Source organism: Rhodococcus sp. PSBB066 (assembly GCF_017068255.1).
GTDB classification, from domain to species: Bacteria; Actinomycetota; Actinomycetes; order Mycobacteriales; family Mycobacteriaceae; genus Rhodococcus; species Rhodococcus aetherivorans.
The window spans coordinates 625,248-681,612 of sequence record NZ_CP070859.1 but is presented as its reverse complement, the minus strand read 5'-3'; the positions used below and the strand labels follow the sequence as shown (position 1 = coordinate 681,612).

Genomic DNA, 56,365 nt, shown 5'->3' with positions numbered 1-56,365 from the left:
GTAGGCGAGCTGCTCGGGTGGCGGAATGCTGATGCGGCCCATGATCGGCAGGTCCAGGACGAGGTGTTCGGCTTCGCGCAGCCGTTCGAGGGCGGGCCGAGGCGCTGTCGCAGCTGACGTCGTGGCAGTCATGGGAGCCTCTTTCACTGTCGGTTCTACGGACGACGTTCCCTCCCCGTCCGTACTTGCGGATTCTGCTGCCATGTCACTGCCGGATCGGTGGGGCCGGAGTGGCGCGATCGGCCCTCTGCGGTCCGGGCGGCTCCCCGACGGTGCGCACGCCGTCGGGGAGCCGATTCGTGTTTCGGCCGCAGGGTCAGCGCCGGTCTCTGCGGTCCTCTCGTCGATCTTCCCGGCGGTCGGAACGACGGCGGACTCCGTGGGCGACCACCGCCGCCGTCGCGACGGTCGTGGCCGTACGAGCCACGGGCGCGGGTCCGATCACCGCGGCGCGACGCATACGCCTGGCTGCGAGGGGCATGTCAGTCTCCTTCTTGTTCGTCGGCCTCGATTGCGGCCAGCAGGGCTTGTACGGGGATGCGGCCGCTGGCCACCAGCTGTCCGCCGGCCCTGCGTACCGCCGATGCGAACGGCGCGGCCCACAGGTTCTCCCACACCAGCAGGGCCGCGGTGCTGCCGGGCTCGACGGCCGCGGCGACCGCTTCGACGTCCTCCTCGCTGAGCAACATCGCCAGCTCGGCTTCGTAGGAGCGGAGCGCGCCGATCTCGCTCTCGTCCAGGTCGGCGAGCTCGAATGCTTCGAGCGATCCGTCGGCGTCCTTCTTCAGCAACAGCAGATCCAGTACACGCACTGTTCCGCGTTCGACGAGGTCGTCGAGCGCGGGTGCGATCTCGCCCCTGAACCTGCTGCCCGGGAACTCCACCACGATCCAGTCCACCGGACCGAGTTCGTCGATGTCGCCGCCGAGTTGTTGTTGGACTTGTTCGGTCATCTCGTCATCTCCTCTGCCGAGCTGCCGTCCGTGGAATACCAAGGGCGACAGATTGTTCGTGAGTTCCACGTCCGACGGGCGGTCCTCTACGAGCCGCTTCGTCTCGGATGGCCGGCTTGTCGAAGAGTCAGATGACGACCTGGCACGTCGGTCTGCCGGTGTTTTCCGACAGAGTCGACGCTAGACCTGATGGCCGCGCCCGGAAAGGGGATCCGGTGAAGGCCGCTCGATCCGATGACCTACCGTGCCGGAAATGGACCCGAGCAAGGCAGATCGGATGTTCCGGACACAGATCCGGTGCCGCGCCGTCTACGCCTCGTGTGCCGGCTGCTGTTCGGGACGGGGGTGACGGCGGAACCATGCGGCGTACCGGTCGGCGAGGGGGGCGGCGGTGACCCCGTGGGCGAGGACCGACAGGCCCACGGTGACGACGGCGGTGAGCAGCAGCAGGTCCTCGTGGGGCAGGGTACCGGGTTCTTCGAGAATCAGGATGACGAAGACGATGGTGGCCAGTCCGCGGGGGCCGAACCAGCCGAGGAAGGCAAGGGTCGGGGTGCGGGCGTGGGTGCCGAGCAGCGACAGCGCGACGGGGACCATGCGGACGACGGTCAGGCTCAGCACGGCGTAGGCGAGCGCCGGCCACGACAGGTGTCCGAGGGCCGGGCTGAGCAACACCGCCCCGAAGACGATGAACGTGACGGCATTGAACACATCCCCGGCCTCGTCGATCAGGTGGGAGACCTCCCCCTCGGCGCGGCGCCGGATCGCCCCGAAGGTCAGCCCGCCGACGAACGCGGCGATGAATCCCGAGCCGCCGAGGGGCACGGCGACGGTGTAGGCCAGCGTGGCGGCGGCCACCGGCACGATCTGAACCCATAACGGGTCGATCGTGCGGTGCCGCCCGGCGAGGATCAGCACCGCCGCCGCGACCGCCCCGGCACCTACCCCGGCGACGATGCCGTAACCGATCTGCTCGGTGACCAACCGTACGGCTGCACCGCCGCCGATTGCCCCGGACTCGGCGCGTGCGATCGCCAGCACGATCAGGAACAGCGGTACGCAGATGCCGTCGTTGAGGCCGCTTTCGACGTTGAGTCCCTGGCGCACCCGCGACGGCAGGATCGGCAGGGTGACCACCGCCTGCCCGAGAGCGGCGTCGGTGGGCGCGAGGAGCACGGCGAGGAGCAGCGCCTCGGGCCAGGAGAGGTCGCCCAGCACGAGCACCGCGGCGGCGAACCCGGCCGCGATGGTCAGCGGTAGTCCTACACCGAGAAGACGTGCAGGAAGTGAGATCTCGGCTCGTAGAGCGGTCGGGTCCACGCGGGCGGCGTCGGAGAACAGTACGAGGGCGAGGGTGACCTCGGCGAGAAGTTTCACCGTTTCGCTGGTGGCCTCGATGTCGATCAGCCCGGCAGCCTGTGCGCCCAGCACGAGGCCGCCGACAGTGAAGACCATCGGGGCCGTGATGGAAGTGCCTGCGACCCGTCCGGAGATCGCCGCGAATACGAGCAGGATTCCGGCGATCGCCGGAAGCGCCCAGGTCACGATGCCGACTCCGCGGGCGGAGGACGATGGGCGGGTGCGTCGGCCGGCCATTGCTGCTGCGCGAAGGGGCCGAGCATCGCGTCGAGATCGTGGCGTGCGCACGCCAGTTCGAGCGTCGCGCCGTTGTCGTGCCGGAAACGAACCGCGACCGGGTCGTCGATCCGCTTGACCGTTGCCGGGTCGATCTCCGACGGTCCGCTCTCGACAGCCTGGATTCCGCACAGGCTGGTGCGGGCGAGGAACGGGTTGCCGCCGTGGAGTATCAGGACCGCGTGGATCCAGTTTCCGACGCCGGTGATCCGGGAGAACTCCGACTTCAACCCCGGAACCTGACCGGAGACGATCCGGACCTTGCAGCCGAATCCGCCGGGTAGGTGCTTGATCCGGTGGCGTCCGCGCAGCAGAATGCCGAGAGCGACCGCACAGAACCACAGCGGAATTCCCAGGAACGTCAGGATGATCCAAATCATGAGCCGGATCCTTCTCGCCTCGCCGCCAGGGGTCTTTGGGACCGGTTCGACCGGAGGGGCGGCGTGGTCACATTCTGCCGAATCCGAGACATCGTGCGAAGAACTTCGGCGGATCGGACCGTTTGCATGTTCGGCGATTCGGCCGGGCGGTACGCTCGAGATGCCGGAGACCGACAGGTCTGCTCGAGATCGGGAGCGTCGCCATGGCAAGGACCCACCACGGAAAAATCGCCGTCGACATCCGCGACTCCGTCCCGGACTGGGCGCCGTATCTGCCTGCGCAAGCGCCCGAGGGCGCCCCGAACGTCCTGATCATCGCATGGGACGACGTCGGGTACGGCAGCATGGACATCTTCGGGGGCCCGGTCGAGGCACCCACCATGCGCCGCATCGCCGACCGGGGTGTGAAGTACTCGAACTTCCACACCACCGCGCTGTGTTCCCCGACGCGGGCGTCGCTGCTGACCGGGCGTAACGCGACGACCAACGGCATGGCGACCATCGCCGAGTTCAGCTCCGGGTTCCCGGGCATCTCCACCCACATTCCCTTCGAGAACGGGTTCGTCTCCGAGGTGCTGGCCGAGCAAGGGTGGAACACCTACTGCGTCGGCAAGTGGCACCTGACCCCGGGCGACGAGACGAACATGTCGGCGGTCAAGGCCCGGTGGCCGTTGGGCCGCGGGTTCGAGCGGTTCTACGGCTTCCTCGGCGGCGAGTCGAGCAGCTGGTACCCCGACCTGGTGTACGACAACCATCCGGTCGACGCCCCCGGCACCCCGGAGGACGGCTATCACCTATCGAAAGACCTGGCGGACAAGGCAATCGAATTCATCCGCGACGCCAAGGTCGTCGACCCGGACAAACCGTTCTTCATGTACCTGGCCCCGCAGGCCGGGCACGCCCCGCATCACGTGTTCACCGAATGGGCCGACCGGTACAAGGGCAGGTTCGACCAGGGCTACGAGGCCATCCGTGCCGAGATACTGCAGCGGCAGAAGGACCTCGGGTTGTTGCCCGAGGGCACCGAGCTTTCCCCGATCAATCCGCACGGGGAGCCGGCCACCACCGGACCCGACGGACAGCCGTGGCCGCTGCTCGACACCGTCCGGCCCTGGGACTCGCTCACCGCCGACGAGCAACGCCTGTTCGTACGGATGGCCGAGGTCTTCGCCGGCTACATCTCCTACACGGACGATCAGCTCGGCCGGGTGATCGACCTGCTCGAAACGACCGGCGAGCTCGACAACACCCTCATCGTCGTGGTCTCCGACAACGGTGCCAGTGGTGAAGGAGGGCCGAACGGATCGTTCAACGAATGGCGGTTCTTCAACGGGATTCCCGACACCACCGAGGGCACCCTGCCGCACCTCGACGAGCTCGGCACACCGCTGTCGTACAACCACTACAACACCGGCTGGGCGTGGGCCTTCGACACACCGTTTCCGTACTGGAAGCGCTGGGCCGGCTACGAGGGTGGCGTCGCCGACATGTGCGTGCTCTCGTGGCCGGCGCGGATCGACGCCTCGGCCGAGCCCCGCCCGCAGTACGTCCACGCCGTCGATGTCGTCCCGACGATCTACGAGTTGCTCGGCATCACCCCGCCCGAGGTCCTGAAGGGGTACACCCAGAGTCCGCTCGAGGGAGAGAGCTTCGCGTCCTCGCTGACCGATCCCGCAGCGCCGGGCAAGACCGTGCAGTTCTACGCGATGCTGGGGCAGCGCTCGCTGTATCACGAAGGGTGGCTCGTCTGTTCCGTGCATCCGCCGCTGTCCGGGTGGGGCCACTTCGACAAGGATGTGTGGGAGCTGTACCACCTCGCGGAGGACCGAGCGCAACTGCACAACCTCGCCGAGGCCGAACCCGAGCGGCTGGAAACCCTGAAGAGCCTGTGGTTCTACTACGCCGGCCGCTACCACGGGCTACCGCTGGACGACCGGAGCGCGCTCGAACAGGTGCTCGCCGAACGCCCCCGCCCGGGAAAGGCGCGAGACCGCTACGTCTACTACCCGGACTGCGCGGACGTCCCCGAGGCGGCCGGTGTCGCCATCACCGGACGGTCCTACACGATCGTCGCCGGAGTCCACGTGGACTCGGCCGATGCCGAGGGCGTCCTCTACGCCCACGGCGGCCTGGCCGGCGGCCACAGCCTCTACGTCAAGGACTGCCGTCTGCGCTATGCCTTCAACTGGGTCGGCACGCACCTGCAGACCGTGGTCGCCGACCGGGACATCACTCCCGGTGCCCACGTGTGCACCGCCGAATTCGCCGTCGCCGGGAAGAACACCGATCCGGCGATGCCGGGCTTCGCCGGCACCCTCACCCTCTACGTCGACGATCAGCAGGTGGCCACCGGTGAGATCGTCACCCAGCCGGGGGTGTTCTGCCTCGTCGGTGACGGTATCTGCGTCGGGCGTGACAGTGCCTCTCCGGTCACGCCGGACTACGTGTCCCCGTTCCCGTTCACCGGGGGAACGATCGACAAGGTCGTCGTCGACGTTTCCGGCGAACGCTATGTCGACCACGAGGCGCAGGTGCGGGCCTGGTTCTCGATCGATTGACCGGCGCTGCTCAGCGGCCGCGCACGATGCAGCGGAATCCGATGTGGCAGGTGGAGGTTTCCGCGCTTTCCCCCTGCCTGGCTGCGGGCCGGTAGCGCAAGCAGTAATTGGGGGCGCAGAGGTGTGATCCGCCCTTGATGACCCGCAGGGGATGGGCCTCGGCACCGGTCTCCGGCGCGAGCGTGCGTGGGTTGGCGGGAATGCAGCACGCCGTGGCGGGGGCGGTGTCACGTCCGTCCGCCCCGTGACGAGCGGTGAAGTAGTCCGTCGTCCATTCCCATACGTTGCCTGCCACGTCGACCAGGCCGTAACCGTTGGGCCGGAAGCTGCCCACCGGAGACGTGCCGACGTACCCGTCTTCGGCGAGGTTCTGCCACGGGAACTCGCCCTGCCAGGTGTTGGCCAGGTACCGCCCCTTCGGGGTGTACTCGTCGCCCCACACGAACCGGGCCCGATCCAGGCCGCCGCGGGCCGCGAACTCCCACTCGGACTCGGTCGGCAGCTCCTTGCCCGCCCACCGAGCGTAGGCGAGCGCGTCGTAGTGGGACACGTGCGTCACCGGATGGTGTTCGCGGCCGCCGGCCGAACTTCCGGGGCCCTCGGGATGCCGCCAATCCGCACCCGGCACCCACGACCACCACCGGCGGTAGTCGTCGAGGGGTACGCGCCGAGCCGGCGGGGTGAACACCAGCGACCCGGGTACCAGCAGCGCCGGGTCGGCATCGGGATAATCGGCGGGTTCGGGCGCGACCTCGGCGGTGGTGACGTGACCGGTGTCCTTCACGAAACGCCGGAACTCGGCGACGGTCACCGGATGAATGTCCATCCAGAATCCGTCCACACTCACCTGGTGGACCGGACGCTCCTCGGGATAGAACTCCTCCGACCCCATCCAGAAGGTTCCGCCCGGAATCCAGGTCATCTTCTTCGGTGCTCGACCCGCCGACGCCGCTGGCTGCATGCGTCGAGTATCTCGGAACCGGCTCGCTGCGGGCGGGTCCTCGGGATGCCGCGCAGGTCCGCGCAGGTCCTGGCCTGTCAGACCTGCATTCCGGTCTGTCCCGCGGATGCCTGTCCCAGAGCCGTGGCCTTGAGTTGCTCGAACTCCGCTTGGGTGATCACTCCCGAGTCGTACAGCGCCTTCGCATCGGCGATCTGCTCGGCCGGGGACTTGCCGGCCACCTGCCGGATGTACTCGTCGGTGGCCTGCTTGGTCTCCTGCTGGGCACGCATCGACCGCTCCGCCATGCCGCGGCCCCGGGCGATCAGATACACGAACGCGGTCAGGTACGGGATGACGACCAGCCCGATCACCCAGAGGGCCTTGGCGAAGCCGGAAACGGTGTGATCGCGGAACAGGTCGACCAAGATCTGGAACAGCACGATCAGATACGCCACGAACGCGAACACGATGATCGTGTACCACACGTAATCCCAGAACGAATCCATGATGTGCACCTCCTGTGAGCGGCTCCGGCGATGGACCGAACCTCCGCGATATCGGGCGACTCACATCGAGAATGACACCCCAACCGGCGTCTCCGCAGGGGATAAAGACCTTGAAACCCGCCCCGACCCTGAAACCCACCGTCCCCCCAGGTGTCCACGACACGAAGACGCCCGTACGCGGGCCGGGCCCGCATCCGACACGAACGCGGCGCGACCTGTGTCCGTTTCGAGACGTGCTCGCGGTCGAAGCGGTGATTCAATGGTGAGATGTGCAGATGGATGGCATATTCCGGCGACCCGATCCTTGCTGAGGATCTGCTGTTCCGCCCGCAGCACTCGCTGATCGATCAGAGCCTGCATTCGCGCCTCGGAGCCACCACCACCAACGGTGATGGTTTCGGCATCGGATGGTACGGGAGGGGGCCGGAGCCGGCGGTGTTCAAGAGCATCGATCCGGCCTGGAACGACCGGAACCTGCGCGAGCTCGCCGCTCAGGTGGAGACACCGCTGCTGTTCGCACACGTGCGGGCCTCGACCGGGACACACGTCCAGCGCAGCAACTGCCATCCCTTCCGGCACGGGCACTGGTTGTGGATGCACAACGGGGTCCTCAACGGGTTCCGGGAGATCAAACGCGAGCTCGTGCTGGCGGTGGATCCGGCGCTCTACCCCGACATCGAGGGCTCGACCGACTCCGAGATGCTGTTCTATCTCGCGCTGACGTTCGGTCTCACCGAGGACCCGTTCACTGCCGTCGCCCGGGCTGTCGGATACGTGGAGAAGATCGCGCACGCCCATGCGGTCGAGCACCCCGTGCAGATGACCGTGGCGACCACGGACGGCGAGTCGATGTGGGTGTTCCGTTATTCCAGCGAAGGCAAGAGCCGATCGCTGTTCTTCTCCACCAAGCTCGCCAGGCTCCTCGAACTGCATCCCGAGGTGGAGGTGCTGCACCAGCTCGGTGCCGAGACCCGCTTCATCGTCTCCGAACCGCTGCGCGATCTGCCGGACGCATGGAACGAAGTACCCGAGTCCTCCGCGGGCGTGGTCCGACCCGGCGAGGACGAGATCCGGCCGTTCCGGCCGCTCGCACCGGTGTAGGCCCGGCGGAGCAGAGTCTCTGCGTCGGGCCGGGCGAATACCGAGGCAAGTACCGGGTGCAGACCGTGCCGGGAGACAGGGGGACTTCAGGTCCTCGTCCCCCGATCACCCGAATCGAGCGATGACCTTGTGCCCTACGCCACAGGCCCTCGTCGGCGGAACACTGTAGTCAAGTAACTGCAGGAGTTTCGAGATGAACGCAGAGCAGCCCCTGGCCCTCCGGTTGTGGCGCCGCGCTCCGTGGAGCGGCAACCCGCTGATGCGACGATCCGAGCGAGTCGAATCCGCACTCGTTCTGGTCGTCGCGATGTTCGTGCTCGTCATGGTTCCCCTCGCCGCCGCGTACGGGACGGCGACCTACGCGCGGGTCGGCCAGCTTGCGCTGGAGGAACGTCTGGAACGCCACCAGGTGACGGCGATCCTCCTCGAGGAACCGGGACCGATGGGTGCCGGTTCGATGACGGACACTGCGACCCGGGGTCCGGGGGACCCGGACCGAGCGACCGCGCGGTGGGCGACCGGGACCGGCGAAATGCGCACGGGGAAGGTGGAGACGCCCTTCGGTGCGAAGCCGGGCGAGACGATCGACATCTGGATCGATTCGATCGGTGATCCCGTCGCCGCGCCCAGGACCGGCTCGGACGGCGTCGTGGCCGGTGTCAGTGCCGCACTCACGGTGTGGGGGGTGGGCTCCGGCATCGCCCTGCTGCTCCTTTACGGAGTTCATCGCGTCGGCGTGCGGCGGAGGATGTCGGCATTGGATCGCGAATGGAACGAAACCGGACGGAGCCCGGGATGGACATTGGGTTGACCGCCCCCGGGTCTGCGGGCCGGGGGTCTGCGGACCGTCCTGCAGCGCACACGGGGATGCTCGGCAGCGCGGAGAGGATTCCTCGATCCGGTTGCCGGACAAGATGGTACGCGGGGAGGGCGAGATGAGTGACTGGGTCTGCCGGTTGGTGGTGTCGCCGGGGTCCGGCGACAGTCCGGCTCAACTGCATATGGTGCTCCGCGACGATCTCACGGACGTGGAGGTGCTCGCCCGTGTCCTCGGCCTGGTTCACGAGTTCTATGGTCCCGGCGTGCAGGTCGACGACCTGAAGCCCGAGTCCTGGGCGCAGACCCGATCTGCGTCCCGGATCCGTTCACCCGACGGATGAGAAAACGGAGGCGTACGGCAGGTCGTTTTGCGACAGTTGCACCGAGCTACATCACAGGGAAGGGGATTAATCGTGTCCGAGGATATGCGTGTCGGTCAGGGCGGTGTGAGCCACGGCAGCGCGGGCGGGAGCAGTGCCGCCGAGGGGGGCGTCAAGCAGGGGATCGCGGCGGGCACGTCGATCGGTGCCGCCATCATTCTCACCACCGTGGGTATCCTGCAACTGCTGCAGGGCATCGCGGCGGTGGCGGAGGACGAACTGTTCGTGGTGGGACAGGAATACACCTTCAAGTTCGATTTCACCGCCTGGGGTTGGGTTCACATCGTCGCGGGTGCTGTCGTCATCCTGGTGGGCATCGCTCTCCTCACCGGAGCCACCTGGGCGCGAGTCGCGGCGATCGTCATCGCGGCCCTGTCGATCCTGCTCAACTTCATGTGGTTGCCGTACTACCCGTGGTGGTCGATTCTGATCATCGCTCTCGACGTGGTGGTCATCTGGGCGGTATCGACCTGGAATCCACGACTGGACTACTAGGTTCGACCGGCGGCCGGCATGGGGTGATCGCTCCGGATCGGCCGTCGATCGGCGCGATGTGAAGGGGCGGGACCGTCTCGTGCCCTCGGGAGCACGCTTCGTCTGTGCCGCCGTGCCTCTGTCACCGAGTGGAAAGAGAAGACGATGGACAGCGACCTTTCGCGCAGCGGCACGGGCACCGCTCCGCTCGACACCGCCGAGCGGGCCGAACTGGAGCGGTTGCGGGCAGAGGTGGCCGCGCTGCGCGCCCGGACGGCGGCCGTGCCCGAGGCCCCGGCGGCGCCGCCTCCCGCGCCGCGTCCGCCGCGGCACGCGCTGCGCTGGACGGCGGTGGCGCTCCTGACCGTGCTGGTCGCTCTGCTGGCGATCACGTCGGTGACGGCGCGATTCGTACGCAGTGAAGTCCTCGACACGGACCGGTACGTCGCCACGGTGGCGCCGTTGGGTTCCGATCCCGCGGTGCAGACCGAGATCGCGGGCACGATCACCGACGAGATCTTCGCGCGGGTCGATGTCGAAGGGCTCACGGCGGACGCGCTGACGGCCCTGACCGGCCTGGTGCCGGCGACCGCGGACGCGCCCCGCGTGGACCGTGCGGTGGAGGGCCTCGCGCCGGTGATCGCCGGTCAGGCCCGCAACTTCGTGTACGAGACGGTGCTGTCGCTGGTGCAGACGGATCAGTTCGAGGATCTGTGGATCCAGGCCAACCGTGCCGCGCACACCGGCTTGGTGGCGGTGGTCACCGGCAATGTCGGTCCTTCGTCGGTGACGGTGGACGAGAGCGGGACGGTCAGCATTTCCCTGGGTACGGTCATCGACAACGTCCAGGCTCGTCTGCTGGATCGGGGATTCACCTTCGCCGAGAAGATCCCGGACATCGACAAGCAGTTCGTGTTGTTCCAGTCGCCGGAGCTGGTCAAGGCGCAACGGGCGGTCAGCGCACTGGACACGGCGTCGGACGTGCTGCCGTGGCTCACGATCGCCGCCGCCGTGGCCGCGGTGGCCGTGGCTCCGCCCGGCCGTCGCCGTCGCGCCCTGGCGTTCGTCGGGGCGGCGCTGGTCGTGGGGATGCTGATCCTCGCGATCGCGCTCATCGTCGCCCGATCGCTCTATCTCGACGACATTCCTCCCGACGTGCTGTCCCCGGACACCGCCACGGCGATCGTCGACACCGTGCTGGTGCCGCTGCGGAACGCTCTGCGGGCGGTGGCGGTCCTGGGCCTGGTGATCGCGGTCGGGGCGTACGTGACCGGGGGATCGGCCTCCGCGGCTGCCGTCCGCCGCGGGTTCGGGCGGGGCATGGACGCGGTGCAGCGGGCCCGCAAGCCGCGGCCACCGAACCAGGTGGAAGCCGGCGCGTACCGGGCTCGGACCGCGTTGCGGCTGGCAATCATCGGCATCGCCGCGCTGATGCTGATGTTCTGGCGCTATCCGACCGGCCTCGTGGTCGTGTGGGTCGTTCTCGGTGCTCTGTTGGCCCTGCTCGCGCTCGAGGTGCTGATCCGACCGGCCCGCGCCTGGGAGCAGCCGACGGAGGGCGCGATGTCGGCACCGCCGACGGAAGACGCGACGTCGGCACCGCCGACGAAGGACGCGACGTCGGCACCGCCGACGAAGGACGCGACGTCGGCACCGCCGACGAAGGACGCGACGTCGGCACCGCCGGCAGACGAACAACCGACGGAGAAGATCCCGGGCTCGAAGACCGGGGCGTGAGTCCGATGGATACCGTTCCCGGCGACGAGGTGCCGCCGTCGCGCACGTGGTGGGCTCGGGCGGCGTTCGTCGCCGTCTTCTGTGCCGCCGCCGTTCCGGTGATCGTCGAAGGCCTGCGCGGAGCCGTCGCACTCCTGGTCGTGAGCGTGGCAGTGGCGGCGGTGACGGTCGCGGCTGCGTACTGGTTCCTCGCGACCCGGGGACTGCTGCGGGTGCTGTCTCTGGGCCTGGCGGTGCTCGCACCGCTCGTCCTGCTCGTGTTGTTCGTGCGAGAGCGCCAGCTCTGGGTCGTGCTGGTGTCGGCTGCGCTGGTGCTGCTCGCCCTGGTGTGTGCGAGGGCGGCGCTGCGATCCGACGCAGAGCACGGGATGCCCGAGTATCCCGCCGCGCCGGTCCGCCGGCCGTTTCTCGTGATGAATCCCCGGTCCGGCGGCGGCAAGGTCGTGAAGTTCGATCTGCAACGCAAGGCCGAGGAGCTCGGTGCCGAGGTGGCACTGCTCGCCGGACCGGGCCCGGTCGACGTCGAGGTCCTGGCCCGGCAGGCGGTGGCGCGTGGCGCCGACCTGCTCGGTGTCGCCGGAGGCGACGGGACACAGGCCCTGGTGGCGGCGATCGCGGCCGAGCACGGTCTGCCGTTTCTGGTGATCAGCGCCGGCACGCGGAACCACTTCGCCCTGGACCTGGGACTGGATCGGGAGGATCCGGCCGCAGGCCTGGATGCGCTGCGGGACGGTGTGGAACTCCGCGTCGATCTCGGCAGGATCGGCGGACGGGTGTTCGTCAACAACGCCTCGTTCGGCGTCTACGCCGACGTGGTGCAGAGCCCGGAGTACCGGGACGACAAGGCCGGGACGGCGCTGCGGATGATGCCCGATCTGCTCGCCCGCGACAGCGTCACCCGGCTGCGTGCCCGCATCGACGGTGACACGACGGTGGAGGGTGCGCAGGCCGTCCTGGTGAGCAACGGCCCGTACGCGACCGACGACCTCGCGGGGTTGGGACGCCGGCCGCGTCTGGATCGCGGGGTGCTCGGAGTGGTGGCGATCTCGGTGACGGGCGCCGGGCAGGCAGTCGGCCTGCTGCGCCGTGCCCACAGCCGGGGGCTGGTTCAGCGCGCGGCCACCGAGGTGGTCGTCGACGCGGAGGCGCCGGAGATACCGGTCGGCGTGGACGGGGAAGCGTTGATGTTGCCCACGCCTGTGCGCTGCACCGTCGAGCCGCAGGCGCTGCGGGTGCGGGTGCCCCGGCACCGTCCGGGAACCCTCGTCTCGGCACCCACCTGGGACTGGGTGCGGCTCCGGGACCTGGCCTGGCGGCCTCAGCGCTCGTCGTCGGTCTCGTCGAGCCTGCGCTGACCCTCGCCGGGCCGTGCGCCCACCGGCCGGCGCGGTAGCGATCCGGTGCCGAACAGTGCGGCGACGGTGATCAGTGCCGTGATGGCGAAGGCCACCTGTAGGGCCTCGAGCCGCGCGTCCGAGTTGACCTCGACGATCGCATCCGCGGTGGCCTCGTCCACCCCGGCCTCGTCCAGAGCACCCTCCAACTGGGTGTCGGACAGGAACGGCACCCCGGCAGCCATGTCCGTGGTGGCCTGCTGTTGCACCGATTCCGGCACGGCCGGGTTGTTCTCGATGCCGGCGATGACGGAGGTGGTCAGGGTGGCGATCAGGATGGAGCCGATCAGGGCGGTCCCCAGTGACGCGCCGAGATTGGTCGCCGTGTTCTGCAGACCGCCGACCTCGGCGCTCTGCGAGTCCGGTACCGCGGACACCGTGACCGCACCGAGCTGGGAGGCCAGCGCGCCCAGTCCGAGACCCATCAGCAGCATCGGGATCGACACGACCGCCGCATTTGCGCCGGGATCCATTCCACCCACGAGGATGAGGATGCCGACGACCATGATCCCGAGGCCGATCCGGACGATGCGCCGGGGATTCGCCTGGGGTCGCAGCTTGGGGATGCCGACGGCCGCCAGGACCAGAGCGATCGACAGCGGAAGGATCCGCACACCCGTCTCGAGCGCACTGAGTTCGAGGACCACGGACAGGAACAGGGGGACGGAGAAGAACACCCCGGCCTGAATGAGGAATTGGGCGAAGAACATGCTCAGACCGCCGGTGAGCTGGCTGTTCCTCAGCAGCGCGGGGTCGACCAGCGGTTCGCCGCCCGTCTTCGCCAGGTACGTCTCCCGCCGCAGGAACAGGTAGAGCACGAAGAGTCCACCCAGCAGCAACCAGATGACGGGAGACAGACCCAGGATCGCCGGTCCGCCGGGTTTGGTTTGGATCCAGCCCCATTCGCTCGAGCGCAGCACGCCGTAGACGAACATTCCCAGGCCGGCGACCGACAGGAGCGAGCCGACGAAGTCGAGTCGGATCCGCTGCGGTGGAATGTCTTCCACGCGACGCAGCGCGAGCAGGATCAGGACGACGATGACGACCTCGCCGAAGAAGACGTAGCGCCAGGACGCGAACGTGGTCACCGCCCCACCGAGCAACGGCCCCACCGCGACTGCCGCGGCACCCGCCGCGGCCACCAATCCGTAGGCGGCGGGGCGGCGTTCGGCGGGGAAGTTCGCCGCGACCAGGGAAACGATGGCGGGCATGATCAGGGCGGCGCCGATGCCCTCGAGCAGGGACCAGCCGATGAGGAGGACGGTGAGATTCGGCGCGATCCCGGTGACGAACGACCCGGCTCCGTAGATGATCAGGCCGAGCCCGAACGCGCGGCGCCGCCCGAGGATGGTGCCGATCTTGCCGCCGGTGATCATCAAGCTGGCCATCACCAGGGTGTAGAGGGTGATGGCGGTCTGGATGCCGGTGATGGTGGTGCCCACGTCCGCGGCCACGGTCGCCATCGACACGTTCATCACGGAGCTGTCGAGCGTCATCAGGAACTGCCCCGCAGCCAGTACTGCGAGCACCAGTGCGGAACCCGAGGCCACCGCCGGCCCCTTCGGCGAACTGTCAAGACTCATGCATCGACCTCTCGCGTCAGACGGGCTCGAGCGGCCGGAACGGCCGGATGTCGTTGCCCGCGGGGCCGACCACGGCGGCGGAGGACTCGGGCATCTCGTTCCATGCGCCCGGCAGATCGCGGAGCGGTTCGGACACGACGAACCGGGCGTCGATGCCCAGACGATGGAACATCTCCACCTCGGGGTGCAGCTCGCGGAGCTTGGCGACCTCGGTGGAGTAGAACAGCGACCGGGTCCGGCCCTCGCTGGAGTAGCGGAACACCCAGATGGTGTCGCCGGCCGTGGTGGCCACGGTCATCTGCACGGGATCGTCGATCCCGCGGTGGCGGGCGACCTTCTCGACCATCCCGACCGCACGGCCGACCGCGGTGAACGGATCGTCCCGGAGACCGAACGTGAGAGCGAGGAAGAACAGCACCTCGGAGTCCGTGGTACCCGCGATGTCCGGGTACAGCGACGGATCCACGGCCATCATCAGTTCCCGCTTGATGTCCCGGAAGCCGAGGATCTCGCCGTTGTGCATCCACAGCCATTCCTCGTGCCGGAACGGGTGGCAATTGCTGCGCTGCACCTGCGTGCCGGTCGAGGACCGCACGTGCGCGAACAGCAGCGGGGTGCGGATCTGCCCGGCGATCTCCCGCAGGTTGTGGTTGTTCCACGCCGGATCGATGCTCTTGAACATCGCCGGTTCGGAACCTATTCCGTACCAGCCGATTCCGAATCCGTCACCGTTGGTGGTGGTGGCTCCGAGATGGGAGTGCAGGCTCTGGTCGATGAGTGAATGCTCGGGCTTGAACAGCAGATCCTCCACGAGGATCGGCTCGCCCGAGTAGGCCATCCATCTGCACACCCGGCCATTGAATCACTCCATCGACGTCGATGCCTTCGTTTCCCCGACTCGGTCGGTGCCCGCGACGGACCTTCGTGCCGCCCTGCTCCGCAGTATCGCGCGCATCACCTCGTCACACCCCCACACGAGCACCGGCAACGGAAGCAGCAGTGCCAGTTGCCACGGCTCGGGCAGCGTCGTCCCGAAGACGTCCTGCAACAGGGGGACGGCCACCACAGCGGCGGCGAACACCACTTCGAACGCGATACCCCACAGCAGGAGCGGGTTGGTGGTGAAGCCGATCTCGGCCAGCGAGGCGTGGCCGGTGCGGGCGGCGACGGCGGTGCCGATCTGGCAGGCGACGATTTCGAGGAACGTCATGGTCGTCGCCTGCTGCCACGTGTGATGCAGCGGGCCGGAACTCGTGTCGGCGCCGAAGGTCCATCCACCCGAGACCAGCGTCAGCAGAAGCAGGCCCATCACGAGTACCGCCGATACGCCGCCCAGCAGTCCCCAGGCGCGGGCCAGCATGGGCCCGTCGATCACCGACTGCGACCGCGGCCGCGGGGGCGCTGCATCAGTCCCGGCTCGGCCGGTTCCCGCCCCAAGGCGAGGGCCGGGAGCGTTTCCGTCCCGAGATCCACGGCGAGGATCTGCATGATCGTGAGCGGGAGCGGAATCCCACCACCGTTGAGCGCGTAGGCGGTCGAGGCGAGGACGGCGTCGAGCTCGTCGTCGGTCATCGCGTCGGCCTCGTCGCCGCCGACGACGCGCAGGCCGCCCTTGCCGATGCCCACGCTCTCGGCGATGCCGCGGGCGGTGAGGGCGTGATCGCCGGTGACACCGATCAGCCGGATTCCGGCGGAATGGCACCGGGCGACGGCGTCCGGCACCTCGGGCCGCGGTGGGTCGATCATCGCGGCGAGACCGAGCAGAGTCAGGCCACGCTCGGCCTCGCCGCGCGTCAGGCCCGCAGCCGGCCCGGGGAGGCGACCCGTCGAATCCGAGCATCCCGTCGGTCGTCCAGACCCGGCGGACGCTCATGCGGTTGAGGATCAGTGTGCCGGTCTTGTCCGTGCAGATCACACTCGTGGAGCCGAGGGTTTCGACCGCGGAGATGCGCTTGACGAGCGCGCCCCGGCGCGCCGGCGTGCGCACGCCCACCGCGAGGGCCAGCGTGATCGTCGGCAGCAGTCCTTCGGGCACGTTCGCCACGATCAGGCCGATTGCGAAGTTGAGGGCGTCGGTGAGTGAAAGCCCGGCCATGAGCGTGCCGAGCGGGATGAATGCCAGGCCCATCCCGACGGCGACCAGGGCGATCAGCCGGGCCACCCGCTTGACCTGCCGCTCGAGGGGACTGTCCTGGTGTCCTGCGCGCTGGGAGAGCGCGGCGATGCGGCCGAGTTCGGTGTGCATTCCGGTGGCGAACACTACAGCGGTCGCTTCGCCGGCGGTGCACGTCGTTCCGCTGAACACCACGTCGCGGGCATGGATGAGGGGAACGTGGCTGTCACCGGTGTCGACGGCGACCGCGACCGGCGCCGACTCTCCGGTCAACGTGGACGTGTCCATCTCAAGGGAACCGGTGAGCAGGCGCGCGTCGGCGGACACGCGGTCGCCCTCGGATACGATGATGACGTCGCCGGGGACGAGGTCACGGGCGTCGATCTCGGTTTCCCGGCCGTCCCGCAGCACGCGGGCCCGCTGGGGTAGGTATGCGGCGAGCGCTTCGACGGCCTGTTCGGCGTGCCGTTCCTGCACGAAGGCGAAGGCCGCGTTGATCACGATCACCACGACGATGGCGACCGCCAGCGGCCCCGAGTCCGAGACCACGGCAAGCGCGGCTGCCACCCACAGCAGCAGGGCCAGCGGGTGGGTGAACTGCCGCAGTAGTTCGCGGATCCAGCCTTCCCCGGGGCGGCGTACCAGTTCGTTCGGCCCGCTGACCGTCAGCCGTCGCTGCGCTGCGCGGGTCGAGATTCCCTTCCGGGACGAGCGCAGGTCCCGAAGGAGTCGGTCGAGGAATTCCTGGGGGTCCGGAGCGGGGAGCTCCTGCTCGATCGGGTCCGTCATGGATGTTCGGTTCGTGCGCTATTGCGCCGCAGCCGGATCTGTCGTCTCGAGGTTCAGCACCGTGCCGGTGGTGGCGCCCCCGTCGACGACGAATTCGGATCCGGTCGAGTATGTGGCCTCGGTGACGACGAACCGCACCATCCGTGCCACCTCGTCGGGGCTGCCGAAGCGGGGGATCGGCTGGGTGGCGGCGATGCCGCGGTCCATCCCCGCCGTCATCGGCGTGTCGATGGGTCCGGGATGAACCGAGCACACCCGGACCCCGTCGGGAGCGAATTCGAGCGCCGCCGTCTTGGTGAGGCCGCGCAGGCCCCACTTGCTCGCCACGTAGGCGCCGGCCCCCGCGTAGCCGGTGAGCCCGGCTGTCGACGAGATGTTGACGACGACACCGTGTGCGCGCCGGAGCGCGGGCCCCGCCACGTGCATGCCGAGCCAGGCGCCCACCAGGTCGACCTGCAGTACGCGCTCGAAGTCGGCCCGGTCCTGGGCCTCTATCGTGCCCGGCACGAAGATGCCGGCGTTGTTGATCAGGGCCCGCAACGGACCGATCGATTCGGCTGCGGCCACAGCCTCCACCCACTGCTCCTCGTTCGTCACGTCGAGGTGCACGAACGTCGCGCCGCCTCCCACCGTCGCCGCGTGCCGGGTGCCCTCGTCGTCCAGCACGTCGGCGACGACGACGCCGGCGCCCTCCCCGGTGAGCGCGGTGGCGACGGCGGCGCCGATGCCGCGGCTGCCACCGGTGACTATTACCGATCCGCCGTCGAGTCCCGTCATGGCCGTTACCCTCCTCGCGCCGACGCGGTGGGGGCCACCGCGACGGATGCCGACGTGCCGTTGCCGACGAGGCCGGAGGTGGACGCCACCGGTGTGCGCTGGACGGCCGCTGCCGCTGCCGCGGTGGCTTCGTGTTCGAGGAAGGTCTTCAGTTCGCCGATGGCACTCATCATGGGGGCCGGGAACACCACGGTGGTGTTCTTCTCGACCCCCAGCTCCACCAGGGTCTGCAGGTTGCGCAGTTGCAGGGCCAGGGGGTGAGCCATCATCGTGTCGGAGGCGTCTCCGAGCGCGGCGGCCGCCATCGACTCACCTTCCGCCGCGATGATCTTGGCGCGCTTCTCCCGCTCGGCCTCGGCCTGACGTGCCATGGCGCGTTTCATGCTGTCGGGAAGCTGGATGTCCTTCAACTCCACCAGGGTCACCTCCACGCCCCATTCGAGGGTGGACACGTCGAGGAATTCTCGAATGTGGACGTTGATGACGTCGGTCTCCGACAACGCCTCGTCGAGGGTGTGGCGGCCGACCACCCTGCGCAGCGTGGTCTGGGCGATCTGATCGATCGCAGCGGCGACGTTCTCGATCGCGACGACCGACTTCACGGCGTCGATGACACGGAAATAGGCGACTGCGGAGATGTCCACGCTGACGTTGTCGCGCGTGATGATTCCCTGGGACTGGATCGGCATCGTGACGATCCGCAACGACACCTTCGTGAGGCGGTCGACGATCGGGATGATCAGATGCAGGCCGGGTTCCTTCACCCCGATCAGCCGGCCGAACCGGAAGAGCACGCCCTTCTCGTACTGGGTGACGACGTGCACCGACTGCGACAACACGAACATCACCACGACGAGGAGCACGGCGGCGAGGATGATCCAGGCGGTCACGACGTTCCTCCCATCCCGCAGCAGGTCGCGGTTGCCTTCACCGTGCGCTCGTGGACCGCGGCCGGGAAGGGTCGAAAGTCACCGCCGGGGCGGATCGGCGAGTTCGAGACCTTCCGAGCCGCGTCGGTACGAGACCGTGCGCAACACCGGAGGAAATATACCCCCTCCGGTATATTGGGCGGGACGTGCTGTGAGAGGAGCGAGGAGATGACATCGGCGGACTTCGTCGACGGGATCGAAGTGCTGTGGCGACCCGGGTGCCCGTTCTGTTCGCGGCTGCGCCGGGCCCTGCGCCGACGCGGCATCGACACCCGCGAGATCGACATCTGGCAGGACCGCGCGGCCGCGGGGCGGGTCCGTGCGGTCACCGGCGGCGACGAGACCGTGCCGACCGTCTTCGTGGGACGGGTCGCCCTGGTCAACCCCGGGGTGCGCGAGATCGAGGCCGCGATCGAGCGGGAATTCCCCGAGCGAGCCGGCGAACTGCTCCCGGCGCCGGTGTCTCGTCCCCGCAAGCTGTTGTCCCGCATCGGCTTCCCGCTGCGCGACTGACGCGCCCGACCACCCGTACCGACGACCGAAGGAGTCGCAGTGCCGGAAAACCAACTCGACGAAGAACTCTGGGACGAGCGCTACCGTTCCCGTCCCGCGCTCTGGAGCGGTGAGCCGAACCGTCACCTCGTGGGGGAGGCGGCCGAACTCGAGCCCGGCCTCGCCCTCGACGTCGGCTGCGGCGAGGGCGCGGACGCCATCTGGCTCGCGCGGCGCGGCTGGCGGGTCGACGGCGTGGACGTGTCCGGCGTCGCCCTGCAGCGCGCCGCCGAGCACGCGGATCGGGCCGGCGCCGAGATCGCCGGGCGCATCACCTGGCTGCACGAGAACCTCACCGCGTGGGATCCGGGCTGGGGGCGGTACGACCTGGTCTCCGCGCAGTACATGCACCTGCCGCCACCGGAACGCGACGTCCTCTTTCGAAGGCTCGCGGAGGCGGTCGCTCCCGGCGGCACCCTCCTGGTCGTCGGGCATCACCCCTCCGACCTGCAGACCACCGTGCCGCGCCCGCCGCGGCCCGAGCTGTTCTTCACGGGAGCGGACGTCGTGGCGCTGCTCGATCCCGACGGCTGGGACGTCGTCACCGAGGCCGCCGTCGCGCGGTCGGTCACCGACCCGGACGGACGCGCCGTCACCGTGCACGACACGGTGGTCAGGGCCCGACGGCGCTGATCGCGCCACCACGTCGCGAACGTCGTCGTCGGGCGGTCTCCCTCAGGCCAGGGCGAGGAAGAGGCGCTCGAGCTGTTCTTCGGTGAGCCGGTCCGGGCACGTGTCGTCCTCCTCGTCGAGCATGCACCGACGAAGCTGCGCGGCAACGATCTTGAACCCGGCGCGGTCGAGCGCCCGGGAGACGGCGGCGAGCTGGGTCACCACGTCCCGGCACTCGCGGCCGGACTCGAGCATGGCGATCACGCCGGCGAGCTGCCCCTGCGCGCGGCGCAGCCGGTGCAGCACCTGCGTATCGGCTTCGGGGGTGACGGCGGTCCTGGGGACGGGGTCGACGGGAGTGTTCATCGCTGTGCTTCCTGCGGTAGGGGACGAGGTTCGAAGGGATACCCCATGGGGTACTTGACATACCCTAGGGGGTATGTGGCAGGGTTGTCCATATCGAGGACGAAATCGACCCATACGGAGGAACCACGATGATTCTCGAGCAGTACTACATCGAGTGCCTGTCGCACGCGTCGTACCTGATCGGTGACGAGGGCACCGGCCGGGCGGTGGTGGTCGATCCGCGCCGCGATGTCACCGAGTACCTCGACGACGCCGCGCGGCACGGGCTGCGCATCGAGGGTGTGATCAACACGCATTTCCACGCGGATTTCGTCTCCGGGCATCTGGAGCTGCTCGAGGCGACCGGGGCGTGGATCGGGTTCGGGGAGGCCGCCGAGGCGGACTACCCGATCCGGCGGCTGCGCGACGGTGAGCACCTGTCCCTCGGGGAGGTGGACCTCGAGATCCTGGCCACCCCGGGGCACACCTGGGAGTCGATCTCGGTGCTGGTGCGCGAGCATCCGGGGGCGACCCCGGCCGCGGTGCTGACCGGGGACTCGTTGTTCATCGGTGATGTGGGCCGTCCGGACCTGGTGAATCTGGGGGATTCGTCGACCGAGGATCTGGCGCGGGCGATGTACCACACGGTGCACGAGAAGCTGCTGACCCTGCCCGATGCGGTCACGGTGCTGCCCGCGCACGGTGCCGGCTCGTCGTGCGGGAAGAACCTGTCGACGGAGCTGACCTCGACGATCGGGGAGCAGCGGGTGAGCAATCCGTCGGTGCAGCCGATGAGCGAGGAGGCGTTCGTGGCGTTGGTCACCGAGGGGCAGCCGGCCGCGCCGGCCTACTTCTCGGTCGATGCCGGGTTGAACAAGAGCGTGCATCCGCTGCTCGATCGGGGGCGCACCATCCCGGAGCTGAGCCCGGCGCGGGTGCGGGCGGAGCTGGCCGCCGGGACCCGGGTGCTCGATGCGCGCGGTGTGGACGACTTCGCGGCGGGGCATCTGCGCGGGTCGGTCAACGTCGGGTTCGACGGCCGGTTCGCCGAGACCGGCGGGATGGTCGCCGAGGTGGGGGAGAAGATCGTGTTGATCACCTATCCGGGGGAGGAGCAGGACGCGGCGGTGCGGCTGGCCCGGATCGGGTCGGACAACGCGGCCGGTTATCTCACCGTCGATCACGACGGGGTGTTCCCGGCGGAGCTGGCGGATCTGGTGCAGACCGCCCCGCGGACCACCGTCGCGCAGCTCGACGAGTGGCTCGCCGCCGATGCGGTGACGCTGGTCGACATCCGCAATCCCGGTGAACGCGAGTTCGGGGTGATTCCGGGGGCGGTGCCGATCCCGTTGGCGCAGCTGCGGACCCGGCTCGGGCAGGTGCCGACCGGCAAGCCGATCGTGGTGCACTGCGCCGGTGGGTGGCGTTCGAGTGTGGCCGCGTCGCTGCTGCGGGCGCAGGGCTTCGACAACGTCTCGGACCTGCTCGGCGGTTACAACGCCTGGGCCGAGGCCCACGTCCCCGCCTGATCCCGCACCGTCCGAAATACACGGCAGCCCACCCCCTGGCCGACCAGGGGGCGGGCTGTCGTCGCTCTGCGCGACACCCGTCCGGTCCGAAGAGGGTCGTGATCGACTGGGATCATGTCCGGATGAGTCACCGACCCCGCGCAAGGAGCAGCAGATGGCCTACTTCGAACGGATCGGTCCGACCGCGTTCCGGCCGACCCACCACGTCAGCGGTGCCTGGAACCCGCAGGAGCAGCACATCGCGCCCGCACTGGGTCTGCTGGTGCACGCCGTGGAATGCGACCGTGACGCACGCCGCGACGACGGACTGGTCGTCGGCCGCCTGTCCTACGACATCCTCGGCACCGTCCCGGTCGACACGGTCGAGACCACCGTCACCGTCCTGCGTCCCGGGCGCACCATCGAGCTCGTCGAGGCCGTCCTCGCCCACGACGGTCGCGCCGTCGTACGGCTGCGGGCCTGGCTCATGCAATCCCGCCCCACCCCCGCGCTGGAGGCGACGTCGCTGCCGCGGATCGACCCGCCCGACGCCATGGCTCCCTGGGACGCCTCGACGGTGTGGCCGGGCGGGTTCATCGCCTCCACCGAGATCCGCCGCATCCAGCTCGAGCCCGGCCGGGCGGCGTACTGGGTGCGCACGCCGCTGCCCCTCGTGCTCGACGAGAAGGTCAGCGCGCTGGCCGGTGCCGCGGGACTGTTCGACATCGCCAACGGCATGACCGTACGCGTGTCCCCGAGCGACGTCGCCTTTCCCAACGTCGACCTCACCGCCCACCTGTTCACCGAACCCCGTGGCGACTGGCTCGGCTTCGACACCACCGTCTCGTTCGGTCCCGACGGCCTGGGGCTGACCAGCAGCGTCCTTCACGACACGCACGGCCCCGTCGGCACCGTGTCCCAGATCCTCACCGTCCGCCCCAACTGACGCCGAGGGCGTCGGCACCGGTCGGGCGAACTCGTCTCACGGTGTCCGCGACGGGCCCGGCCGGGCGCCGACATAGGCCGCGAGGTGCTCGCCGGTGAGGGTGGAGCGGGTGGTGACGAGGTCGGCGGGCGTGCCCTCGAAGACGATCCGGCCACCGTCGTGGCCGGCGCCGGGGCCGAGGTCGATGATCCAGTCGGCGTGCGCCATGACCGCCTGGTGGTGCTCGATGACGATGACCGACTTGCCGGAGTCGACGAGCCTGTCGAGCAGGCCGAGCAGTTGCTCGACGTCGGCGAGGTGGAGGCCGGTTGTCGGCTCGTCGAGGACGTAGACGCCGCCCTTCTCGGCCATCCGGGTGGCCAGCTTGAGTCGCTGCCGCTCACCGCCGGACAGCGTGGTGAGCGGCTGGCCGAGGGTGACGTAGCCGAGCCCGACGTCGGCGAGCTGCTGCAGAATCTTGTGGGCCGCCGGGATCCTCGCCTCGCCGGCGCCGAAGAACTCCTCGGCCTCGGCCACCGGCATCGCGAGCACGTCGGCGATGCTCCGGCGGCCGAACGTGTACTCCAGCACCTCGGCCTGGAACCGCTTCCCCTCGCAGTCCTCGCAGGTGGATTCGACGGTGGCCATGACGCCCAGGTCGGTGTAGATGACTCCGGCGCCGTTGCAGGCGGGGCACGCGCCCTCGGAGTTGGCGCTGAACAACGCCGGCTTCACGCCGTTGGTCTTCGCGAACGCCTTCCGGATCGGGTCGAGCAGCCCGGTGTACGTCGCCGGGTTGCTCCGCCGCGAGCCCTTGATCGCCCCCTGGTCGACCGACACCACTCCGTCGCGCCCTGACACCGAACCGTCGATCAGCGAGCTCTTGCCCGAGCCCGCCACCCCGGTGAGGACGACCAGCACGCCGAGCGGAATGTCCACGTCGACGTCCTGCAGGTTGTGGGTGCCGGCGCCGCGCACTTCCAGCACACCCGACGGTGTCCGCACCGAGGGCTTCACCGACGCGCGGTCGTCCAGGTGCCGCCCGGTGAGCGTGCCACTGGCACGCAGCCCCTCGACGGTGCCCTCGAACACCACCTCGCCGCCCTCGGTGCCGGCGCGCGGTCCGAGGTCGACGACGTGGTCGGCGATCGCGATCGCCTCCGGCTTGTGCTCGACGACGAGCACCGTGTTGCCCTTGTCGCGCAGCTGCAGCAGCAGGTCGTTCATACGCGCGATGTCGTGCGGGTGCAGGCCGATGGTGGGTTCGTCGAACACGTACGTGACGTCGGTGAGCGAGGAACCGAGGTGGCGGATCATCTTGGTGCGCTGTGCCTCTCCCCCGGAGAGGGTGCCCGCCGGCCGGTCGAGTGAGAGGTACCCCAACCCGATCTCGGCGAACGAGTCGAGAAGGTGTTGCAGCCCGGTGAGCAGCGGGGCCACCGACGGATCGTCGAGGCTCCGGACCCAGACGGCCAGGTCGCTGATCTGCATCGAGCAGACGTCGGCGATGTTCTTCCCCTTGATCTTCGACGACCGGGCCTCCTTGCCGAGCCGGGTGCCGTCGCACTCGGGGCAGGTGGAGAAGGTCACGGCCCGTTCCACGAACGCCCGGATATGCGGCTGCAGTGCGTCGACGTCCTTGGACAGCATCGACTTCTGGATCTTCGGGATCAGCCCCTCGTACGTCAGGTTGATCCCTTCGACCTTGATCTTGGTCGGCTCCTTGTACAGCAGGTCGTGCAGTTCCTTCCTGGTGTACTTGCGGATCGGTTTGTCCGGGTCGAAGAAGCCGCAGCCCCGGTAGATCCGGCCGTACCAGCCGTCCATGCTGTAACCGGGGATCGTGAGCGCACCCTCGTTGAGCGACAGACCGTCGTCGTACAACGCGGACAGGTCGAAGTCGGTGACCGCGCCCATCCCCTCACAGCGCGGACACATGCCGCCGAGCCGGGTGAAGGTCGCCCTCTCGGTCTTCGTCTTGCCGGCGCCGCGTTCGACCGTGATCGCACCGCTGGCCTTCACCGAGGGGACGTTGAACGAGTACGCGTTGGGCGAGCCGATGTGCGGCTGCCCCAGCCGGCTGAAGAGGATGCGCAGCATCGCGTTTGCGTCGGTGGCGGTGCCGACGGTGGAGCGGGGGTTCGAGCCCATCCGCTCCTGGTCGACGATGATCGCGGTCGTCAATCCTTCGAGGACGTCGACCTCGGGCCGCGCCAGCGTCGGCATGAAACCCTGCACGAAGGCGCTGTAGGTCTCGTTGATCATCCGCTGCGACTCCGCGGCGATCGTGCCGAACACCAGAGAGCTCTTGCCCGAACCGGAGACGCCGGTGAACACCGTCAGCCGGCGCTTCGGGATCTCGACGCTGATGTCCTTGAGGTTGTTCACGCGCGCACCGTGCACGCGAATCAGATCGTGACTGTCGGCAACGTGCGGCGCAGGCGACCGCGTGTCCGTCCTCGTGGCCATGCTCATGGTGTCTCCATCTGCCGGGAAGGGAAAGCTCGAGTCAATGGTGACCTCCATGGCGGTCAGGCTAGGTGCGGCTCGGTGACTCCCGCTTCTCGATTCCTGATCGGTCTGGTCACCGTCTTCGCGACGCACGACGGCATCCCTGCCGCCGTGCGCGCCGCCTGACGCCGATAGACACTGGGCGGCACACCGACCAATTCGGTGAAGCGAGTGCTGAAGGTACCCAGCGACGCGCAGCCGACCGCGAAACACACCTCGGTGACGCTGAGATCGCCGCGACGCAACAGCGCCATCGCGCGTTCGATGCGCCGCGTCATCAAGTACGCGTACGGCGACTCCCCGTACGCGGCCCGGAACTGGCGGCTGAGGTGCCCGGCCGACATGTGCACGCCACGGGCGAGCGCCTCGACGTCCAGCGGCTGCGCGTACTCCCGATCGATCCGGTCGCGAACGCGGCGCAGCCGCGCGAGATCGGTCCGGCGCTGCGCGTCAGCGGGTCTGCTGGTCACCCACGCGATCGTGCCACGTCGCAGCGGAGTTGCCCAGCGCTGCCGGCCGCCCCACCCCACGAGGCCGGATCGATCAGGAATCGAGAAGCGCGGGACACGGAGCCGCTCCTAACCTGCTCGTCATGGATATCACCATTCACACGAGCTTCCTGCCGCACGACGACCCGGACGCGTCGCTCGCCTTCTACCGCGACGTCCTCGGCTTCGAGGTCCGCAGCGACGTGGGGCAGGGCAGGATGCGCTGGATCACGGTCGGCCCGGCCGGTCAGCCCGACACGTCCCTCCTCCTGGCGCCGCCGGCCGCCGACCCGGGCATCACCGACGACGAGCGCCGCACCATCGCCGAGATGATGGCGAAGGGCACCTACGGCTGGATCCTGCTGGCCACCCGGGACCTCGACGCCACGTTCGAAAAGGTGCAGGCCGGCGACACCGAGGTCGTCCAGGAGCCGACCGAACAGCCGTACGGCATCCGCGACTGCGCCTTCCGCGACCCCGCGGGCAACATGGTCCGCATCCAGGAGCTTCGCTGAGCCGTACGGGCGTCGATGCGGCCGTGCCGGCCGGCACGGCGACCACCGGCAACAAGGGCGGCAGCGCACCGTCGCAGAGGTGCCCGCCCTGCCGACGGCCCACCAGGGCCGCGCGGAAGACGGAGAGGGGAGTGCTCTCATGTGTCAGCCAGAATGGCGGCGTGCACGCGCCGACGCGCAGCGCCGGACCGATCTCGCGCGGCTGCGCCGCGTTCGCGACCGGATCGACCGGGAGTACGCGCAGCCGCTGGACGTCGAGGCGCTCGCCCGTGGCGTGCACATGTCGGCCGGGCACCTCAGCCGCCAGTTCCGGGCCGCGTACGGCGAGTCGCCGTACGCGTACCTGATGACGCGGCGCATCGAACGCGCGATGGCGCTGTTGCGTCGCGGCGATCTCAGCGTCACCGAGGTGTGTTTCGCGGTCGGCTGCGCGTCGCTGGGCACCTTCACCACCCGCTTCACCGAGCTGGTCGGCATGCCGCCCGGCGTCTTCCGGCGCCGGGCGGCGGATGTTGCGTCCGGCCATGACGATGCTGCGGGTACGGCCGGCGATGCGGGCTCTGCGGTCATGACGGGCGGGATGCCGGCGTGTGTGGCGAAGCAGGTGGCACGACCGGTCAGGAATCGAGAAGCCCCGGCCTGCAAGCAGTCCCTAGCGTGATGGTCATGACAACCACCGCATCCGACACGTCCATCGCATCTGTCACCCTCGAGGTGGCCGACCCCGAGACCGCCCACCGCTTCTACACCGCCTTCGGCGTGGACACGTACCTACGCCTGCGGGCATCCGAGTCGCACTCCACCGGATTCCGTGGCTTCACCCTGGCGCTCACGGTGTCCCGGCCGGCCACCGTCGACAGCTTCCTCGGCGCCGCCGTGGACGCCGGCGCCACGGTGCTCAGATCCGCCGCGAAGTCGCTCTGGGGCTACGGCGGCGTCGTCCAGGCCCCGGACGGGACGATCTGGAAGGTCGCGACCTCGGCGAAGAAGGACACCGGCCCGGCCACCCGTGAGATCGACGAGATCGTCCTGCTGCTCGGTGTAGAGGACGTCAAGGCCAGCAAGCAGTTCTACGTCGGCCGGGGCCTGACCGTGGCCAAGAGCTTCGGCGGCAAGTATGCCCAGTTCACTGCCGGCGAGTCCAGCCCCGTCAAGCTGGCGCTGTACAAGCGTCGCGGCCTGGCCAAGGACCTCGGCGTCCCCGCCGACGGCACCGGCTCGCACCGCATCGTCCTCGGCAGCACGGCCGGCCCCTTCATCGACCCGGACGGATTCGCCTGGGAGGCTGCCACATCGCTCACCCCCGCGCCGCCCGCGGTGCCTGCACAGTCCTGACCGGCCTCATCCCCTGTCGTGAGAGGAAACCTGCCATGCAGCAACCGAAGTCGTCCACCGAGAACTCCGGCGCGAGCGCCGAGCAGTACCACGGATTCACCGCCGAGGAGCGGGCCGCGATGAAGGAGCACGCGCAGGAGCAGAAGAAGGCGGCGGCGCGGCGCGGTTCGCGGGCGGAGAAGGAGGCGGCAGCGGAGCGGGACGTGCTCGCGAAGATCGCCGAGATGCCGGAAGCGGACCGGGTCCTCGCCGAGCGGATCCACGACATCATCAAGACCGCCGCTCCGGACCTCGCGCCGAAGCTCTGGTACGGGATGCCCGCGTACGCCAGAAACGGCAAGATCCTCTGCCACTTCCAGAGCGCGCAGAAGTTCGGGTCGAGGTATGCCACGCTCGGCTTCAGCGACGAGGCGGCGCTCGACGACGGCGCCATGTGGCCGATCGCCTACGCCCTGAAGGAGCTGACCGCAGCCCAAGAACAGCGCATCAGCGCGCTCGTGAAGAAGGCCGTGGGCTGAGGCCGTCGGTGCCGGCGTTGCGTTGAACCCGATCGAGCCGAGCCGACGACCGTGACGAGGCGGACCGGGGTCAGGCGTTGCCGGGCCCGGCGGTGGCCGGTTCCACGTGGATGAAGGTCTCGGTGTGCGGCAGCACCGCGTCGATGGCTGCCTCGATGCGGTCGGCCATGTCGTGGGCGGTCCGCACGGTCCAGTCGCCCGGAACGGTCACGACGACGAACACCTGGCGTTGCCGGCCCGATTCGACGGTGCGCAGCGGCGCGAACTCGACCGGGCACTCGGCGCGGAACCGGTCCAGCACGGCGTTGACCTGGTCCTGTTCGTGCTGGGGGAGGGCGGCGCTGAGCAGGCCGCTGACCGAGCCGCGAAGCAGCCGGTATCCGGTCCACAGGATGTTGACACCCACGACGAGGGCCACGATCGGATCCAAGGGTTCCCAGCCGGTGACGGTGACCAGCACGATGCCGACGATCACTCCGGCGGAGGTCCACACGTCGGTCAACAGGTGCTTGCCGTCCGCGACGAGTGTGATCGAGCGGTGCGTGCGACCCACGCGCTGCAGGGTGATCCCGACGGCCAGGTTGATCAGGGAGGCGACGGTCGTCAGGGCCAGCCCGAGCCCGGGCTGGACGAGCGGAATCGGACTGATCAGGCGTTCGATCGCGGTCCAGACGATCGCGGTGGCCGCGACGAAGATCATCGCACCCTCGACCAGGGCGGAGACGTACTCGGCCTTGCCGTGACCGAAGTGGTGGCTGGCGTCCGGGGGCCGGGCCGCCACCCGCAGTGCGATCAGCGCCACCACCGCGGCGACGAGGTTGACCCCGGATTCGAGGGCGTCGGAGAGGAACCCGACCGAGCCGGTTGCCCATGCGGCGCTCGCCTTGAGGACGATGGTGACCACGGCGGCGGCCAGCGAGAGCAGCATGAAGCGGAACAGCAGCCGATCCTGCCGCTGCCGCGATTCGGGCGTCGACGTCGTCCCCATCGGCTCCTCCCGGTCCGTCGGTCTCCTCGGTCGCGGAGCGCGCGGTCGGCGCAGAACGCGCCCGGGCAGGTGTTCCCACTTCGGGGCGCGGGAACACCTGCGTCGGGTCGGACGGTGCGTCAGGCGGCCGTCGTGGCGTCGAGCAGCGCCTGACGCTGGTTGGTGCCGAGGCCTCCGATGCGGCGGGTGTCCGGGATCGACAGCTGCTCGAGGAGCTTGGCGGCCTTGACCGCGCCGACGCCGGGCAGCGCCTTGATCAGGGCCGAGACCTTCGTCTTCTTCACGACCTCGTCGGTCTCCGCCTTGTCGAGCACGGCCGAGACGTCGAGCTCTCCGGCCTTGACGGCGGCGAGCAGCTCGCTGCGGGCCTTGCGCACTTCGGCGGCCTTGGCGAGTGCGGCGGTGCGCTGTTCGTCGGTGAGAACGGGTGCTGGCATGACGGCCCCCTGTGTTGTCCGATGGTGAGCGGCCCCGGGCGAGGCTGCCGCGGCTGATGCTGCCAGGTCGGACCGACAATTCGTCGTTCCGGCACGCGGGGACGGCAGATCCGCGGGGTTCGCGGTGCGGATCCGGCCGATCCCGGCCCGTGCCCTGCGACTACGCTGTCACCGGTTCACGACCGGCGGGACGGAGTTGACGATGTGCGCGGCGAAGGCGGCTACGGTCGGGACCGGCAACGGCCGGCAGGCGATCCTCGACTCGGCGATGCGGAACATGAACGAGCGCGGGTACCACGGCACCTCGATGCGCGACATCGCCCGGGACGCCGACATCACCGTCGCCTCGATCTACCACCACTTCAAGTCCAAGCAGGAGATTCTACAGGACATCATGACCCGGGCGCTGCACGATGCGATCGCCATGACCCGCGGGGCGTTGCTGCGGGCGGGGGGTTCGCCGGACGCGCAGCTGCAGGCGCTGGTGCGCGCGTGGGTCATGTTCCACACCACCCGGCAGCTCGATGCGCTGGTCGGTGCGACGGAACTGCGCAGCCTGAACGAGGCCGGCCGCCGGCTCGTCGTCGCGCTGCGTGACGAACAGGAGGGTCTGTTCCGCGACGTCGTCGAGCGGGGCGTCGAGGAGGGGGCCTTCGAGGTGGAGTTCCCGCGCGATGCGGTGCGCGGGATCATCAACATGGGCCAGTCGGTGTGCGCCTGGTGGCGGTCCGACGGGCCGCTGCGGCCGGAGGAGCTCGCGGACCGCTACGCGGATCTGGCCCTGGCGATGGTGCAGCACCGTCCCCGTCACGGCGGCCTCTCCGATTCCTAACGATTGATCGGCTGCCGCCTCTTCGGTGCTGCAGCATTTTCCTCTCGAATCGGCATTATCGCAGATGAATCCCCGTCCGTCGGTGACCGTGTTGACACCGAACGCTCGTTCGGCGACTCTGTAGGTCATCCGAACGATCGTTTGGCCGACAGGCCGACGCAGGAAGGAATCCGCGATGACTGCATCGCCTGCGGGCGCCGTCGCCGACCTCGATCTCGACGCGCTGACCGCCCACCTGCAGCGCGTACTCGGCGGTGAGGTCACCGGCGCGCTCACCGCCTCCCTCATCGGCGGTGGCCGCTCCAACCCCACCTACCGGCTCGCCGACGACGAGCACGCATGGGTGCTGCGCCGACCGCCGTACGGGCACGTGCTGCCCAGCGCGCACGACATGCGGCGCGAGTTCACCGTCATCAACGCCCTCGGTGGCACGTCCGTCCCCGTGCCCCGCGCGGTGCACCTGTGCGAGGACGAGAGCATCCTCGGCGCGAAGTTCTATCTGATGGAACTCGTCGACGGCGTGGCCGTCGGCACCGTCGAACAGGCCTCGGCCCTCACCGCCGACGAGCGTCGCCGCCTCGGGTTCTCGCTCGCCGACACCCTGGCCGCGCTGCACGACATCGACCCCGACGCCGTCGGGCTCGGCAGCTTCGGCCGTCCGGACGGCTACCTCGAGCGCCAGCTCGGCCGGTGGGCGAAGCAGTGGGAGGCCTCTCGCCGCGTCGACCGGCCCGAGGTGGCGGTGCTGCTCGACAAGCTCCGTCGCGCGCTGCCGCAGACCCGCCACCCCGGGATCGTCCACGGCGACGTCAAGCTCGACAACGTCCTCGCCGCGCCGCAGGATCGCGGACGCATCGCCGCCGTGCTCGACTGGGAGATGGCCACCCTCGGCGACACCCTCGCCGACGTGGGAATCATGCTGAGCTTCTGGGATGTTCCCGGTGCGGCATACAACCCCATCACCCGCGGCCTCGCCACCCTCGACGGATTCCCCACCCGCACGGAACTGCTCGAGCGCTACGCCGCCGCGCGCGGAATCGATCTCGCCGACATCGACTGGTACACCGTCTTCGCCGACTTCAAGATCGCCGTCATCCTCGAGGGCATCGGTGCCCGCCACGACCGGGGCGAGACGGTGGGGGAGGGGTTCGACGGCATCGCCGACATGGTCGGGCCGTTGCTCCGGCGCGCCCTCGATCTCGCTGCCACCTCGGCCCTTCCCGAACTGCGCCGCTAGGCGATCACTCCCTCAGAATCGGAGCAACAATGGATTTCGAATACAGCCCCAAGGTCCGCGAACTGCAGGACCGGCTCACCGGCTTCCTGCAGGAACGCATCCTGCCGGCCGAGCCGATCGCCGCGCAGCAGCTCGCGAGCAAGCCCGACTACTGGGGTGCCCCGCCGATCATGGCCGACCTCAAGGCTTCCGCCAAGCGGCAGGGGCTGTGGAACCTCTTCCTCCCCGAGGCGGGCGGGGCCGGCCTGACCAATCTCGAATACGCCCCGCTGGCCGAATTGACCGGATGGAGCCCGCATCTCGCCCCGGAGGCGCTCAACTGCGCCGCGCCGGACACCGGGAACATGGAGCTGCTCGCCCGCTACGGCACCGACGCCCAGAAGCAGCAGTGGCTCGGCCCCCTGCTGGAAGGTGAGATCCGGTCCTGCTTCTCGATGACCGAACCCGACGTCGCCAGCTCGGACGCGAGCAACGTCCGCCTCGAGATCGCCGACGACGGCGACGAGTGGGTGCTCACCGGACGCAAATGGTGGTCCACCGCCGCACTGCGGGAGGACTGCCGCGTCGCGATGGTCATGGGGGTCACCGATCCCGGCGCTCCGGCCGGATCCCGGCACTCCATCGTGCTGGTCCCGATGGAGACGCCGGGCCTGGACATCGTCCGCTCCACGTCCGTGCTCGGGTTCGACGACCGGCACGAGGGCGGGCACGGCGAGATCGTCTTCGACCGGGTGCGGGTGCCCAAGGCGAACCTGCTCGGCCCGCGCGGCAAGGGTTTCGCCGTCGCGCAGGCCCGCCTGGGCCCGGGCCGGATCCACCACTGCATGCGCCTGATCGGCATGGCCGAACGCGCCGTCGCGCTGATGACGGAGCGGGCGCGCACCCGCGTCGCATTCGGCAGGCCGCTGGCCGACGAAGGGGTCGTGCAGGCCACCGTCGCCGACGCACGCATCCAGGTGGATGCGGCCCGCCTGATGGTGCTGCGCGCCGCGTGGCGGATGGATGTCGAGGGCGCCAAGGCCGCCCGGCACGACATCGCCGCCGCCAAGGTCATGGTGCCGCTGACGGTGAAGAAGATCGTCGACGACGCCATCCAGATCTTCGGCGGTGCGGGCCTGTCCCAGGACACACCGCTCGCAATGCTGTACTCGCAGGCGCGGTTCCTGCAGATCGCCGACGGCCCCGATCAGGTGCACCGCCGGTCCCTCGCTCGCGCCGAGTTCGCCGCGACTCCGGTGCTGCGCGAGGTCCGCGGATAGGACCACACCCCACCGCGACGACGACGGCAGGGTGAGTGGGGCGGCAGGGGAGACGGCGAGCATCCACGCCGGAGTGTGCTCGTCGTGGCGGGGCCGCTCCTGCGCGCCGTCGACATCCGGATTCGCGACGAGAACGACGGCCGCCCAACACCGGGTGTGCAGGTGCCCCGAGGGATCGCACTCGGTCGGCCACACTCCGGCGTCGATCCGCGCGACTTCGGAACCGGTAGATCCACCACTCGCACCGGCCGGGCGGTGCGCAGCTCGTCGAGCACGCGCCCGCATGGACGAGGCGAGCACACCGGCAGCTAGTGACCTTCGCCGAGTCGCCCGGAGAGCCGGTCGAGGCGTTCGAGGCCGGCGCCGTCGAGGCCGACGATCTCGACGCTCTTACCTTTGTTGGCGTACTTGTGCCGGATCGCGTCGAGGGTGGCCACGGTGGAGGCGTCCCAGATGTCGGCGCCGGTCAGGTCGATGACGACGTTGCGCGGGTCGCCCACGTAGTCGAACTGGTAGATCAGGTCGTTGGAGGAGGCGAAGAACAGCTCGCCGTGCACCTTGTAGACACGGGTGTCGACCTTGCCGTCGTGGTCGGTGTCGGCTTCGGAGACCTTCTCGATGCTGGTCAGGTGGGCGACCCGGCGGGCGAAGAGCACCATCGCGGTGACCACGCCGAGGATCACCCCGATCGCGAGGTTGTGGGTGATCACGGTCGCGGCGACCGTCACCAGCATCACGAGGGTTTCGCTGCGCGGCATCAGCTTCAGGGTGCGCGGGGCGATGCTGTGCCAGTCGAGGGTGGCGACCGACACCATGATCATCACCGCCACGAGGGCGGCCATGGGGATCAGGGCGACGACGTCACCGAGGGCGACGACGAGGATCAGGAGGAACACCCCGGCCAGGAAGGTGGAGATGCGGGTGCGGGCCCCGGAGACCTTGACGTTGATCATGGTCTGGCCGATCATCGCGCAGCCGCCCATGCCGCCGAAGAATCCGGTGACCAGGTTGGCAACCCCCTGGCCCCAGCCCTCACGGGTCTTGTTCGAGTGGGTGTCGGTGATGTCGTCGACCAGTTTGGCGGTCATCAGGGATTCGAGCAGGCCGACCAGGGCCATCGCGAGCGCGTAGGGGGCGATGATCGCGAAGGTCTGCGTGGTCAGCGGCACGTCGGGGAGGAACAGCGCCGGGAGGGACTCGGGCAGCGCACCCTCGTCGCCGACGTTCGGCACGTCCCAGCCGAAGGCGAGCACGGCGGCGGTGAGCACCGCGATCGCCACCAGCGGCGCCGGGACCACGGAAGTGAGCTTGGGGAGGAACACCATCACGCCGAGTCCGACGGCGACCAGCGGGTAGACCAACCACGGGACGTCGATCAGGTGCGGCAGCTGGGCGGTGAAGATCAGGACGGCCAGGGCGTTGACGAAGCCCACCATGACGCTGCGCGGGATGAACCGCATCAGCTTGGCCACTCCGAGGACCGACAGCACCACCTGGAACAGGCCGCCCAGGAGGACGGTGGCGACGAGATAGTCGAAGCCGTGCTCGCGGGCCACCGGCGCGACGACCAACGCGATCGCGGCGGTGGCGGCAGAGATCATCGCCGGCCGGCCACCGACGATGGAGATCGTCACGGCCATGGTGAACGAGGCGAACAGCCCGACCCGCGGGTCGACGCCGGCGATGATCGAGAACGAAATCGCCTCCGGGATCAGTGCCAGGGCCACGACCAGGCCGGCCAGGATCTCGGTCTTCAGGCGTTTCGGGGAGCGCAGGGCGGCGCGCACCGAGAGGACGGGATCGTCGTCCGCCTCGTGGACCGCCGGCGCGTTGCCGGCAGGAGTTGTCCCGGCAGGAGTTGTCACAGTCGTGTCTTCTTTCCATGAGAAGCCGGGGGCGACGCCCCCGCGCGGGCGGGACGGCATCGTCTCGTCCGCGGAACCCGCAGAACTCTACCCTCCGGTGAGGGTAGAGTTCGAATCGAGGGTCGGGCCGCTCGCTACGGTGGAGGCGCGACCGGGAGGAAAGGGTGCGGCTGTGACTATCGATTCGGGGCATATGCAGATCGGGCAGGTGGCTGCGCGCACCGAGCTGTCGATCAAGACCATCCGTCACTACGACGAGGTCGGCCTGGTCACCCCGTCCGCCCGCAGCGCCGGCGGGTTCCGCCTCTACACCGAGGACGACGTGCAGCGCCTGCTGGTGATCCGGCGGATGAAACCGCTCGGGTTCACCCTCGACGAGATGCGCGCGTTGCTCGCCGCTCTCGATCGGATCGCCGCCGCCGCGACCTCCGGGCAGGGGGCCGCCGACGCACGCGGCGTGCTGGCGGAGTTCCATCGGCGGGCCGAGGACAGTTGCGCTCGTCTGCGCACGCAGCTCGCGTACGCGGAAGAACTCACCACCATCCTGGGTGAGCACGCCACCGGAGCCTGACCCTGCCGTCGGCGTCGGCGGTGACTGCGCCGAGGACGGGCACCGGATCCCGCGCCCGCCGGCGACCGCGTCGCCGGCATCGATTTCGATGTGGACGTGACCGCCCGCGGACAGCGGCCCCGACGCGACCGCATCGAACTGAGCTGTCACCGGGATGCCGTGCAGTGGGCGGCCGCCGACACGTTCGGCTGTAGCGGCTACTGCGGGCGCAGTGGAGCGAACTGGAACCGCTGCTGCGGCCGGGACGGCTGCGGGCTGCCGAACCGGCGAGAACGCACCCGCGAACCGACGACGACTCGGCCTGCCGCGTTCGCAACGAGCGGCAGGCCGAGTCGTTTTCGTCGTCGACCGGGTTTCCCGGCCCGGCGTCACACCGGTGTGTCGACGAAGCGCTCCTTCAGCTTGCGCTTGACCAGCTTGCCGGTCGGTGTCCGGGGCATGTCGTCACTGAACACGATCCGGCGCGGGAGCTTGTACTTGGCGAGGCGACCGCGGAGGTGGTCGGCCAGTTCGGCGGCGAGCGCGTCGTCGCCGTCGAAGCCGGGGGCCGGTTGGATCACCGCGGTGACGATCTCGCCCATCTCGGCATCGGGCACCCCGATCACGCCGGCGTCGAGGACCTTGGGGTGCTCGACGAGCGCGTTCTCGATCTCCTGCGGGTAGATGTTGACTCCGCCGGAGATGATCATGAACGAATCACGGTCGGTGAGGAACAGATACCCGTCCTCGTCCAGGTAACCGACGTCGCCGGTCGTCGTCCACGCCGGGTGGTGCGGGTGCTGGGCGTCGCGGGTCTTCTCCGGTGCGTTGTGGTACTCGAACGGCAGCAGGTCGCGTTCGAAATAGATCGTGCCGATCTGCCCCGCCGGCAGTTCTTCGCCGTTCTCGCCGCAGATGTGGACGACGCCGAGCGCGGCCCGGCCCACCGTGCCGGGTTTGCGCAGCCATTCCTCCGTGTCGACGAGGGTGAGGCCGTTGAGTTCGGTGGAGGAGTAGTACTCCGACAGGATCGGGCCCCACCACGCGATCATCTGCCGCTTGACCTCGACCGGGCAGGGGGCCGCGGCGTGCACGGCGACCTGCAGGCTGGACACGTCGTAGCGGGAGCGCACGTCCTCCGGCAGTTTGAGCATGCGCACGAACATGGTGGGCACCCACTGGCTGTAGGTGACCCGGTACCGCTCGATGTATTCGAGGGCCTTCTCGGGGTCGAAGCGGCCCATCACGACGACCGTGCCGCCGAGGGCCTGCACCGCGGCGCAGGTGCGCAACGGTGCCGCGTGGTACAGCGGTGCGGGGGACAGGTACACCGTCTCCGGATTTACGCCCCACACCGAGGCGTTCATGGCGGTCATCGTGTCACCGGGTTCGTGAACCTGGCGGTCGGGCAGCGCGGGCTTGATGCCCTTGGGGCGGCCCGTGGTGCCGGACGAGTAGAGCATGTCCGCCCCCCGGGGCTGATCGGCGGGCGCGGCATCCGACTCGGCGGCCGCGGCCGCGTCCAGGTCGGCGTATCCGGGGAGCGTGCCACCGAAGGCGAGCCGGTGTTCGGTGTTCGGCAGCAGAGTGGGAAGCACCCGGGCGATCTCCTCCAGCGCGGCGTCGACGAGCACGGCCTTCGCGCCGCAGTCGTCGACGATGTAGGCGGCCTCGCCGGGAGTGAGATGCCAGTTCACCATCGTGACGTAGAGGCCCGACCGCATTGCCGCCCAGTAGATGTCGAACACCCGGGGAGTGTTGGTGGCGAGCACCGCGACGTGGTCTCCGCGGCGCAGTCCCAGCGTGCGGAGGTGGCGGGCGATGCGGATCGAGTTGGCTTCGAGCTCGGCGAAGGTGACCGTCCGGCCGGTGTCGGCCATGATCACGGCCGGCTTGTGCGCAGTGGTGTCGAGGTAGGCACCGGGATACATGGGGTCTCCAGTGTTCGTTCGGGCGGAGAGTCAGTGGCGCCCGGGAGGGCAGTGGCGCCGAAGGGTCAGTGGCGCCGAAGGGTCAGTGGCGCCGAAGGGTCAGTGGCGCCGAAGGGTCAGTGGCGCCGAAGGGGCAGTGGCGCCGAAGGGTCAGTGGCGCCGGGAGGTCAGGCGCGACGACGGGCGAGGGCCACCAGGCAGGCGAGGGCGAGGACCGAGAGCGCCGCGATGAGCAGCCCCACGCGCCAGAGGTTGGCGACCTCCCCGTTGATCAGCGCGACCATTGCCATGGGCGCCATGCCGCCGAGGATCGATGCCGCCTGGTACCCCAGGGACGCTCCGGAGTAACGGATCTCCGGGGGGAAGAGTTCGGCGAACAGGGCGGCCTGCGGCCCGGTCTGGAACGACATCACCACGCAGGAGACGATCAGCGCGACGGCCAGCGGCCAGATGTCCTCCGACGAGGACGCCCCGATGAGCAGCCACATCGGCACGGCCCACAGGCCCATGCCGACGATGCCGATGCCGTAGATCAGCTTGCGGCCGTAGCGGTCCGACAGGTAGGCGGTCAGCGGCACCATCGGCACGAGTACACCCGCGGCGATCAGGATGATCGCCAGCACGTCCGAACGGGTGATGCCGAGGTTGGTCGTGGCCACCTGCACCGAGCCGGTGATGGTGATGTAGAACATCACGATGCCGACGAGATAGGTGCCGCCGGCCATGAGCACGGTGCCGCTGTTGTGCCGGAGGACTTCGAGGACCGGGGAACGCCGCTGGGCCGGCGCGGCCGCGAGCTTGGCCTCCACCTGCTGGAACTCGGGGGTCTCCTCGAGGTAGCGGTGGATGGCGAAGGCGACGAACAGCATGAACAGGCTGATCCAGAACGGCACGCGCCAGCCCCATGAGGTGAACGCCTCGGGCGAGACCGCCCACGCCACCGCCAGGAAGACCGCGTTGCCCATCACCACGCCGATCGGGATGCCGAGCTGGGCGAAGCTTCCGTAGAAGCCGCGGCGATGGGCCGGGGCGTACTCGGTGGCCAGCAGGACCGCGCCGCCCCACTGCGCCCCGACCGCCAGTCCCTGGCAGATGCGCAGCAGGACGAGCATCGCGGGGGCGAGCCAGGTGATCGACGTGTTCGGCACGAAGCCGATCAGGGTGGTCGCGACACCCATGAGCAGGATGGCGGTCACGAGTACCGGCTTGCGCCCGTACTTGTCGCCGAAGTGGCCCGAGACGATCCCGCCGATGGGGCGGGCGACGAAGCCGACCGCGACGGTGGCGAACGAATTGAGCGCGGCCACGACCTCGCTGCCGGTGGCGAAGAACGTCTTGTTGAACACGAGCGCCGCGGCGGTGGCATAGATGAAGAAGTCGTACCACTCGAGGGAGGTCGACACCGCGGCAGCGAACGCGGCCTTGCGGGCCGCCCGGCGCGAGTGCGGCGGGGCGGCGGGTGGCGGAGAGCTGGGCGCCGTCTCCTGCGCCTGTGGAACCGAGGGGGTGGCCATGGCTGCCCTTCCTGCGAACGTGTGTAGCCAATCGATCGTTCGGTTAGTAGTCGATAAGTTATGTGACGCGCCGCACAAAGTCAAACGCACGCCGAGGGTGAGGTCGGCCTCGTGGGGACCTGCGGGCGAGGGGCCCGTGGGACCAGCCGTCCTCGAGCGTGGGTCGTTCACCGCCTGGAGCTGGTCGGATAGCAATGTGTGGTGCTGGAGACGTGGTGTATACGACTGCTCCTGTGCGTGCGGGCAGGAACGCCTGTCAGGCGGGGCGGGGGCGCCGTCGGGGCTGAGCTCTCTGCGTAATCGTCCGAGTTTCGAGCCGACCGACTGTTTACTCGGCCTGCATGGATGCGTCGGCCGGGGCGGCGCGGCGAGATGTCTCGGCGTCGGCGGTCGCTGTGCGGGCGAGGTCGCTTCCCGGTGGTGCATCACGCCGTTGTCGTCGTGGGTCAGGTCGCTGTGGTCAGGTGAAGGATCAGGGGCAGAGTTACTACGGACAGGACTGTCTGCGCTCCGGTGATGGACGCCATCAGTTGCGAGTCGCCGCCCATACGCCTGGCGAGAATGTACGCCGAGGGCGCGGTGGGGACGGCGCAGATGAGCACGACGGCGGTCAGGGCTGCGGCGGTCAATCCCAGTGCACTTGCGAGGGCGGCGGCCGACAGGGGAAGGGCGACCAGTTTGATCGTCGACGCGATGGTGATGTCGAGGCCGTCGCGGAGCCGCACCCGAAGGGTGATCGCCGCCCCTGCCACGAGTGTGCCGGTGACAAGTGCGGGTTCTGCCAACATCTCCACCGGTACCGCAATCGCCGGGGGCAATCCGATGCCGGTGAGGTTGAGCGTCAGACCCGCAACGCATCCCAGAATCAAGGGATTGGTGCCCAGGTGGCGCCACGTACTCGACATTGCAGCCGCGTGATCGCGGGCACCGTAGAACGACAGCGCGGTGACCGACACGACGTTGACCAACGGAACCATCACCGATGCCGCGAGTGCGAAGTCGGCTACTCCGCCGGTGCCTTCGAGCGCCGAGGCGAACACCAGCCCGATGTAGGTGTTGATGCGGATGCTTCCTTGCACCAGCGACGTGAGCTGCGGTCCTTCGGCCCGTAGTGGTCGACGAAGGGCGACGAGCAACACGGACACAGCCAGGACCGGGATGGACAAACTGAGAAGCAACGGGACCGGCGATACCTCCCGCAACGGGGTCCGTGCGATCGATTCGACGAACAGCGCAGGCGTGAACACGTGGTAGCTCAGCCACTCCATCCCGCGCCAGAAGCCGGCGTCGGTGACGACACGGCGACGGAGGACTGCGCCCAGGGCGAGGATGAGAACGATGGGGAGAACGGCGGTGGTGACCAGGTGCACGCGACCACCGTGGTGCAATCGGTCAGTGCAGTTCAACCATGACAACATGACCGGTGCGCTGCTGGCCGCGGACCTCGTGAACCTCGGGGAGAGGGGCGTGTGGACCGTCCCGGAGGTCCAGGCCGTGTTTCGCGAGCACGTGATCCGGTGGTCGGATGTCGACAAGAGCGACGTGCCGGCGCTGCGTCGGTGGACGACCCGGCTCCGGGCGGTGTTCGTGGCGCCGGACGAGGAGCAACGCTGCCGGTCGATCAACGCCCTCCTGCTCGACGGGGTAGCCAGCGTGTATCTCACCACGCACGACAACCACCGTCCTCATCTGCATTTCACGCCGGACGAGAACGACCTCGTCGGGCGTGTGATGGCGGTCACCGCGGGTGGGCTCGCGATCTTCACCGTCGAGGCCGAGGGGGGTCGTCTGGGCGCGTGCGCGAACGCGGGATGCGTTCGAGTGTTCGTCGACACCAGCCGCAACGGCCGCCGGGCGTATTGCAGTGCCCGTTGCGGCAATGCGGACGCGGTACGCCGCCACCGAGCCAGGAAGTCCCACTGAGTGCCCGTGCACGACTGCATCGTCACGCAATCGATCAACGCAGTACAGGCCTTACACGCCAACTTTCGGGCCCGACGGGGAACGTCGGGCCGTCCTGGCGAACCTGTGGGGGCGAGGGGCAGCGAGGGTGGACGAACGATGCCGAGGTCCGCCGTTGCTCGAGTCCGGCTGTGCCCCTCAGTCGGTGTGGCCCGCGAGTTGCTCGGAGAGGGCGAACAGCTCGGGGGAGTACTTCGGCGCCATCACATGGTCGAGGAACACGAGCAGGGGAACCGCCAGTGCCCGTACCGCTCTGCTCAACAAGGGAGTCTCCTTCCGGTGTAGCGGGTTCGGCTCACCGGTAGACCAGGCCGCCGTCGATCAACCCGGACTGGCCGGTCATGTAGTCGGAGTCCGGGCCGGCCAGGTAGGAGACGTAGGCCGCGACGTCCTCCGGCGTCTGCGCGCGGCCGAGCGCGATGCCGCCGACGAACTTCTCGAACGTCGCTCCCTTCGGTGCCCCGGTCAATGCCGCGAAGCGTTCGTCGATGGTGACCCACATGTCGGTGCCGACGACGCCGGGGCAGTAGGCATTGACGGTGATTCCGTCGGACGCGTATTCCTTGGCCGCGGCCTGGGTGAGCGCCCTTACGGCGAACTTGGTTGCGGAGTACACCCCGAGCATCGCGAAGCCCTCGTGGCCGGCGATCGAGGACGCATTGATGATCTTGCCGCCGTGCCCGCGCTCGCGGAACTTGGCGGCGGCGATCTGGATGCCCCAGAGGACGCCTTCGACGTTGACCGCCATGATCCGGGACACCTCCTCCGGTGTCACGTCGGCGATGGGGTTCACCTGTGCGATGCCGGCGTTGTTGACGATGATGTCGAACCCGCCCAGTTCGGTCTCCGTCCGGTCGACGGCGGCTCGGATCTGCTCGCGGTCGGTCACGTCCGCAACGACGGAGATCGCCTTCGAGCCGGCGGCCCGCACCTCGTCCTCGACCGCGGCGAGCTTGCCGCCGTCGACGTCGAGCAGTGCGATGTCCGCACCGTCCGCCGCCAGCCGCAGCGCGATCGCCCGTCCGATGCCCTGCCCGGCGCCGGTGACCAGCGCGACCTTGCCTTCGATGCTCATACCGGCTCCCGTCCATAGTGACCTGTGTCACTCGAAGGGAACCAGTGCGGCGGGGGGTGCTCAAGCGTTGCAATGCGCTGCATCGGGGGTGGCGCCCGCGCCGGTAGGGTCGGATCCGGCACGACGGACGGAGGAACCCATGAGCACGCTGCAGACCCTCGATCGTGGTCTGCGCGCGCTCGACATCATCTCCCGTTCGCCCGCCGGTATCACGGTCGCGGACCTCGCCAAGGAACTCGGGATCGCGCGGGCGATCTCCTACCGGATCGTCGCAACGCTCGAATCGCACTCGCTGGTGGTGCGGGCCGACGACGGCCGGATCCGGCTCGGCGCCGGTGCCGCCGTCCTTGCGTCGCGGTTCGTGCCCCAGTTTCAGCATGCGGCCGGTCCGGTGCTGCACGACCTGGCCGAGCGCACGCAGGCGACGGCTTTCGTGTCCGCCGCGCAGGGGGACGAGTGCATCGTCATCCTCGTCGCGGAGCCGGAAGGGGCGCTCCTGCACGTGGGATACCGGGTGGGCAACCGGCACCCGCTCGACCGCGGGGCGGCGGGGATCGCGATCCTCGCGCTGCGACCCGAGGACGCGCGGGACCCCGAAGCGGTGAAGCAGGCCCGGGCGCTCGGCTACAGCGTCACGCGCGGACAGCTCGAGCGCGGCGCCGTGGGTGTCGCCGCCGGGGTGCGCGCGCCGCGGGGGGCCGGCCTCGAGTGCAGCGTCGGGGTGGTGGCCATCGCCGGTCTCGACGTCGATGCCGCGGCCCTCGCGGTCGGTGACGCGGCGGCACGGCTGAGCGCTCTGCTCACCGACTGACACTCCCATCGTCGTTCACCCGGACGTCGGCCCGGGATGGACGGAACTGTGGTCGGCGCCGAGAAGGCAAAGGCAAGAAGGTCATCGGCTCCTTGCCACTTTCAACATATAGCGCGCGGGGGGCCTTGCCGCAAGACCCCGGTGGTGCTGCAGAATCGCCAGCCGAAGCCGGAACCTGCGGAAACGGGAGATTCGCGAGGTGGGCGTCCAACCGCCGGTAGGACTCGGGTGGTTGCGGGCACCCGGCGCCCGGGTGCGGGTGTGCGGGCCCGCCGGACTGTGTGGAGCAGCCGGCCGAAATACAACGTTGTCGAACGGGGGATTTTTCATGATCGATGTGATCGTTACCGGCGGCGGGCCGACCGGTTTGATGCTGGCCTCCGAGTTGCGGCTGCACGGCGTGCACACGCTCGTGCTCGAGAAGGCGACGGAGCCGACCGCGCAGTCCCGCGGACAGGGCCTGCACGCGCGCAGCGTCGAGATGATGGACCAACGCGGCCTGCTGGACCGGTTTCTCGCGGTCAGTGAGAAGTTCCGGGTCGGCGGTCTCTTCGGCGGCATCATGAAGCCGTGGCCGGACCGGGTGGACACGGCGCACCCGTACGGCCTCGCCACTCCGCAGCCGGTCACCGAACGGCTGCTCAACGAGCACGCCCTCGAACTCGGCGCCGAGATCCGGCGCGGCTGCGAACTGGTCGGGCTGAGCCAGGACGACCACGGGGTGAGCGCCGAGCTGGCCGACGGTACCCGGCTGCGCTCGCGCTACCTCGTCGGCTGCGACGGCGGCCGCAGCACGGTGCGCAAGCTGCTCGGCGTCGGTTTCCCCGGCGAGCCCAGCAAGGTCGAGACGCTGCTCGGTGAGATGGAGCTGACCGAGGACCCGGCGACGGTGGCCGCCGTGGTCGCGGAAGTCCACAAGACCCATCTGCGGTTCGGCGCCGTACCCCTCGGGGACGGGGCGTACCGCGTCATCGTGCCCGCCGACGGGGTGGCCGAGGACCGGGCGGCCGCACCGACCCTCGACGAGTTCACCCAGCAGCTGCGGGCGATCGCCGGCACCGACTTCGGCGCGCACTCGCCGCGCTGGCTCTCCCGGTTCGGCGACGCCACCCGGCAGGCCGAGCGCTACCGGGTCGGGCGGGTGCTGCTGGCCGGCGACGCGGCACACATCCATCCGCCGACCGGCGGGCAGGGACTCAACCTCGGCATCCAGGACGCGTTCAACCTCGGCTGGAAACTGGCCGCCGAAGTGGGCGGCTGGGCTCCGGAGGGACTGCTGGACAGCTACCACGCCGAACGGCACCCGGTGGGCGCCCGCGTGCTCGAGAACACCCGCGCGCAGATCACGCTGATGGGAACCGATCCGGGTGTGATCGCGCTGCGGGAACTGTTCTCGAAGCTGATGGACTTCGAGGAGGTGAACCGGTACGTCACCGAGATGATCACCGCGGTCGGGGTCCGCTACGACTTCGGCGAGGGCCACGACCTGCTCGGCCGGCGGATGCGGGACGTGGGGCTGAAGCAGGGTCGCCTCTACGAACTGATGCACGGCGGCCGCGGACTGCTCCTCGACCAGACCGGACGGCTTTCCGTGGCGGGCTGGGCCGACCGGGTCGACCACGTCGTCGACGTCAGCGAGGAACTGGACGTGCCCGCGGTGCTGCTGCGGCCCGACGGCCACGTGGCGTGGGCCGGTGACGATCAACAGGATCTGCTCGGCCGGCTGACCCAGTGGTTCGGCGCTGCCGCCGGCTGAGCGCTCGAAGGGGCAGGACCTGCCTCGGGTACCGGCTCGTGACGTCCGGTCCTGATGCTCGGTGGCGGCGGCCGCGCGGGTGCCGGGGAGTCCTGCGGACGTGGGCCCGGCTGCTGTGACCGCGGATCCCACTTGACCTCTCCTGTGACGCCGCTTACTCTGCTGCATGTCCGTATATAGGACGAAACTGTTCGATAAAAGTAACAGTGCTGTTGGAGAGGTTTTCGGTGTCAGCATGAGTGCATCAGTTCCGGCGTCGGCGCCGGCGTGTCCCGTCGACCACGCGGCCCTGGCGGGCGGCTGCCCGGTGTCGGCGAACGCCGCGGCGTTCGATCCGTTCGGTTCCGCGTACCAGACCGATCCGGCCGAGTCGCTGCGCTGGTCCCGCGACGAGGAGCCGGTGTTCTACAGCCCCGAACTCGGCTACTGGGTCGTCACCCGGTACGAGGATGTGAAGGCGGTGTTCCGCGACAACATCCTGTTCTCGCCGGCGATCGCGCTGGAGAAGATCACTCCCGTCTCGGCGGAGGCCACCGCCACCCTCGCCCGGTACGACTACGCCATGGCCCGGACCCTCGTGAACGAGGACGAGCCCGCCCACATGCCGCGCCGCCGCGCGCTCATGGATCCGTTCACCCCGAAGGAACTGGCGCACCACGAGGCGATGGTGCGACGGCTCACGCGCGAATACGTCGACCGCTTCGTCGAATCCGGCAAGGCCGACCTGGTGGACGAGATGCTGTGGGAGGTTCCGCTCACCGTCGCCCTGCACTTCCTCGGCGTGCCGGAGGAGGACATGGCGACGATGCGCAAGTACTCGATCGCGCACACCGTGAACACCTGGGGCCGCCCCGCGCCCGAGGAGCAGGTGGCCGTCGCCGAGGCGGTCGGCAGGTTCTGGCAGTACGCGGGCACGGTGCTCGAGAAGATGCGGCAGGACCCGTCGGGACACGGCTGGATGCCCTACGGGATCCGCAAGCAGCGGGAGATGCCGGACGTCGTCACCGACTCCTACCTGCACTCGATGATGATGGCCGGCATCGTCGCCGCGCACGAGACCACGGCCAACGCGTCCGCGAACGCGTTCAAGCTGCTGCTCGAGAACCGCGCGGTGTGGGAGGAGATCTGCGCGGATCCGTCGCTGATCCCCAACGCCGTCGAGGAGTGCCTGCGCCACTCCGGGTCCGTGGCGGCGTGGCGACGGGTGGCCACCGCCGACACCCGCATCGGCGACGTCGACATCCCCGCCGGCGCCAAGCTGCTCGTCGTCAACGCGTCCGCCAACCACGACGAGCGCCACTTCGAGCGCCCCGACGAGTTCGACATCCGGCGCCCGAACTCGAGCGACCATCTCACCTTCGGGTACGGCAGCCACCAGTGCATGGGCAAGAACCTGGCCCGCATGGAGATGCAGATCTTCCTCGAGGAACTCACCACGCGGCTTCCCCACATGGAACTCGTACCCGATCAGGAGTTCACCTACCTGCCGAATACGTCCTTCCGCGGACCCGACCACGTGTGGGTGCAGTGGGATCCGCAGGCGAATCCCGAGCGCACCGATCCTGCTGTGCTGCACCGGCATCAACCGGTCACCATCGGAGAACCCGCCGCCCGGGCGGTGTCCCGCACCGTCACCGTCGAGCGCCTGGACCGGATCGCCGACGACGTGCTGCGCCTCGTCCTGCGCGACGCCGGCGGAAAGACATTGCCCACGTGGACTCCCGGCGCCCATATCGACCTCGACCTCGGCGCGCTGTCGCGCCAGTACTCCCTGTGCGGCGCGCCCGATGCGCCGAGCTACGAGATTGCCGTGCACCTGGATCCCGAGAGCCGCGGCGGTTCGCGCTACATCCACGAACAGCTCGAGGTGGGAAGCCCGCTCCGGATGCGCGGCCCTCGGAACCATTTCGCGCTCGACCCCGGCGCCGAGCACTACGTGTTCGTCGCCGGCGGCATCGGCATCACCCCAGTCCTGGCCATGGCCGACCACGCCCGCGCCCGGGGGTGGAGCTACGAACTGCACTACTGCGGCCGAAACCGTTCCGGCATGGCCTATCTCGAGCGTGTCGCCGGGCACGGTGACCGGGCCGCCCTGCACGTGTCCGAGGAAGGCACCCGGATCGACCTCGCCGCCCTCCTCGCCGAGCCCGCCCCCGGCGTCCAGATCTACGCGTGCGGGCCCGGGCGGCTGCTCGCCGGACTCGAGGACGCGAGCCGGAACTGGCCCGACGGGGCGCTGCACGTCGAGCACTTCACCTCGTCCCTCGCGGCGCTCGATCCGGACGTCGAGCACGCCTTCGACCTCGAACTGCGTGACTCGGGGCTGACCGTGCGGGTCGAACCCACCCAGACCGTCCTCGACGCGTTGCGCGCCAACAACATCGACGTGCCCAGCGACTGCGAGGAAGGCCTCTGCGGCTCGTGCGAGGTCGCCGTCCTCGACGGCGAGGTCGACCACCGCGACACGGTGCTGACCAAGGCCGAGCGGGCGGCGAACCGGCAGATGATGACCTGCTGCTCGCGTGCCTGTGGCGACCGGCTGGCCCTGCGACTCTGAATCACCGACCTTCGAAAGGATCCGTCATGGGATCTACGCTCGACCCGATCGCCGTGCGCACCGCGCCCACCGCGCCGGACGTGCCACGCAGCAGCTTCAAACGGGTCCTCACCGGAAGCATGGCCGGTGCCGTGCTCGAGTGGTACGACTTCGCGATCTACGGCATTCTCGCCGCCACCGTCCTCGGCCCGCTGTTCTTCCCCGGATCCGACGGCATCACCAAGTTGCTTCTCGCCCTTGCCACCCAGGGCCTCGGCTTCATCGCCCGGCCGCTCGGCGGCATCGTCTTCGGCCATCTCGGCGACCGGTTCGGCCGCAAGCCGATGCTCGTGATCACCTTCGTGATGCTGGGCACCGCCACCGCGTCGATCGGGCTGCTGCCGACCTACGAGCAGATCGGCATCTGGGCCACCGTCCTGCTCGTCGCGCTGCGCATGATCCAGGGCTTCGCGCTCGGCGGTGAATTCGGCGCGGCCGTGCTGCTGGTGAGCGAGTACGGCGAGCCGAAGCGCCGCGGCTTCTGGGCGTCCTGGCCGCAGGCGGGCGCACCGTCGGGCACCGTGCTTGCCGCCGTGGTCGTCTCGGCCCTGGTGTTCCTGCTCCCGGCCGACTCGTTCGACGCATGGGGCTGGCGGATCGCGTTCCTGTTCGCGATTCCGCTCCTGATCATCGGCTTCTGGATCCGGCACGGCGTCGAGGAGTCCCCGGTGTTCCGGGCGGCGCAGGCCTCCGCGGCCGGCCGCACCGAGTCCCGGTCGAGCATCGTCGAGGCGCTGTCCCGTCCGCGCCCGGTGCTGCTCGGCATCGGCATGCGGCTCGGCGAGAACATCGCCTTCTACGTCTACACCGTCTTCGTCATCGCGTACGCCACCACCTACCACGGCTTCGCGCGGGGCGAGGTGATACTGGCCGTGACCTTCGCGTCGGTGTTCCAGTTCGTCGGCATGATCGGTGGCGGCCGGTGGTCCGACCGGGTCGGCCGCCGCATCGCGATGCTGGTGCCCGCCGTGGTGCTCGTGGTGTGGGCGCCCGTCTTCTTCTGGCTCGTGCAGATGCAGAGCGTGCCGCTGCTGTGGGTGGGTGTGTGCGTCGGTGCCTTCTTCCACGGTGCTCTCGCCGGCCCGGAGGCGGCCTGGATCACCGAACTGTTCCCGACCCGCTACCGGTACGCCGGCTCGTCGCTCGTGTTCCAGGGGTCGTCCATCATCGCCGGCGCGCCCGCGCCCTTCATCGCCGTCTGGCTCATCGACCGCTTCGGCGTCGGGACCGTCATCGCGTACCTGGTGGTGACCATGATGATCACCGTCGTCGCGGTGCTGAGCAGCCGCGAGACCAAGGGCATCGATCTCGACCGCATCGAGTGACCGGACACCGTTGCCGGGCGGCCGTGACGCCGCCCGGCAACGGCCGTCCCGGTTACCCCGTCCGGACGGCCGTCCCGCGGTACGGTCGGACCGGAGGTGATCGACATGGAAGAGATCGCAAAGATCGTCGGTATTGCTTTCGTCTACATCGTCGTCGCAGAGGTGATCATCGGTACGCTCGCCCTGCTGATCATTTCGACGATCAGTCCGCACTTTCTGCAGCGCAAGCCGAAGTACGGCGCGACCGGACCCCGTTACGGGTCCACTAGCCCCAGCCCAGCTCGTGCAGCCGAGCATCCTCGATTCCGAAGTAGTGAGCGATCTCGTGAATGACCGTCACCGCGACCTCGTGCACCACGTCGTCGTCGGAGTCGCAGATGTCGAGGATGGCGTCGCGATAGATGGTCACGGTGTCCGGTAGCGCGCCCGCATAGTGGCTGTCGCGCTCGGTGAGCGCGATCCCGTGGTAGAGCCCGAGCAGATCGGGCTCTTCCTCGTTTCTGGGCTCGACCAGCACCACCACGTTGTCGATGGCCCGCGCGAGTTCCGGTGGGATCAGATCCAGGGCCTCTCCGACGAGCTCGTCGAACCGCTCGTCGCCCATCCGTGCGGCCACCTCAGGCGCCCGGAACGGGCGCCGCCCCCGGCAGTGGGGTCGGCAGCGAGCGGCCCTCGGGCGCGGCGGGCGGCGGCACCGGCGGCTGGCCGTCGATGAGGATGTCGCCCGCGGCCGTGCCGGTGACCGACGCGAATCCGCCGCCCTCGACCTGCTTGCCCACCGAACAGTTGACCTTGCGGCTGCCCGCCAGCCAACTGTCGAAGTCCAGGTTGTCCCAGAACAGTGTGAGGGTCTTGTTGCGCAGCGCGTCGGGGCTGCCCAGGTAGGCGTTGGCGTTCTCGGTGCACGTCCCCTCGAGGTACTTGTCCTGGTCCTCGACACTCGGCAGACCGCCGGGGAACTGGCCGGACAGGTCCACCACGGAGATCACCTCGAAGGCGTGCGGCTGGGCGCAGTCCACCGGGTCCGCCGGCACCCCGTTGTTGATGCCGATGCACGTGCCCACGTCCCAGACCTTGGACTGGTCCTGGTCGGCGACCGTGCCCTTGATCGGCAGCAGGTTGCCTGTGGTGGAGGAGAACTGCAGGCCGCAGCGCAGCGTCCGCTCACCGGCCGCCCAGCCCGCCTCACCGGGGTTGATCAGGCCCACGCTGAACTTGCCGTGCGGGTCGAACCGGCCGTCGAGGTAGTTCATCGCGGCTGGTGCGCACAGTTCGTCGCGCAGTTCGGTGAAACGCAGCACCGACGGGAAGCGCGACCCGGGACCCCACTCGGCGCCCGGGTAGACGCTCAGGTCGATGTCCTTCACCACCTCGAACAGGTGCGACTCGGCGCAGTCCACCTTCGCGAGGTCGCTCGCATCGATCTCCGTCCAGGTCAGGCAGTCGCCTGCGACGGCTGTGCCGAAGGCCTCGCCGGCCACGGCGCCGGTGGTGACGACGGCGCTCGTCGAACCGCCGGGCTCGTCGTCGGACCCGCCGAATCCCGCCACCACCGCGGTGACGAGCGCCGCGAGTACCGCGCCCGCCGCAACCAGCATCAAGGCGCGACGGGTCAGCTTCGCGGACGGGGCGCCCCGGACCCGCGACGCGGACGGTGTCGTCCGATCGGACTGCTGCTCACTCTCCTCGGCCATCACCGTCCATCATGCCTGTGCGCGGCGCCCCGGGTAACTTCGGTGCACATGACGGAGCCCATCGATCCCGAAGTCCAGGAGATCGCGCAGCGCCTGTTCGACGCCGCCCGCGCCGGGCACGTCGAGACGCTCGCCGCCTACGTCGACGCCGGGGTGCCGGTGAACCTGTGCAACGAGAAGGGCGACACCCTGCTGATGCTGGCGTCCTACCACGGTCACGCCGACGCGGTGCGGACCCTGATCGAACGGGGCGCCGACGTCGACCGGCTCAACGACCGCGGGCAGTCGCCGATCGCCGGCGCCGTGTTCAAAGGGGCGATCGACGTCGTGCGGGTGCTCACCGACGCCGGAGCCGACCCCTACGCCGGACATCCGAACGCCGTGGACTCGGCGAGGATGTTCCAACGCGAGGACTGCCTGCAACTGTGGGCACAGTAGGTCGGAATCGGCCGCAGACGGCGCCGAGTAGGCTGTGACCCCGTGATCGACCTCAAGTTCCTCCGCGAGAACCCCGACGCCGTCCGTGCCTCGCAGCGCACCCGAGGCGAGGACCCCGGTCTCGTCGACGCGCTGCTCGAGGCCGACGCGGCCCGCCGTGCCGCGGTGCTGGCCGGCGACAACATCCGCGCCGAGCAGAAGGCGCTGGGCAAGAAGGTCGGGCAGGCGTCCCCGGAGGAACGGCCCGCGCTGCTCGACGGTGCGAAGGAACTCGCCGCGAAGGTCAAGAAGCTCGAGGCCGAGCAGCAGGCCGCCGAGGAGGCGCTCGGGCGCGCGCACCTGGCGATCTCCAACATCGTGCAGGAGGGCGCCCCCGCCGGCGGGGAGGACGACTTCGTCACCCTCGAGACCGTCGGTGAGCTGCCCACCTTCGACTTCGAGCCGAAGGACCATCTGACCCTCGGCGAATCGCTCGGACTGATCGACATGGAGCGCGGCGCGAAGGTCTCCGGCGCCCGGTTCTACTTCCTCACCGGTTACGGCGCGCTGCTGCAGCTCGGCATGCTGCAGCTCGCCGCCCAGCGGGCCGTCGCCAACGGCTTCCAGATGATGATCCCCCCGGTGCTCGTGCGGCCGGAGATCATGCAGGGCACCGGCTTTCTCGGCGCCCACGCCGACGAGATCTACCACCTCGCCGACGACGACCTGTACCTCGTCGGCACGTCGGAGGTGCCGCTCGCCGGCTACCACTCCGGCGAGATCCTCGACCTGTCGGGCGGTCCGAAGCGGTACGCGGGCTGGTCGTCGTGCTTCCGCCGCGAGGCCGGCAGCTACGGCAAGGACACCCGCGGCATCATCCGGGTCCACCAGTTCGACAAGGTGGAGATGTTCGTCTACTGCAAGCCCGAGGACGCCACCGCCGAACACCAGCGGTTGCTCGCGTGGGAGCGCGACATGCTCGCCGCGATCGAGGTGCCGTACCGGGTCATCGACGTCGCGGGCGGTGACCTCGGCTCGTCGGCGGCCCGCAAGTTCGACTGCGAGGCGTGGGTGCCCACGCAGGAGCGCTACCGGGAACTGACTTCCACGTCGAACTGCACCACCTTCCAGGCTCGTCGCCTCGGCGTGCGCTACCGCGACGAGAACGGCAAGCCGCAGATCGCCGCCACCCTCAACGGCACGCTCGCCACCACCCGCTGGCTCGTCGCGATCCTCGAGAACCACCAGCAGGCCGACGGGTCCGTGCGCGTTCCGTCGGCGCTCGTGCCGTTCGTCGGGCGTGAGGTGCTCGAACCGCCGGCCTGAGGCGTTCCGCCGCGTGGGGTGGCGGCGGAATGTCACATGGGTTCGCTCGGATCGAACGCATGTGACATTCGGTCACCCCGCCCGGGAGGGCCGACGCCGTCAGCTGCCCGGGTCGCAGCCGACGGCCACGTACGCGTGCAGGCCGTCGGGGTCGTCGCGCAGCAGATACTCGTAGTCGCTGGTGGCCATCACGGCGTCGTTCGCGTCGCGGAACGACCAGCGCACCCGGGCCCGCACGATCTTGTCGGTGACCGGGGAGAGGTCGAGCAACTCGTGCCCCACACCGGCGAGGCCGTGCTTCCGGTAGGTCTCGTTGCTCTGCGTGAGCGCCTCGGTGATCTCCTTCCGGTTCGCCAGCGATCCGGCGAACGAATCCGTCAGGATCGTGCCCGGTTCACCCCACAGCGCGGCCGAGGCCTCGGCGTCGAACCCGGCGAGCGCCTCTCCGTACAGGGTGAAGAAGCGGTCCAGTGCGATGCGTTCCACGCTCATGCACTTCAGTGTGCGGGTCCGGCGACGGTTGTCAGCGCAGAATCAGGCAGGTGGTCGACGCGGTCGCGAGCAACCGGTCGTTCTCGTCGCGGGCCTCGCCGCGGGCGGTGGCGGTGCGACGGCCGCTGTACTCGCAGATGCCGTGCACGCGGACGACGCCCTTGCCGGCCTGGACCGGCCGCAGATACCGCACCTGCAGGTCCAGGGTCGTGTACCCGACACCGGCCTCGAGCGTGCTCGACACGCTGAACCCCATCGCGGTGTCGAACATCGTCGCGATCACGCCGCCGTGCACGCTGCCCACCGCGTTGGCGTGGAACTCCTGCGGTTCCATGCTCACCTCCACCCAGCCCTCGCGGGCGTCGGTCACCCGGAAGCCGAGCGTGCGCGACGTCGGATGGTGCGGGATGGAGCCGTCGATCAGGCCGCGCAGGAAGTCGAGGCCCTGCATGTCGCGGTTCGCGGCGGACGTCGGGGCGGGGTCGTCCCACGTGTAGGTGCGCTGGCGTTCGGTCACCCGCCGACCGTATCGCGCGGTGACAAACCCGTCCGCGCGTGCCACCCTGGAGCCATGCGCCACCGATGTTGATCCGGCTCCGCCTCTTCCCTGACCGTTCGTGTGGTGGCGTACGCGGCCACCCGCGAACTCGTGCCGCTCTACGGTCTGTACGCCCTGCTGTTCGAGGACCACGGCCTCGGTACGGGCGAGATCTCGTCGCTCTTCGTGCTGTGGTCCGTCGTGGCGTTCGTCGCGGAGGTGCCGTCGGGCGCGTGGGCCGACACGGTGTCCCGCCGGGGCCTGTTGCTGCTCAGCGCGGTCCTGTTCACCGCGGGCTTCGCCCTGTGGCTGCTGTTCCCGGGCTACTGGGGGTTCGCGGCGGGCTTCGTGGCGTGGGGGATCAGCGAGTCGCTGAAGTCCGGGACGTTCGAGGCCCTGGTGTACGACGAACTGTCCGCACGCGGGGCGGCGCACCGGTATCCGGCGGTACTGGGCTACGCGAACGCCGGCGAGACGCTGTGCGTCCTCGTCGCGACGCTGTCGGCCGCGCCGCTGTTCGCGGTGGGCGGCTACGCGACGGTGGGGTGGTTGTCGGTGGCGATCACCGTCGGCAACGGGTTGCTCGTCCTCACCCTGCCGGCCGCTCCCCGTCACGCCTCGGCGGACGAGACAGGCGCCGTTCCAGGCGCTTTCGTGACCCGCTACCTGGCGGTGCTGCACGCCGGGACGAGCGAGGCGCGACGCAGCGCCGTGGTGCGCCGCGCGGTGCTGCTCGCGGCGCTGCTGTCGGCGTGCCTCGCGTTCGAGGAGTACTTCGCGTTGCTGGCGCGCGAGGGCGGCGCGAGCACGTCCGCGGCGCCGGTGCTGGTGGCGATCACCGTTGCGGGACAGGTGCTCGGCGCCGCGACGGCCGGCCGCACCGCGGCAATGACCGGTCGCGCCATGGGGGCGGTGATCGCCGCCGGGGGTGTGCTGCTGGCGGCGGGTGCCGCGCTCGGCGGCGCGGCGGGATTCGTGGCGATCGGCATCGGCTACGGCGCCCTGCACAACGCGATGATCGTCGCCGAGGCGCGGATGCAGGACGCGATGAGCGGGACCGCCCGCGCGACCGTGACGTCGGTGTCGGGCCTCGTCGGCGAGGTCGCGTCGGTGGCGGTCTACGCCGGCTTCGCGCTCGGAACGGTCTGGCTGCCGCTGGCGGCGGTGCTCGCCGCGTGGGCGGTGCCCCTGCTCGGCCTGGCCGTCGCGGCGGTGCGGTGGCTGCCGCCGTCTCAGTCCCCTCTTAATTCGCCGGACTAACGTCCTCCGCCATGCGTGCTCGTCTCGTTCCCGCCCTGTTCGTCGCCGCCGGTCTCGGCCTGATCGGTACCGGTTCCGCCTTCGCGTACGCCGACGCGCCCGCCGTCGCGACGCCGGCCGACGCACCGCCCGCCGCGACCGGCGACCCGCTTTCCGGCACCCGCAACAACCTTCAGCAGGCCGGGTTGCCGCTCGCGCTTCTCGGCGGTGGGGTCGGGCAGCTCACCGACGGCAGCCGCCAGCTCGACGACGGCGCCCACCAGCTCGCCGACGGGCTCGCGCAGGCCAGCGCGGGTGGGCAGCAGCTCGCCGACGGGCTCGGTCAGCTCCAGGGCGGGGTGGGCCTGCTCGGCGACGGTGCGACCCAGGTCAGCGATGGCGTCGACCAGGTCGTCGACCGGCTCACCGGCTTCGGGGAGATGCAGGCGGGCGTGACCGAGCAGCTGACCGTCGTCGCCGGCACCCTGCGGCAGTCGCCCGACCCGGTGTCCCAGGAGGCCGCCGCCCGGCTCGACGGGCTCGTCGGACGGCTGAACACCGAGGGGCTCGGCCCGGAGACGCTCGCGCAGCTCGAGCAGCTGCGCGGCGGCGCGCGGCAGCTCGCCTACGAATTGAGCGACCCGGACGCGCAGTTCGTCGCCGGCATGGTGCAGGCCGCCGACGGCTCGCGGCAGCTACGCGACGGACTGATGCTCCTCGACGACGGCGGCCGGCAGCTCGTCGACGGCACCGGACAGCTCGTGGACGGCGTCGGCCCCGTCACCGGGGTGATCGAGGGAGTCTCGGACAACGTGCGGGAAGCGACGGCCGCGCTGCCGAAGTCGCCGGCCCCGGCGTCGTCGGGCGACGTCGGGGCGGCGGTGGAGACGACCGCCGAGCGGCAGTGGTGGCCGTATGCGCTCGTCGCGCTGGGGGCGCTGGTGCTCGCCGTGCCGGCACTGTTGCCGAACGTGCTGCGGCCGAATGTCACACGCGTTCGATCGAACTGAACCCATGTGACATTCGGCCACACCCACGCGACGGGGGGTCAGAGCTTGCGGGAGCGCAGCTCGTGACCGCGGGAGGTCTTGCAGCGGCCGGTCACGAGGTCCCACTGCCAGCCGTGCAGGTTGCAGGTGAGGCTGGTGCCCTCGACGACACCGAACTTCGACAGGTCGGCCTTCAGGTGCGGGCAGCGGCGCTGGATCTCGAACCCGCCCAGCTCGATCGACGCGGAATCGTCGTGGGCCTCCGCGAACCAGCCGTCCGCGTAGGCGATCCGCTCGTCGGTGAGGCACTTGAAGAACGTGTAGAGGAATTCGTTGTAGCCGCCCACACGCCACGCCTCGAAGCGGGTGGACAGGAAGATGGTGTTCACCCAGTCCGGCTCGTCGTCGCGCAGGACAGTGCGCACCAGCTCCGGCGCGATGCGGAAACCGTAGCGGTACTTGCCTTCTCCCTCGATGGGTTCGCGGACGACCCGCTTGGGGAAGTCCAGCACGACCGTCTCCTCGCCCATCACCAGGCCGACGGGGTAGCCGATGCCGTCGCAGATCAGATCGGACTGCGCCATGATCGGCTCGAACTTCGCCTTGAGCGGGCCGAGCAGCGGCTCGCCCTCGGCGGGGGCCCACGTCGCCTTCTCGGCCTCGAGCACAGGGGCCAGGCGCTGCGCCATCTCCTCGATGTACGGGGCCTTGTCGGTGAAGATCCGCTCGACGTCGGCGTCCGGGATCGGGTGGGTCAGCGTCATCGACGTGCTGCCGTGCACCTCGAGCACCGAACCGGGGATCATCAGCACGCCGCCGTCGTTGCCGTGGAGGCGCATCTGCTCGAGGAAGACCATCTGGTCGGGGAAGATGTTGCCCTCGTCGCCGTGGTCGTCGTTGAGGTGGCGCAGCGCCGGATCGAGGAACACCGGCGGCCCGGCCGACGGGACCACCCACGTCGCGCCGACCTGGTCGATGTAGCTGCGGCAGCGATCCATGCCGCGCTGGCGCTTCTGCTTGCCGAAGTTCGCCTTGGTGCGCTTGGGGATGTCGTAGACCATCGGGTACCAGATCGCGCCCGAGTACTGCAGCAGGTGGACGTCGATCCGACCGAACGCCTCGAGCATCGAGTCCATCTCGACCGGGCGGGCG

At 69.4% G+C, this 56,365-nt stretch carries 54 protein-coding genes and 2 pseudogenes (2 of these 56 only partly in view); 28 read left to right on the top strand and 28 right to left on the bottom strand.

From position 1 onward, the window contains the following. The 4 genes from JYA75_RS03165 to JYA75_RS03150 form a co-directional block, all read right to left on the bottom strand. A protein-coding gene (locus tag JYA75_RS03165) for a hypothetical protein (protein ID WP_006940466.1) crosses the window boundary here: on the bottom strand, nt 1–132 show its start. Its footprint begins 141 nt before the window's first position; only the first 132 of its 273 coding nucleotides appear in the window; it begins with the start codon at nt 130–132; the stop codon falls past the left edge of the window. Nucleotides 133–482: 350 nt separating this feature from the next. Then, complete coding sequence (locus JYA75_RS03160; RefSeq protein ID WP_044476165.1) at nt 483–953, bottom strand: DUF6325 family protein; 471 nt, start codon at nt 951–953, stop codon at nt 483–485. 309 nt (nt 954–1,262) lie between these two features. Then, a complete protein-coding gene (locus tag JYA75_RS03155) occupies nt 1,263–2,498 on the bottom strand; it encodes a cation:proton antiporter (protein ID WP_168578887.1) in 1,236 nt (411 codons plus the stop codon). After that, nucleotides 2,495–2,968, bottom strand: coding sequence for a hypothetical protein (locus tag JYA75_RS03150; protein ID WP_168578888.1), 474 nt, complete (start codon nt 2,966–2,968; stop codon nt 2,495–2,497). Before JYA75_RS03150 ends, JYA75_RS03155 begins: the two co-directional genes overlap by 4 nt. Nucleotides 2,969–3,171: 203 nt before the next feature. Between JYA75_RS03150 and JYA75_RS03145 the strand changes: the two genes are divergently transcribed. Next, nucleotides 3,172–5,526: an arylsulfatase gene (locus JYA75_RS03145; protein WP_185713433.1), complete on the top strand. Its 2,355-nt coding sequence runs from the start codon at nt 3,172–3,174 to the stop codon at nt 5,524–5,526. Nucleotides 5,527–5,536: 10 nt separating this feature from the next. Here the strand turns inward: JYA75_RS03145 and JYA75_RS03140 are convergent, their stop codons facing one another. Then, complete coding sequence (locus JYA75_RS03140; protein WP_185713434.1) at nt 5,537–6,448, bottom strand: formylglycine-generating enzyme family protein; 912 nt, start codon at nt 6,446–6,448, stop codon at nt 5,537–5,539. A 116-nt stretch (nt 6,449–6,564) separates the two neighbouring features. Then, complete coding sequence (locus JYA75_RS03135) at nt 6,565–6,975, bottom strand: SHOCT domain-containing protein (protein WP_168578891.1); 411 nt, start codon at nt 6,973–6,975, stop codon at nt 6,565–6,567. Nucleotides 6,976–7,254: 279 nt separating this feature from the next. On the opposite strand from JYA75_RS03135, the gene JYA75_RS03130 reads away from it, so the two are divergent. The 6 genes from JYA75_RS03130 (at nt 7,255) to JYA75_RS03105 (ending at nt 12,841) form a co-directional block, all read left to right on the top strand. Then, on the top strand, nt 7,255–8,076 hold the full coding sequence (locus JYA75_RS03130) for a class II glutamine amidotransferase (RefSeq protein ID WP_168578892.1): 822 nt from the start codon (nt 7,255–7,257) through the stop codon (nt 8,074–8,076). Between the two features lie 193 nt (nt 8,077–8,269). After that, complete coding sequence (locus JYA75_RS03125; RefSeq protein WP_168578893.1) at nt 8,270–8,887, top strand: hypothetical protein; 618 nt, start codon at nt 8,270–8,272, stop codon at nt 8,885–8,887. Between the two features lie 124 nt (nt 8,888–9,011). Next, nucleotides 9,012–9,236 carry a hypothetical protein gene (locus tag JYA75_RS03120; RefSeq protein WP_168578894.1) on the top strand — a complete coding sequence of 75 codons (225 nt, stop codon included), beginning with the start codon at nt 9,012–9,014 and terminating at the stop codon, nt 9,234–9,236. Nucleotides 9,237–9,308: 72 nt separating this feature from the next. Next, nucleotides 9,309–9,770, top strand: coding sequence for a hypothetical protein (locus JYA75_RS03115; protein ID WP_168578895.1), 462 nt, complete (start codon nt 9,309–9,311; stop codon nt 9,768–9,770). Nucleotides 9,771–9,914: 144 nt separating this feature from the next. Beyond that, entirely contained in the window at nt 9,915–11,486 is a 1,572-nt protein-coding gene (locus JYA75_RS03110; protein WP_168578896.1) for a hypothetical protein, read from the top strand. Nucleotides 11,487–11,491: 5 nt separating this feature from the next. After that, entirely contained in the window at nt 11,492–12,841 is a 1,350-nt protein-coding gene (locus tag JYA75_RS03105) for a diacylglycerol kinase family protein (protein WP_185713549.1), read from the top strand. Here JYA75_RS03105 and JYA75_RS03100 read toward each other — a convergent pair. The 6 genes and pseudogenes from JYA75_RS03100 to JYA75_RS03080 all read right to left on the bottom strand — a co-directional run bounded on the left by JYA75_RS03100 (nt 12,805) and on the right by JYA75_RS03080 (nt 19,032). Then, on the bottom strand, nt 12,805–14,463 hold the full coding sequence (locus tag JYA75_RS03100) for an MFS transporter (protein WP_203329683.1): 1,659 nt from the start codon (nt 14,461–14,463) through the stop codon (nt 12,805–12,807). The two genes, JYA75_RS03105 and JYA75_RS03100, sit on opposite strands and share 37 nt — an antisense overlap. Nucleotides 14,464–14,479: 16 nt before the next feature. Further along, entirely contained in the window at nt 14,480–15,301 is an 822-nt protein-coding gene (locus JYA75_RS03095; protein ID WP_168580493.1) for a class II glutamine amidotransferase, read from the bottom strand. A 24-nt stretch (nt 15,302–15,325) separates the two neighbouring features. Further along, a pseudogene (locus JYA75_RS28685) lies at nt 15,326–15,951 on the bottom strand (cation-translocating P-type ATPase C-terminal domain-containing protein). Between the two features lie 421 nt (nt 15,952–16,372). Next, nucleotides 16,373–17,365 (bottom strand): annotated as a pseudogene (locus JYA75_RS28680) (HAD-IC family P-type ATPase); the annotation flags it as partial. 18 nt (nt 17,366–17,383) lie between these two features. Continuing rightward, nucleotides 17,384–18,142 carry an SDR family oxidoreductase gene (locus tag JYA75_RS03085; protein WP_168578899.1) on the bottom strand — a complete coding sequence of 253 codons (759 nt, stop codon included), beginning with the start codon at nt 18,140–18,142 and terminating at the stop codon, nt 17,384–17,386. Nucleotides 18,143–18,147: 5 nt separating this feature from the next. Next, nucleotides 18,148–19,032 carry a slipin family protein gene (locus tag JYA75_RS03080; protein ID WP_203329682.1) on the bottom strand — a complete coding sequence of 295 codons (885 nt, stop codon included), beginning with the start codon at nt 19,030–19,032 and terminating at the stop codon, nt 18,148–18,150. A gap of 207 nt (nt 19,033–19,239) precedes the next feature. On the opposite strand from JYA75_RS03080, the gene JYA75_RS03075 reads away from it, so the two are divergent. After that, the gene (locus tag JYA75_RS03075; protein WP_050034355.1) at nt 19,240–19,584 is read left to right on the top strand and encodes a glutaredoxin domain-containing protein; all 345 of its coding nucleotides are present in this window, start codon (nt 19,240–19,242) and stop codon (nt 19,582–19,584) included. A 39-nt stretch (nt 19,585–19,623) separates the two neighbouring features. Next, a complete protein-coding gene (locus JYA75_RS03070; protein WP_203329681.1) occupies nt 19,624–20,256 on the top strand; it encodes a class I SAM-dependent methyltransferase in 633 nt (210 codons plus the stop codon). Between the two features lie 42 nt (nt 20,257–20,298). On the opposite strand, the gene JYA75_RS03065 is transcribed toward JYA75_RS03070, so the two are convergent. Further along, entirely contained in the window at nt 20,299–20,601 is a 303-nt protein-coding gene (locus JYA75_RS03065; RefSeq protein WP_006940428.1) for a metal-sensitive transcriptional regulator, read from the bottom strand. A 128-nt stretch (nt 20,602–20,729) separates the two neighbouring features. On the opposite strand from JYA75_RS03065, the gene JYA75_RS03060 reads away from it, so the two are divergent. Beyond that, nucleotides 20,730–22,109 (top strand): MBL fold metallo-hydrolase, encoded by a 1,380-nt coding sequence (locus tag JYA75_RS03060; protein WP_203329680.1) that lies wholly within the window; start codon nt 20,730–20,732, stop codon nt 22,107–22,109. Between the two features lie 154 nt (nt 22,110–22,263). Continuing rightward, nucleotides 22,264–23,034, top strand: coding sequence for a thioesterase family protein (locus JYA75_RS03055; protein ID WP_203329679.1), 771 nt, complete (start codon nt 22,264–22,266; stop codon nt 23,032–23,034). Nucleotides 23,035–23,070: 36 nt separating this feature from the next. Here the strand turns inward: JYA75_RS03055 and JYA75_RS03050 are convergent, their stop codons facing one another. After that, on the bottom strand, nt 23,071–25,482 hold the full coding sequence (locus JYA75_RS03050; protein WP_203330143.1) for an excinuclease ABC subunit UvrA: 2,412 nt from the start codon (nt 25,480–25,482) through the stop codon (nt 23,071–23,073). A 62-nt stretch (nt 25,483–25,544) separates the two neighbouring features. Continuing rightward, nucleotides 25,545–25,994: a helix-turn-helix transcriptional regulator gene (locus JYA75_RS03045; protein ID WP_203329678.1), complete on the bottom strand. Its 450-nt coding sequence runs from the start codon at nt 25,992–25,994 to the stop codon at nt 25,545–25,547. Between the two features lie 122 nt (nt 25,995–26,116). Between JYA75_RS03045 and JYA75_RS03040 the strand changes: the two genes are divergently transcribed. From JYA75_RS03040 to JYA75_RS03025, 4 genes are all read left to right on the top strand, one after another. Beyond that, nucleotides 26,117–26,527 (top strand): VOC family protein, encoded by a 411-nt coding sequence (locus tag JYA75_RS03040; protein WP_029546974.1) that lies wholly within the window; start codon nt 26,117–26,119, stop codon nt 26,525–26,527. Nucleotides 26,528–26,666: 139 nt separating this feature from the next. Next, nucleotides 26,667–27,188 (top strand): helix-turn-helix transcriptional regulator, encoded by a 522-nt coding sequence (locus tag JYA75_RS03035; protein WP_203330142.1) that lies wholly within the window; start codon nt 26,667–26,669, stop codon nt 27,186–27,188. A gap of 5 nt (nt 27,189–27,193) precedes the next feature. Further along, on the top strand, nt 27,194–27,862 hold the full coding sequence (locus JYA75_RS03030) for a glyoxalase (protein ID WP_203329677.1): 669 nt from the start codon (nt 27,194–27,196) through the stop codon (nt 27,860–27,862). A 35-nt stretch (nt 27,863–27,897) separates the two neighbouring features. Continuing rightward, nucleotides 27,898–28,380, top strand: coding sequence for a DUF1801 domain-containing protein (locus JYA75_RS03025; RefSeq protein ID WP_203329676.1), 483 nt, complete (start codon nt 27,898–27,900; stop codon nt 28,378–28,380). Between the two features lie 70 nt (nt 28,381–28,450). Here JYA75_RS03025 and JYA75_RS03020 read toward each other — a convergent pair whose 3' ends face one another. Further along, the gene (locus JYA75_RS03020) at nt 28,451–29,368 is read right to left on the bottom strand and encodes a cation diffusion facilitator family transporter (RefSeq protein ID WP_006944562.1); all 918 of its coding nucleotides are present in this window, start codon (nt 29,366–29,368) and stop codon (nt 28,451–28,453) included. Nucleotides 29,369–29,487: 119 nt separating this feature from the next. Beyond that, the gene (gene mihF, locus JYA75_RS03015) at nt 29,488–29,805 is read right to left on the bottom strand and encodes an integration host factor, actinobacterial type (RefSeq protein WP_161996612.1); all 318 of its coding nucleotides are present in this window, start codon (nt 29,803–29,805) and stop codon (nt 29,488–29,490) included. Between the two features lie 202 nt (nt 29,806–30,007). On the opposite strand from mihF, the gene JYA75_RS03010 reads away from it, so the two are divergent. The 3 genes from JYA75_RS03010 (at nt 30,008) to JYA75_RS03000 (ending at nt 33,133) form a co-directional block, all read left to right on the top strand. After that, complete coding sequence (locus JYA75_RS03010; RefSeq protein ID WP_044476384.1) at nt 30,008–30,637, top strand: TetR/AcrR family transcriptional regulator; 630 nt, start codon at nt 30,008–30,010, stop codon at nt 30,635–30,637. Between the two features lie 175 nt (nt 30,638–30,812). After that, nucleotides 30,813–31,874 (top strand): phosphotransferase family protein, encoded by a 1,062-nt coding sequence (locus JYA75_RS03005; protein ID WP_043798781.1) that lies wholly within the window; start codon nt 30,813–30,815, stop codon nt 31,872–31,874. Between the two features lie 29 nt (nt 31,875–31,903). Then, nucleotides 31,904–33,133 (top strand): acyl-CoA dehydrogenase family protein, encoded by a 1,230-nt coding sequence (locus JYA75_RS03000; protein ID WP_006944558.1) that lies wholly within the window; start codon nt 31,904–31,906, stop codon nt 33,131–33,133. A gap of 308 nt (nt 33,134–33,441) precedes the next feature. Here JYA75_RS03000 and JYA75_RS02995 read toward each other — a convergent pair whose 3' ends face one another. Beyond that, nucleotides 33,442–34,998 carry a SulP family inorganic anion transporter gene (locus JYA75_RS02995; RefSeq protein ID WP_044476383.1) on the bottom strand — a complete coding sequence of 519 codons (1,557 nt, stop codon included), beginning with the start codon at nt 34,996–34,998 and terminating at the stop codon, nt 33,442–33,444. A gap of 193 nt (nt 34,999–35,191) precedes the next feature. Here JYA75_RS02995 and JYA75_RS02990 point away from each other — a divergent pair, with 193 nt between their 5' ends. Beyond that, entirely contained in the window at nt 35,192–35,569 is a 378-nt protein-coding gene (locus JYA75_RS02990) for a MerR family transcriptional regulator (RefSeq protein ID WP_006944555.1), read from the top strand. Nucleotides 35,570–35,937: 368 nt separating this feature from the next. On the opposite strand, the gene JYA75_RS02985 is transcribed toward JYA75_RS02990, so the two are convergent. From JYA75_RS02985 to JYA75_RS02975, 3 genes are all read right to left on the bottom strand, one after another. Further along, complete coding sequence (locus JYA75_RS02985) at nt 35,938–37,479, bottom strand: acyl-CoA synthetase (RefSeq protein WP_185713439.1); 1,542 nt, start codon at nt 37,477–37,479, stop codon at nt 35,938–35,940. 167 nt (nt 37,480–37,646) lie between these two features. Next, nucleotides 37,647–38,993 (bottom strand): MFS transporter, encoded by a 1,347-nt coding sequence (locus JYA75_RS02980; protein WP_185713440.1) that lies wholly within the window; start codon nt 38,991–38,993, stop codon nt 37,647–37,649. 446 nt (nt 38,994–39,439) lie between these two features. Further along, nucleotides 39,440–40,363: an AEC family transporter gene (locus tag JYA75_RS02975; protein WP_185713441.1), complete on the bottom strand. Its 924-nt coding sequence runs from the start codon at nt 40,361–40,363 to the stop codon at nt 39,440–39,442. Nucleotides 40,364–40,409: 46 nt separating this feature from the next. Here JYA75_RS02975 and JYA75_RS02970 point away from each other — a divergent pair, with 46 nt between their 5' ends. After that, nucleotides 40,410–40,916, top strand: coding sequence for a CGNR zinc finger domain-containing protein (locus JYA75_RS02970; RefSeq protein WP_239010524.1), 507 nt, complete (start codon nt 40,410–40,412; stop codon nt 40,914–40,916). Nucleotides 40,917–41,093: 177 nt separating this feature from the next. Here the strand turns inward: JYA75_RS02970 and JYA75_RS29065 are convergent, their stop codons facing one another. Together JYA75_RS29065 and JYA75_RS02965 are read right to left on the bottom strand one after the other, a co-directional pair. After that, a complete protein-coding gene (locus tag JYA75_RS29065; protein ID WP_258008691.1) occupies nt 41,094–41,216 on the bottom strand; it encodes a hypothetical protein in 123 nt (40 codons plus the stop codon). Between the two features lie 34 nt (nt 41,217–41,250). After that, nucleotides 41,251–42,030, bottom strand: a complete 780-nt coding sequence (locus JYA75_RS02965; protein ID WP_185713443.1) for an acetoin reductase — start codon at nt 42,028–42,030, stop codon at nt 41,251–41,253. A gap of 139 nt (nt 42,031–42,169) precedes the next feature. Here JYA75_RS02965 and JYA75_RS02960 point away from each other — a divergent pair, with 139 nt between their 5' ends. The 4 genes from JYA75_RS02960 (at nt 42,170) to JYA75_RS02945 (ending at nt 48,518) form a co-directional block, all read left to right on the top strand. Then, a complete protein-coding gene (locus JYA75_RS02960) occupies nt 42,170–42,841 on the top strand; it encodes a helix-turn-helix domain-containing protein (protein ID WP_006944546.1) in 672 nt (223 codons plus the stop codon). A gap of 328 nt (nt 42,842–43,169) precedes the next feature. Continuing rightward, nucleotides 43,170–44,597, top strand: coding sequence for a rifampin monooxygenase (gene rox / locus JYA75_RS02955; RefSeq protein WP_006944544.1), 1,428 nt, complete (start codon nt 43,170–43,172; stop codon nt 44,595–44,597). Nucleotides 44,598–44,832: 235 nt separating this feature from the next. Next, nucleotides 44,833–47,154, top strand: a complete 2,322-nt coding sequence (locus tag JYA75_RS02950; protein ID WP_043798771.1) for a cytochrome P450/oxidoreductase — start codon at nt 44,833–44,835, stop codon at nt 47,152–47,154. Between the two features lie 26 nt (nt 47,155–47,180). Further along, nucleotides 47,181–48,518, top strand: a complete 1,338-nt coding sequence (locus JYA75_RS02945) for an MFS transporter (protein WP_006944540.1) — start codon at nt 47,181–47,183, stop codon at nt 48,516–48,518. A 265-nt stretch (nt 48,519–48,783) separates the two neighbouring features. Here the strand turns inward: JYA75_RS02945 and JYA75_RS02940 are convergent, their stop codons facing one another. Both JYA75_RS02940 and JYA75_RS02935 read right to left on the bottom strand, forming a co-directional pair. Next, nucleotides 48,784–49,122 (bottom strand): metallopeptidase family protein, encoded by a 339-nt coding sequence (locus tag JYA75_RS02940; protein WP_006944538.1) that lies wholly within the window; start codon nt 49,120–49,122, stop codon nt 48,784–48,786. 13 nt (nt 49,123–49,135) lie between these two features. After that, a complete protein-coding gene (locus JYA75_RS02935) occupies nt 49,136–50,212 on the bottom strand; it encodes a septum formation family protein (protein ID WP_006944536.1) in 1,077 nt (358 codons plus the stop codon). Nucleotides 50,213–50,260: 48 nt separating this feature from the next. Here JYA75_RS02935 and JYA75_RS02930 point away from each other — a divergent pair, with 48 nt between their 5' ends. Then, entirely contained in the window at nt 50,261–50,650 is a 390-nt protein-coding gene (locus JYA75_RS02930) for an ankyrin repeat domain-containing protein (protein ID WP_043798768.1), read from the top strand. A gap of 42 nt (nt 50,651–50,692) precedes the next feature. Further along, entirely contained in the window at nt 50,693–51,955 is a 1,263-nt protein-coding gene (gene serS / locus JYA75_RS02925; RefSeq protein WP_029546990.1) for a serine--tRNA ligase, read from the top strand. Between the two features lie 99 nt (nt 51,956–52,054). Here serS and JYA75_RS02920 read toward each other — a convergent pair whose 3' ends face one another. Continuing rightward, nucleotides 52,055–52,447, bottom strand: a complete 393-nt coding sequence (locus tag JYA75_RS02920) for a hypothetical protein (RefSeq protein ID WP_006944530.1) — start codon at nt 52,445–52,447, stop codon at nt 52,055–52,057. Nucleotides 52,448–52,478: 31 nt separating this feature from the next. Beyond that, nucleotides 52,479–52,898 carry a PaaI family thioesterase gene (locus tag JYA75_RS02915; protein WP_338109685.1) on the bottom strand — a complete coding sequence of 140 codons (420 nt, stop codon included), beginning with the start codon at nt 52,896–52,898 and terminating at the stop codon, nt 52,479–52,481. 168 nt (nt 52,899–53,066) lie between these two features. Here JYA75_RS02915 and JYA75_RS02910 point away from each other — a divergent pair, with 168 nt between their 5' ends. Both JYA75_RS02910 and JYA75_RS02905 read left to right on the top strand, forming a co-directional pair. Further along, entirely contained in the window at nt 53,067–54,245 is a 1,179-nt protein-coding gene (locus tag JYA75_RS02910) for an MFS transporter (RefSeq protein ID WP_203329674.1), read from the top strand. A gap of 11 nt (nt 54,246–54,256) precedes the next feature. Beyond that, the gene (locus tag JYA75_RS02905) at nt 54,257–55,234 is read left to right on the top strand and encodes a membrane protein (RefSeq protein ID WP_043798760.1); all 978 of its coding nucleotides are present in this window, start codon (nt 54,257–54,259) and stop codon (nt 55,232–55,234) included. Nucleotides 55,235–55,272: 38 nt separating this feature from the next. Here the strand turns inward: JYA75_RS02905 and JYA75_RS02900 are convergent, their stop codons facing one another. After that, nucleotides 55,273–56,365, bottom strand: the 3' portion of a protein-coding gene (locus JYA75_RS02900; RefSeq protein ID WP_029547011.1) for an MBL fold metallo-hydrolase. It continues 458 nt past the right edge of the window; only the last 1,093 of its 1,551 coding nucleotides appear in the window; the start codon falls outside the window, past its right edge — the gene reads right to left on this strand; the stop codon is at nt 55,273–55,275.

Coding starts and splice junctions, on each gene's coding strand:
- mihF (WP_161996612.1), bottom strand. CDS start 29,805: ATGCCAGCACCCGTTCTCACCGACGAACAGCGCACCGCCGCACTCGCC.
- JYA75_RS03140 (WP_185713434.1), bottom strand. CDS start 6,448: ATGACCTGGATTCCGGGCGGAACCTTCTGGATGGGGTCGGAGGAGTTC.
- JYA75_RS03060 (WP_203329680.1), top strand. CDS start 20,730: ATGATTCTCGAGCAGTACTACATCGAGTGCCTGTCGCACGCGTCGTAC.
- JYA75_RS02990 (WP_006944555.1), top strand. CDS start 35,192: ATGCAGATCGGGCAGGTGGCTGCGCGCACCGAGCTGTCGATCAAGACC.
- JYA75_RS03130 (WP_168578892.1), top strand. CDS start 7,255: ATGGCATATTCCGGCGACCCGATCCTTGCTGAGGATCTGCTGTTCCGC.
- JYA75_RS03135 (WP_168578891.1), bottom strand. CDS start 6,975: ATGGATTCGTTCTGGGATTACGTGTGGTACACGATCATCGTGTTCGCG.
- JYA75_RS02965 (WP_185713443.1), bottom strand. CDS start 42,030: ATGAGCATCGAAGGCAAGGTCGCGCTGGTCACCGGCGCCGGGCAGGGC.
- JYA75_RS02920 (WP_006944530.1), bottom strand. CDS start 52,447: ATGAGCGTGGAACGCATCGCACTGGACCGCTTCTTCACCCTGTACGGA.
- JYA75_RS03125 (WP_168578893.1), top strand. CDS start 8,270: ATGAACGCAGAGCAGCCCCTGGCCCTCCGGTTGTGGCGCCGCGCTCCG.
- JYA75_RS03145 (WP_185713433.1), top strand. CDS start 3,172: ATGGCAAGGACCCACCACGGAAAAATCGCCGTCGACATCCGCGACTCC.
- JYA75_RS03040 (WP_029546974.1), top strand. CDS start 26,117: ATGGATATCACCATTCACACGAGCTTCCTGCCGCACGACGACCCGGAC.
- JYA75_RS03150 (WP_168578888.1), bottom strand. CDS start 2,968: ATGATTTGGATCATCCTGACGTTCCTGGGAATTCCGCTGTGGTTCTGT.
- JYA75_RS02950 (WP_043798771.1), top strand. CDS start 44,833: ATGAGTGCATCAGTTCCGGCGTCGGCGCCGGCGTGTCCCGTCGACCAC.
- JYA75_RS03020 (WP_006944562.1), bottom strand. CDS start 29,368: ATGGGGACGACGTCGACGCCCGAATCGCGGCAGCGGCAGGATCGGCTG.
- JYA75_RS02985 (WP_185713439.1), bottom strand. CDS start 37,479: ATGTATCCCGGTGCCTACCTCGACACCACTGCGCACAAGCCGGCCGTG.
- JYA75_RS03000 (WP_006944558.1), top strand. CDS start 31,904: ATGGATTTCGAATACAGCCCCAAGGTCCGCGAACTGCAGGACCGGCTC.
- JYA75_RS03160 (WP_044476165.1), bottom strand. CDS start 953: ATGACCGAACAAGTCCAACAACAACTCGGCGGCGACATCGACGAACTC.
- JYA75_RS03075 (WP_050034355.1), top strand. CDS start 19,240: ATGACATCGGCGGACTTCGTCGACGGGATCGAAGTGCTGTGGCGACCC.
- rox (WP_006944544.1), top strand. CDS start 43,170: ATGATCGATGTGATCGTTACCGGCGGCGGGCCGACCGGTTTGATGCTG.
- JYA75_RS02980 (WP_185713440.1), bottom strand. CDS start 38,993: ATGGCCACCCCCTCGGTTCCACAGGCGCAGGAGACGGCGCCCAGCTCT.
- JYA75_RS03065 (WP_006940428.1), bottom strand. CDS start 20,601: ATGAACACTCCCGTCGACCCCGTCCCCAGGACCGCCGTCACCCCCGAA.
- JYA75_RS03100 (WP_203329683.1), bottom strand. CDS start 14,463: ATGAGTCTTGACAGTTCGCCGAAGGGGCCGGCGGTGGCCTCGGGTTCC.
- JYA75_RS02930 (WP_043798768.1), top strand. CDS start 50,261: ATGACGGAGCCCATCGATCCCGAAGTCCAGGAGATCGCGCAGCGCCTG.
- JYA75_RS03105 (WP_185713549.1), top strand. CDS start 11,492: ATGGATACCGTTCCCGGCGACGAGGTGCCGCCGTCGCGCACGTGGTGG.
- JYA75_RS03110 (WP_168578896.1), top strand. CDS start 9,915: ATGGACAGCGACCTTTCGCGCAGCGGCACGGGCACCGCTCCGCTCGAC.
- JYA75_RS02935 (WP_006944536.1), bottom strand. CDS start 50,212: ATGGCCGAGGAGAGTGAGCAGCAGTCCGATCGGACGACACCGTCCGCG.
- JYA75_RS03050 (WP_203330143.1), bottom strand. CDS start 25,482: ATGGCCACGAGGACGGACACGCGGTCGCCTGCGCCGCACGTTGCCGAC.
- JYA75_RS02960 (WP_006944546.1), top strand. CDS start 42,170: ATGAGCACGCTGCAGACCCTCGATCGTGGTCTGCGCGCGCTCGACATC.
- JYA75_RS02915 (WP_338109685.1), bottom strand. CDS start 52,898: ATGCAGGGCCTCGACTTCCTGCGCGGCCTGATCGACGGCTCCATCCCG.
- JYA75_RS02970 (WP_239010524.1), top strand. CDS start 40,410: ATGACCGGTGCGCTGCTGGCCGCGGACCTCGTGAACCTCGGGGAGAGG.
- JYA75_RS03055 (WP_203329679.1), top strand. CDS start 22,264: ATGGCCTACTTCGAACGGATCGGTCCGACCGCGTTCCGGCCGACCCAC.
- JYA75_RS03005 (WP_043798781.1), top strand. CDS start 30,813: ATGACTGCATCGCCTGCGGGCGCCGTCGCCGACCTCGATCTCGACGCG.
- JYA75_RS03035 (WP_203330142.1), top strand. CDS start 26,667: ATGTGTCAGCCAGAATGGCGGCGTGCACGCGCCGACGCGCAGCGCCGG.
- JYA75_RS03025 (WP_203329676.1), top strand. CDS start 27,898: ATGCAGCAACCGAAGTCGTCCACCGAGAACTCCGGCGCGAGCGCCGAG.
- JYA75_RS02905 (WP_043798760.1), top strand. CDS start 54,257: ATGCGTGCTCGTCTCGTTCCCGCCCTGTTCGTCGCCGCCGGTCTCGGC.
- JYA75_RS03030 (WP_203329677.1), top strand. CDS start 27,194: ATGACAACCACCGCATCCGACACGTCCATCGCATCTGTCACCCTCGAG.
- JYA75_RS02945 (WP_006944540.1), top strand. CDS start 47,181: ATGGGATCTACGCTCGACCCGATCGCCGTGCGCACCGCGCCCACCGCG.
- JYA75_RS03120 (WP_168578894.1), top strand. CDS start 9,012: ATGAGTGACTGGGTCTGCCGGTTGGTGGTGTCGCCGGGGTCCGGCGAC.
- JYA75_RS02940 (WP_006944538.1), bottom strand. CDS start 49,122: ATGGGCGACGAGCGGTTCGACGAGCTCGTCGGAGAGGCCCTGGATCTG.
- JYA75_RS03095 (WP_168580493.1), bottom strand. CDS start 15,301: ATGGCCTACTCGGGCGAGCCGATCCTCGTGGAGGATCTGCTGTTCAAG.
- JYA75_RS03010 (WP_044476384.1), top strand. CDS start 30,008: ATGTGCGCGGCGAAGGCGGCTACGGTCGGGACCGGCAACGGCCGGCAG.
- JYA75_RS03085 (WP_168578899.1), bottom strand. CDS start 18,142: ATGACGGGACTCGACGGCGGATCGGTAATAGTCACCGGTGGCAGCCGC.